This window comes from Parendozoicomonas callyspongiae, from assembly GCF_023502345.1.
Taxonomy (GTDB): domain Bacteria; phylum Pseudomonadota; class Gammaproteobacteria; order Pseudomonadales; family Endozoicomonadaceae; genus Sansalvadorimonas; species Sansalvadorimonas callyspongiae.
Genome location: NZ_JAMFLX010000025.1, coordinates 1 through 57671, shown reverse-complemented (window position 1 = coordinate 57671; position 57671 = coordinate 1). Strand labels below are relative to the sequence as shown.

Below are 57671 nucleotides of genomic sequence, written 5' to 3'. Positions count from 1 at the left end.
GAACTGAGCCAGACACCCAGACAACCGCCTATAGCAATGGGAACACCGTAAGGCAGGCCACGTTTGCGCACAGCTTCAAGATTTTTAGTGAAGTAGCCATAAGCCAGATAGCCCACAGCCATTACACCACCAAGACCTGTTATTAAAAGAAAAACCACTGACCACCATTGCTGGTCAATTCCCAGAAGGTATGCCCACACCAGTTTAATATCGCCACCAGCGAAAGCGTTAATTTTGAAAAGAATTAAGCCTGCAAACACAACAAATAAATAGGGTTGCCAGCTAAAAGATTCCAGACCAGAAATAAGTATCGAGAACAAGACAATGAAAAACACAGGCCAATTCCCGATACGCCTTTCAACCAGATCTCGGTATGCTATGAATCCAGATATACCTATCAGTAAACAAAAGAACACACTGTCATCCTAGCAACCCCGAAACTCACAAATACTTATTTAGTAAGCTGGGTAGTTAAGCTAGTCATTGCTGCTTCAAGCGCCTTACCCAAACCTGTTGTATTATCACCGGTAAACACCAAGGCAACTGTGCCAGCAATCGCAACCGCAACAATCGCATATTCAATCGCAGTTACACCGCGCTCATCGTTTTTCAGCTGGTCCAGAAGAAGCTGACCTTTGACATATAACTTGGTAAACATAAATCCCCCTAAGGATTATCGTTATGGCCGGGAATTCTGTTAAGCAACATTCAGCTGCACACTTCTTGCCAGTTGTACAGGACTGCAAGCTGCTGTTACCACTATCCTTGGCCGGGAAAAAAACCCTTGCAGTCTATGTGATCCCCCCCCCTCAGTCACTAGGCATACAGCCCGAAAAAACAGGTATTCCCACCAAAAGAAGTAATCACATACACAGTGCGAATTATGCGCTTGTTCGTATTCACAGGAAAGGCAGTGCGCGTAATGACTTTACATTTTTTCCGTAAATAACTGGTAAATCATTACAAAAAGACACATTAACAGTCAGAAACCAGCCCGCTCACAGGTAAAACCCCATAGCTCACTGCAATTAACAGCAATTGACGACGGGGTTTGCCTGAAACAGGCGCGTGATTCCAAATACCAGCACACCATTGAAAATCAGGCCCTGCTTCGGCTAGTACATCATTTCAATAGGAATGCCGTGTCATAGTTGCTGTTTCCAAAGGCCAGGGATGGCCTGAGAGCCGCCCTGGGCAGGACAGCCCAGCGCGGCGGGAAACAGCAACCATGATTCGGCAGGTGGCAATGTCAGACTAGCTATAACTGATTTTGGAACCCTCCAGCATATCCTGCCGCAACACCTTATAAGCAACACATTCACCAGTGCCGCCGGTCTTGGCCTGCTCATAAGCCCTGACCACCCGGTTCAGCTCCTGCTTATCCGCACTGATGGCACCGGCCACTTTGGCACCCTGCACCTGAGCCTGGCTGATAATAAACTCACCGGACACCGACTCCCCGCGCATGCCACTGCCAACATTCAACGGCCCGGAAATCCCGGCATCCCCGCCCCCGGCTTCCGAACCAAACACCCGCACCAGGGGCTTGGTTTTTAAGGTATCCGTCGTATAACTGTGGTATTTGGACTGGGACGTGCCTTCAACACCGGATGCCATATCTGCTTTTGACATCTCACTGAAACCCTGGAAGCCTGCCGTACGACAGTCGGTCTTGTATATCCGCTCGGCATCGGCATTCATGGCGCTGAGACTGGCGTTGATACGGGACATATTGTCCAGATAAACCTGGTTGATCTCCCCTTTTGATGCCTGCTTATTGAGGAATTCACACAGTCTGGTCATCCGCTGGGTATGGGGGCCGCTGTTATGTTTGGCCATATAACTGCCAATCGCCAGCACCGTCGGCACCGCCAGCAGATCATAACCCACCAGCAGCACACCTCTGGGAGAGATCACCGAAGAACAGCCAATGCTTGAACCGACGCCAACCGTTGCTCCGGCCGTGGTATCAAAGTAACACTGATCAAGGGAAGCCCTGGCAGACACCTTGCCCTCAACCCCGGCACCGGCGGTGAGGCTCTCCCGGAATTTAACACTGAAAATACTGACATTGCGCGAAGGATGCTTCAAAGAGAAAGTCTGGCTGGTGCCCACTTCAAAACCGGCCATGGCCCTGGCTCCGATATCCATCCCCACTTCCTGCTCATTAATCAGGAATTTGCAGTTACCGCTGGCTCCTGCCCCGGCGAAAATATCGCCGCTGACATCGATATCCAGAGACTGGGCCACAGTACAACCGATATTGCCCTGCAGCCGCACAGCAATCTCCACTTCCGCCCCGGCTCCGGCATCAGCAATGGAGAACACATTGGTGTTTTTCGCTTTCTGCAGTGCAGCATCACTGTCGCTTAATCCACTCTGGTTGTAAGTGGTTTTATTCTGTGACATCGGCTTATCAGAGAAATGACCAAAGCTGCCGCCGGAAAACGCCTTGGCAGAGGCCTTGGCGCTGCCCCCCACCGAAGCCGCCGCACTGCCGCCAAGACGCGCTTCAATGGTTTTAAACTGCGGCCCAAGCAGACGACGGAGATAACCGACACTGACCTTGCAGGAATGCTCGGCCACATAATCGATATTGGCAGAGACTTTGGTATCAGCCCCCAACCCGGCACTGGCAGAGTGGGAAAGGTCATCCAGCTTGGCGGAAGCGTTGGCGTAGGCATCGGCAGAGGCCGAAGCGGTGACCGAAGCCGACAACCTGTTCTTCCAGCCATGCCCGAGATCAACCATCCCGGAGTTATAACCGGCACCGACTGTTGCACTGGCAGACGCTTTGGCAGAGGCTGAACCACCATTTTTGCCACCATCGGCATCGGTTTTGGTACCGGCTGACACCGAACTGCCCGAGGTCAGCCCGGGGACATTATTGATACCGCCCTTATACTGGTTAACCAGAATTTCTGCAGAGGTGGCCAAAACTTCACACTGAAGCCGCGAAACCGCCAGATCGGAAATGGTTTTTACCCCAAGATCTTTGTCTTCCTTGAGAAACTTCAGCAGCTCGGCCTTGTTGCGCAAATGGCGGGTGATCTGGCTGTTGGCCACCAGTTGCCGGGTGCGCTGCTGTTCAACCAGCGTTGGATGGTAAAGACCGATATGTTCCGGAAAATAGGTTTTTGCCGCCAGCATCATAATCTCCCACTTCCTGTGGGACTGGATGGTTTTGGTATCAACGGTCTGAAGCTCTTCCTCCAGAGCGGTATAGATGGAATCAATCCCCTCCTGCCAATGCTCCATCCGGGTCTGCTTGCGGTAACCACCGATGCGCCTGCCCATCTCATGGGCCCAGTTGGAAATGATGATTTCAAATTCCGTATCCGGAATAGACATCACCCCTTTGGGGTATTTCTTGGGATTAATGGCTTCAGAAAATCTCATAAACAGTTACTCGCTTTGTTGCCATTTTCTTCCATGGCTGCTTCAGAACCAATAAACGACTTCTGTCATTCTTTACCGTCTGCCAGACCGGTTCGGATGTTACAGAGTGTAAAAACGCCAACGCTGCTGATTGTTATCCACCAATCAAAACCGTAGGCCAACCCAGAATCACCGTTCCACCATGGGCCGTTGGATCACCCATTCTTACAGCAGGTTTATTGTTTACCAGAACAGTCAGGCTCCCCATAATCACGCTGTCTGGCGGCCCGACGCAGACACAGGGCTGCCCAAGGGTCGCCGCTGGCAGATTGCCAATCAGCACTGTAGACGGCAGTGGCAGTAAAGGCCCACCCACATGAGGAATGGGAACCACGGCTGGCGTCTGCATTGGGCAGACATGCATATCAGTTGCCCGTGAAGCCGGTCTCATAACAACCTCCCCTCAATTTCAGAACAAAAATCAGCAGCCATTGCCACCGTCCGCAATATCCAGGCCAATACCTATCATCCGCTTGTAGTTTTCCCTGGCTTTACTGCCATCAGGAAGAATCGCAGCCAGGCAGACAGCTCCGGCTACCGCATGGGAATACAGATAAGGAGGTACAGGGCTGGCCGGTGCATCAATCGGAGTAATACTGCCGCCACTCCAGAATGCCGACTGCGCCAGCCAGCCGGCCGCATTATCCAGCTCGGCTCGTTTTGATCTGGCTTCAGCTGAACGACGGTTGGCTTCTGTCGGTTCACGCACCCAGCGTTCGGCTGCATCCAGAGCCTGCTGCTGATCCTGGGGTAACGGATTGTCGGAAGGATCTGTCACCAGTTGCAGGCACAGACAGCCCCACCAGACCGCTTCACGGGCAGGCAGGGCGTGGCACAGAAATGTGACCACTTCGTTGTACATCTCTTCCTTTAACCACTGGCAGATCAGTTCTACCGGTGAAATCCCGGGATCGATCTGTTCCCGCAGCTCTTTCTCTACCTGGTAACGCTCAATAATTTCCAGCGCCCGGGTCTGGGGGATTTTTCGAAGCTCGCTGTTGGTTGTCAGTATCATCAGTTTATCTTCGCAATCGCGCCCTGAATCTCGACCATGGCCCCGGCCTTTACCTGGGTCATGGCATTACCCTGAATGCCGACCATGGTGCCCTTGATATCTGTTTTCACCGTGCCTTCCACGGTACAGGCCACACCACTTTTTAACTCTGCCTGCACCTGTCCTTCAGCCTTGAACTGCATACCGGAAATCTCAACTCCACTGGCAGACAGCTTGATCGTGCTGGGGCCACAGCTCAGTTCGATACCTGAAGGCGACAGAGAAATTTTGCTGGCACCCACTTCCAGATCAATAGCCTGCTTTCCTGTCTCCTTGATACTGGCACCATCCAACGTAATCGTGTTGGTGGCCTTGCTATTGATATTGCCCTTGCTTTCGAGAGCAATATCGCCAGTGCTGTCAACGGCTGTCTTTCCTTTCACCGTGGTTGCCAGATCACCATCGGTGTTCTGGGTATAGTTGCCCTTGGTCGTCAGCTCATAATCAGCATCTGTAGCAGCGGTAATATTCTTGGTGACCGTGATTTTCTGTTCACCTTCAACGGTCAGGTTGTCGTCTTCCTTAACCGTTCGGGTGACGATCTTCTGAATCTCTTCAGTCAGATTGCCGATAATGGTTTCATTGCGGTCATTCTTGACCTCAATCACCAGATCCTTCTCCGCCTGCATAAAGATCTGCTCTTCATCTTTCTTGCAGTCGAAACGCAGCTCGTTGAAGGTATCAGCTCCCCCCTTGGGTGAAGATTGCAGCTTCATCCCGTAACTGGTGGGTGTTTCATAAGGTGGCTTATGGGTTTCGTTATAAACGGAACCGACGATAAGGGGGCGGTCAGGATCACTGTCGAGAAAGCTCACCAGCACTTCGTCGCCAACCCTGGGGACAAACTGGATGCCGAAACTGTTGCCGGCCATATGCTGGGCAACCCGCACCCAGCATGAGGAACTGTCATCACCCTTGCCTTCCGTATCCCAGTGGAACTGCACCTTGATACGGTTATAGTCATCCATATGAATTTCTTCGGATGACGGCCCGGTGACCAGCGCACTCTGCAGCCCCAGAATCTTTGGTTTCTCAAAATGGGGCAGCGGACGATAATCGACATCAGCGGGAATACAACGGAAGCGGTTACGGTAATGCAGCTCATTACCGGTCTCTTCCGCAGAGAATTCATGCACCACTTCCAGAAGCAGGTACTCACCTTTCTCACTGGCCTCAGGATGGCTTTCCAGCTTGAAGCAGCCACCGGCATAAAAGCCACTCAGACTGCTGCCGCCTTCAACCTGGCTGGAACGGCTGTCGAAACCTTCAATGGCATTGGTGGCAATATCAGTTCCGGCACTTTTCTCGCTGTAACGACCGGGGTAGAAATAATGCTGCAGTGATTTCTGGGCTTTTATACCAAGGGAACTGTTGACCTTGTTCCCTGGCATGGCTTCCGCCAGCTCGTAACTGTAGTCACCGGTCTGCACACTTCCGGCTCCAAGCGAATAGTTATGCTGCCAGTCGGTAATGGCCCATTCACGCCTGGTGCTTTCTGCAAAGTATTCGATATCACTTTCATCCACCTTGGCGAAGCAACCATTGTCATTGCCAATGGTGAGTGTGTGATCACCTTTCTTCTGCTGGAAGTGATAGTGCCAGCCCTCTTCATTCATCAGGCGGGTGATAAAGTCGAGATCGGTCTCGTTAAACTGAACACAGTACTCCCGCGCTTTATCACCACTGGCAGCCAGGTCCAGCTGCCCGCTGAAGCTATGTTCACCAGCCAGGGTCTTGATTATCTCGCTGGCTTTCTGCTGCTGAAAAACCCGGCAGTGAGTCCGGTGCTGAAGCAGCCAGAACCAGGGCACCAGCACTGCACAATACTGATCATAGCCACGACTCTGGAGGACACCCGTCTTGCGAATCTCGACACAGATTCCATGAAAGCAGCGCTCTTTGCTTTTACTGCTGGCCATTTCCGGCCGGTAGGTCACGCTGATTCCGGTTCCCAGCTGTTTCTGGGGATCAAGCTTGCGGGCCATAAACCAGACCCGGTGCTCATACAGACCGTCCACCCGGTCACTGCTTTCCATGCGGGTGGCAATCCACTCATCACCACTTTCAGTAATAACGGTCAGTGGACGCTTACCTGGATCATAATCCAATCCGCTCATTGCGCCTCCTTAACCTTTGAACCCAGCCCACCTTTATCCACTGGTCTATCCTCGGGCTGAGTTGAACGGGATAGCAAATAAAACATCAATGCCAGCATCATTAAGCCAATAGCCAGCCATAACAGCGCCTGCTGCCCGGAGGCTGCCAGAATCAAAATCTGTCCTACCAGCAGCGGCCCAAGCACATGGCCAAAACGTTCCAGAAAACGGTAAAAGGTTACAGTCGATTGCTGACTGGCCGTTTTATCATCAACAACGGATGTCACATGACTGACCACTGGGGCATTAATCCCACCATGGGAAAGCCCCAGCAGAAACACACCGGCCAGCATTGTCAGCGCACCGGGCAGACGCTGTCCTTCTTCCGCAGCCAGTAACAACCCACCCGCAGTGACAAGAACGGCAATACCGGAGAACAGCATGGCCGAAACCAGGACTGAACGTGTATTGCCATGACGGTCAATGCGCGGAGCAAGCACTCGCGTTGCCAGCAGCACTGCGATGGCATAGCAGATAATGATCTGGCCGATATCCTCGCTGGCAAAACCAGCCTGGGTCATAACCAGTGGCAGGGCGAAAGTCACGATTCCTGTCAGCGTGGCTTTGGCAGGTATACCAATGCAGAGCATGGTGCCGAGAAAATCCCGGTGCTTAAGCAGGGCTTTCATCTTTTGCATCTCTCCGGCAATGTTGTTTGGTTCTGAACCGGCAGAACCCACGCCCGTTGTTACCATCAGTACCGCCAGGAGCAATGCAAATATTCCAGACAGGCCACTGATAATAAACACCCCGGTCGCGCCGACATAGCTGGCCAGCAGAGCCCCCAGTGCAGTTCCGCAAATAAAGCCGCCATTAAAACTGCTGACAATAATGGAGGCACCTGATGTTCTGTTGCTGATATTGGTATTGGCAAGAATCTCATTCTGTACCGCCACCATCAGCAGGCTTTGCCCGATACCGGCCAGAACGCGGGCAAAGATAACTAATCCCAATGTTGGTGAAAGTGTTGATGAACCGGAGAAACCAAAGGCCAGAGAGAAGGAGCCAGCAGCGGCCATTACAAAGCCCACCAGCATAACCTTACGATTACCCAGACTTTTACAAAGCCGGTTACCGGGAAGCAGGGTTAGTGCAAAACTCAGGAAGTAGAGCATAAACAGGGTTGATGTCAGCCCTGTTCCCAGACCGGCACTGGTTGCAGCTTTATTTAAAAGTTCTGGCAACAGCGCGGTATGGAGAGATTCCATAAACACCGCAATAAAAAACAGGGGCCGTAAAATCTCCAGAGAGCGATCCGCCAGTGTGCCATTACGCGCTGCCTGCTTGCGGCCGGGTTGCCTTACCAGGCGGTTAAACAGTAAAGAGAGCAGCAGCGTGGTCAGATAAAGAATGGCAAAGTTCTTACCTGCACGAAGAACCTGAAATACAACCTGGGAAAATGGCATGGTTGTGGTCAGCCTCAGACCACTGTTGGATAACACTGAGCTATCGGAAAGCTGGTAGAAATCACGCACCGGCTGACTGTAAAGCAACTCGGGATCGGAACTGTACTGAACAAAACCATTCTGGCTGAGAGTGACTGTTTCCAGTTCCGGATTAAGCACCTGGTACTCCTGCAGCAGGGAGTCAATACCACTTAACAGATGCAGTGGAATTCCGTGACTGTCGGCAATGGAGAGACGTGCGACAAGGGAATCATTGACCTGTTCAACCCGGTGCCCGGCACTCTGGATATAAAGACCGGTTAACACCATAACCAGCACCAGGCTCATTGCCGTGAAGGAAAAGGTAAACCAGCCCTGCTCCTGCCAGAAACGTGTTAATGGACTGCGGGCCAGCAGCCATGTTGCCGGCAATGCAAGGCCGGCAAGAACCATGGCGATAATAAACAGCGGGGTAAAAATCTGCTGAACTGTCTGCTCAATATAAGGTTTAGACAGCGCAATCTGCAGAAATCCTTCTGTTTCCAGACGACTCTTCAGCGGCAGGTTGATTTCAATAACCTGCTCATCTTCGGTCATGGTATGCGACTGCATACTCGACATGGTGCTGATATCCAGCAGGGCATTTTCAAAGCTGCGTGGATAGACCTGTCGACCGGCCGTATCAAGAACGGTAACACCGCTCACCGCAGGCAGCGACAGCAATGTTGACTGCACAAGGCGGTCAATACCGGAAATATCTGAAAGAGGGATACCACTCTGCAGAGCACTCTCGATAGAAGACTGCACCAGGCCAGCCTGGGCGCTGGCCTGTTCCTGCTCCAACTTTTTATAGGTCAGCAGGGTTTCTCCGTATCCTGCATAGACCAGCAGCAACAGAGTCAGGATGGAAATCAAGGCACTGCCGAACACCCGCAGGCCGGAAGACCGGCGAGCGGGTTGGTTTGGCAAAGGATCGGACTTAGCTGATTGCAATCGCCAGCTCCTGATTGTCAATCTCTACACGAATATGGCGAATTTCCTCACCGCTGCTGGTTCTCAGCAGGCACTCTCTGGCCAGCTGGGGCATCAGCTTACGGTTGATAATCTGCTCAATGGCCCGGGCTCCGGTATGCGGGCTGTTATTCCACAACACCAGCTGTTCGAGAGCGTTATCATCAACCTCAAACTCAGCCTGGTACTTCTCGGTGATGTTCTTCCTTATACGGTTGAGAGAGATACGACAGATGCACTTCATCTCTTCAATTGACAGTGGCAGATAAGGAACAACATGGGTTCGGCCAAGGAAAGCCGGTTTAAAGTAGTTCAGAAGTTCGTCCTGAATATCGCCCATAATATCGTTGTACTCGATATTACCTTCAGCTTTCTCGCCTGCTCCTTTCCCACGACGCGCATCAACAGAATCACAGATAGCAAAGTCTGCGGCATTGGAGGTCATGATAATCAGGGTGTTGCGGAAATCGACTTCCTGCCCGGCACTGTCGGAGATACGACCCTTGTCGAAAATCTGATAGAAGATGTCGTGCACGCCGGGGTGTGCTTTTTCCATCTCATCCAGAAGCAGAATGGAGTGAGGCTTACGACGAACAGCTTCGGTAAGCACACCGCCTTCACCATATCCCACATAACCGGCCGGAGCACCAAGAAGCATGGAAACCTTATGCTCTTCCTTGAACTCGGTCATATTGATAACGGTCAGGTTCTGCTCACCGCCGAACAGTTGATCCGCCAGTGCCAGGGCTGTTTCTGTTTTACCAACACCGGATGGGCCGCACATCAGGAACACGCCCATGGGACGTCGGTTGTCGCCCAGACCGGTGCGATTGATACGAATCGCTTCACTGATGGCATCAATCGCCATCTTCTGGCCAATCACCCGCTCACTCAGTTTCTCTTCCAGAGCCAGCAGACGGCGGGTTTCATCGGCAATCATGTTGCCTGCCGGAATCCCGGTCCAGCTCTCGATCACCTGGGCAATGGACTGGTCATCAACCAGCGGTTTAACCATGGGCTTCTCGCCCTGGATCTGGCGTAACTCATCCTGAAGCAGCTGCAACTCGCCAGCTTTGTCCGCGTCAGGCTGGTATTGAACTTTTCCACAACCCGCCTCAGCACGCGCCTGACGGAACTGCTCATCGAAAGATCTGGATATCTGCTGGATACGTTCCGCCAGTGCCTTTTCCTTGGTCCAGCGGGCTTCCAGATTGCTGAGTTCTACAACAATATCTTCAAGCTCCTGCTTCACATCAGCCAGACGCTGTTGATGCTGATCACCAGCTGACCACTCATGGGACAGAGCTTCCTGTTCCTGTTGCAGGTAGCGCTGCTTCTGCAGCAGACGGTTAATCGCTTCAGGAGTCGCGCGCACAGACAATCCGACACGGGAACAGGCAGTATCCAGCAGGCTGATCGCCTTATCAGGCAACTGACGTTCAGGCAGGTAGCGGACAGAGAGTTTTACTGCAGCTTCCACGGCTGCATCCACAACCCGCACTCCATGGTGGGCAGAAAGAGACTTCACCACACCTCGCACCATGGCAATGGCATCTTCTTCACCAGGCTCAGGTACCTTAACCACCTGGAACCGGCGGGTCAGTGCCGCATCACTTTCGAAATATTTCTTGTATTCCGCCCATGTTGTTGCGGCAATTGTGCGCAGTTCACCACGGGCCAGGGCAGGCTTGAGCAGGTTGGCGGCATCATTCTGACCAGCTGCACCACCAGCACCAATCAGTGTGTGTGCTTCATCAATAAACAGGATAATCGGCGTGGCTGAGCTTTGAACTTCGTTGATGACATCCTGCAGACGCTTTTCAAATTCACCCTTTATGCTGGCACCGGCCTGCAGCAGAGAAAGATCAAGAATACGCAGTTCAACCCCTTTCAGGTTATCCGGCACTTCGCCATCAAACATGCTCTGGGCCAGACCTTCCACAACTGCGGTTTTGCCGACACCGGGATCACCCACAAGGATCGGGTTGTTCTGACGACGGCGTGACAGAATATCAATCATCTGCCGTATTTCATCCTGACGGCCACTGATCGGGTCGATCTCACCGGCAGCGGCCTGGGCAGTCAGGTTATGGGTGTACTTATCAAGAGCGGCAGTGACCTGGGCAGCAGGAATATCACCGCTTTCTGCCTTTTCTGGCTCCTGTCCCAGAGACTGCAGGGTTTCCCTGGACAACTTTCTCAGCTCTTCTGTCAGCGGTGTAGAAACCAGCATAAAGGCTTCACGATTGATCAGCGCCAGCAGCAGATGGGGCATATGAATCTGGCTCTGCCCAGCATTCAGGGATGCGGCTACCCAGGCATCCTGCATCAGTGCCACAAGATTGGATGCCAGCGCAGGTGCGCCTTCATGTCCACGTTCCAGGCGGTCAAGACGCTGTTCCAGATCTTCAACCATCCGCCCACGGTCCAGACCAAACTGCCCTTCTACAACAGCAAAGCCTCGGGTACCCTGGGAGATCAGCTGCCAGAGCCAGTGCTCAATCTCTACGGTACGGTGCCCACGCCCGGCGCAGTCTGCAGCGGCTGACTCCAGCGAAGTCAATAGTTCCGGTGTCAGTCGTTCGATCAGTTGTTTCAGTTCCTGCTGCATATCAGCGCCCTATATCCTTCTTATTGGTGTTCGCATTGGTGTTCGCATTGGTGTTCGCATTGGTGTTCGCATTGGTGTTCGCATTGGTGTTCGCATTAGTGCGAGAATTGGTGCGAGAATTGGTTTTCATCCTGCTGCCCAGAGTCATCACTACCTGGGCCTGAGGTTTTCTTCCGGATTGCAGGCTGTGACGCGGCCCAAGCTGAACCGCCCTGCTTCGGTTGATTGAAAGCTGTGGTCTTGGTAAAAGTGCGGAATGACATTGAAGTCGAAGGTCAACATCGACCCTGTGCCCCAGAAACAGGTTGCAGATTTCACGAACCTGTCTGGTCATCTGCTTATCCTGTTCCAGCTGCTGCTTCTGCTCACGGCTGTCAACCTGAAACAGCACTTCGAGTTTGCTGCCCGGCATCCAGGTATGGCACCCAAGAAGCGCACCATTTCCGAGAGTGTTGGTATCCGTTCGCCAGGACGACAGCGATGTTCGGCACTCATCGTCCATGCGGTGACGCCGTAAGGGGGAGGTTTTCACCGCCACCGGCAGCTCGAAGTAATCCCTGAGCACCTGTTGCAACAGAGCAGGTGAACTGGTCTTCTGACCGAGCAGTCCGATGTAGCGGGCGATATGATCAGCTGGCAGTGATCTTGGGCGCGGTACACCTGCCAGGGCACAGATGCGTTCGGCAACTGTCAGCCCGGTTTGCCCATAGCGCTTTTCCCGTGACCGGCGATTTCTGACATCCTCTTCAAACCGACAGGTCAGCCTGTTGCGCGTGGCAACCCTGTAACTGTTCAGCAATAGGCGCTGGTTGAAAATTTCATAGAAATCCTGAAGACCACTGTCGTCCTCTCCAACCCGCAGCTGATGAGCCCGATCCTGGTAACCATAGGGAAGCACACCCTGGATACCTGACAGACTTGGCAGGGTAACCGACAGAGTCCAGCTATTGCCGGTGCGCCGAACCTCTGTCAGTTCAGATGGCGTATAGCGATAACCTGGGTCACTGACCAGAGACAGGGAAACCGGCACCTGCTGGTTATATTGCAGCAATACCCGGATAGCCTGGGCAAACTGCCAGTCTCCGGGGCGATTCTGAAGACGATGCAGCAGGCTGCTTTGGCCCTTACTGCGACCCCTGCTGCCTTGGCTGAAGCTTAACCGTGGCGTCTTGGACATTGATAGAAGACTCCCGGTTCACCTTTCAGGCAGACCATTAAGCGGGTAAAACTGTTGTGACCGGCAAAACCAGCCATCATCCGGTCCAGAACCTGGATAAACAGCACCAGTGACACCCCGCTGATACGGGCAGCATCGAGTGTCAGGGTAATATCTGTGCCCTGCACATAGCACTGCCGACCATGGACTTTCAGCGGAGCAACAACTTTTTCAGACACCATGGCTGTAATCGCCTCAATACAGCGGCGCTGACTGGCATGATCATTCAGATTGTAAAGAGAAAGCAGTTCGCGCAGTTCTGCAGCCGGGTCCTCTCCGCCCAGTAAGGTATCGAAGTTCATTTGCAGGTGAGCCAGCAGTACCCAGCGATTTTCCTGGGAGAGTGACGGCTGCCAGCAGGGAGAGACCTTGCCCATCATACGGGGCGTGGCCGGTATGGCGATATTTTCCAGACAGGTCAGATCATGAAGCAGCGACAGCTCCAGTGGCTGATCAGCATTACTGCATGTCAACCGCGGAGACAGCTGATGCTGTGATGGCTGGACAGGATTCAGATTAAGATCTGTCAGAGCCAGTTCACCATGGGGGCAGCTGTCACTGCGGGAGGAATCAGCCGGCAGGTAATGCCAGAAACAGCCCTTTTCATAACTGCTTCTGCGAAAGTATTTATGGCCATAGATTTCCGGAACCGGTTCAGGCCGGAGCCCGGAAATATCCAGTACACTGTCCACCGAAAATACCTGCTGGGCATTGGCAGAACGGGTATCAATAACCAGCGGATAGCCCAGACTGGTCTGATCCACTTTCAGCGGTTCACCCTTGCGCTGGAACAGGTTGACCACCGGCACGCAGCCAAGCTGGAAGGTTTCTGCCGACAGAGAACGTGACAGTTCAACCGGCATGGATTTCAGATAAATTCCGATAGAGAGCCTGTTGCCGGAGAAACGCGAAAGAACCTTATCAAGACCGGAAATGCGAAATGAGAGAAAAACATTCTGGTAGTTCAGGTATTCCAGCAACAGCTGGTACCCTGAAAAGCTGTTGCCCGACAGGGGCAGGACACGTTCATCCTCAGACATTAACACCGGTTCAAGATGTACATCAGGCAACACCACCGACAGACCGGAATCATCAAAAACAGACAAACAGCAAACCTGACTGAACAGCTGGTCATAGAGACGCTGGGTCAGGTTCAGTTCACCTTTGAGATGAATATCAAGACGGCTTAACTGGCCAATAGAATGAAACTGCAGACTGTTATCGCACATGGCCAGATCCAGGCGCAGCATCACGCCGACATCATGGCAGTTTCTCGGAGCCGGTCGGGAAAAGGGTGCTTGCTCCACCTCGGCATCGGCCAGTTCAAACGGCAGCATCTGTAGCGGGCTGCAGGTGCGAAAATCACAAAACCTGTCATCATCAATACGTGCCCGAAAAGTACTGCCACGGGGGATTTCCTGAACGGAACCAATATCTTCGGATGGCCTGATCTGCATCATCCCGACACAGGGCAGAGGCCGGAGGAAATGGGGAAACAGCATTCGCAGCAGAGAATCTGTCAGCTGTGGCAACTCTTCATCAAGCTGACAGCTCAAACGGGCATTCAACAGTGCAAAGGATTCCACCAGACGTGATACATCCGGATCTTCCACTGCTTCATCACTGACCCCCAGGCTGCGGGCCAGACCGGGATGATCTTCAGCAAACTTGCCTGCATGCTTGCGGAACCACGACAGTTCCCGTTCATACCAGAGTGACAGATCAGACATCAACGGCATCCCTTCTCATTACTGATAGCCCTCAATCATTAAAGTGCTGTTGGTCAGATTGATGGTGGTATCAAAACTTTCACGATCACCATCATCCCCGACTATGGATGCCTCAATATGGAAGCAGAGCGCATTATGCTGTTCATCCACTTTTGCCAGTTCCACCACCACTTCCTGCAGACGCGGTTCAAACTGCTGGATCAACTGTTCCAGATCCCGGCAGATATCACTGGCTTCAACCGAGTGACGGCATCGGTGCAGATTGCCCAGCCCGTAGCCGTAGAGTGAAGCGGGAAGTTCAGCAGCGGCTTCCATCACCCGGATCATTGGACGACGGGATTCAAGCACCATTTCAAGATTGCGGCAGATGGACTGTCGAATATCATCCTGATCGGCCACTGACTGTGTGGAGAAACGATCCAGCAGACTCATCCTGCCCTCCCCGCCTGACTGTTCCTTCCCAGCTCAGTGCGCAGCACTATGCTGGAAGTAAGAAAATCAAACTGGTACTGGGGCTGCATGGAAACCTGGCAGTGGAAACGTCCGGTACCGGAGTCCCCTTCCACTTTCACCATCGACTTTTTCAATGGATAACGGGCCAGGATATGCTCTTCGGCATGTTCGACATTGGATGTGTATGTCTGCAGCCAGGCATTCAGCTCACGTTCACATTCCGAGGCTGATTTATAGCTACCAATCTTGTCCCGGATCTGGGCCTTCAGATAATGGCCAATACGGCAGGCAAGAAGCGTGGTCTGCAACATACTGATGACTGCCGCATCACTGCTACTCTCTCCTACTCCTGCTCCTGCCCCTGCCCCTTCAGGCTGGAAAACTGAGCGGTTGCTGAAGATCCCGATTTTGTTATCGAGATAACCGTTGGCCAGCGGCACAAAACCATTTTCGCTGTAGAAATTATCAAGTGCCGGTGTGATGCGCATGGAGATCACCGGTTCTGAATAAAGGTCAACCAGAGCACCACCGGAACGGGCATCGGTCCCGCTGCGTAGAAAGCCAAACCAGCTGATACGGCAGAACTCCCGAAGAACATTACGCGCCAAAGCAAAGGCACTATTGCCCCAGAGAGTACTGCTGTCAGCTGCAAAGGCTGACTGCTCATCAAACAAGAACTGGTTTTGATAATTTGCCCAGGGTTCACGGATGCGAATGGCAGGCATGGTCAAACCGATAAACTGGCTAACCTTCTCAGACCTTAACTGCCGCCAGCCGGTGAAATCATCGCTGGCGAAGATGCGGCCGACCCTTTCCGGGTCAGTCCAGACATCAGGATCGTCTGTGCCAATAAAATGATCGGCAACAGGCAGCAGCACCGGGCACAGGGATTCATGTCCCAGCTGTCCCAGCAGCTGCATGGTATAGAGATCGTCGTGACCGGTATCAGGATCAAGGTCAGTGGTTACCGCATGATCAACCAGCAGAAGTCCGAAAGGATGACCACCGGACGTGCTGAATTCCTGCTGATAAATACGACGATAAAGTGAGGAATCTTTCAGGGTGAAACTCAGGTTCAGATCATCTGACAGTTGTGACCAGGTCATATCCAGAATACGGATACGCACCTGTCCTGCCGGATAACCCTCGCCAGCCAGGGCTCTCAGATTACGCCACAGTGCCTCAAGCTTTTTGAAGTGATTGTCCTGAATAACGGGTTCAAGCTGCCGACTGATACGCTCATCGATTTCTGCAATCAAACCCTGCATAACAAACTCGAGCCAGTCGTCCCCGGCATCTTCAGCCAGATTCGACCCATCCTCAATGATTTCCAGTGCCTGACTCAGAAGGCGTGACAGCATAGGCATCCCTGAAAGAATGGAAATGCGATGAGCATTTCCACACTAAAAAAAGCCGGAAGCGGTGGTACTGCTGCGGGCAAGGGGGTTCCGCCTCCGCTCGCTTCCGGCATAAAAACAGCCATGGGGGGAAAGTGCCTCTCATCTCCCAACATCATCCAGGAATAAAAGGCACCCCCAATTTATTACCCAGGAATATTGGCAACCATACGCAGGGAAGTGGTCAGTTCTTCCATCTGCAGCCATGGGCGCAGATATGCAATCGCAGAGTAGCAACCAGGACGGCCGGTCTGCTCTTCAACCTTGATCACGGCTTCACGCAGAGGTTTTTCAGCCTTGGCATCGTTACCGACTGCGTTCGGGTTGACATACTGGTTGATCCAGGAAGCCATATCGTTCTGCACATCAATGGGATCCATGGCAGAACCGATCTTGTCACGACCCATAACCTTCAGGTAGTGAGCAATACGGGAGCTGGCCATGATATAAGGCAGGCGGGCAGAGATAGCCGCATTGGCAGTCGCATCAGGATCAACAAACTCTTTCGGACGCTGAACTGTCTGGGCACCCATAAAGACACCGTAATCACTGCTCTTATAGTGCACCAGTGGCAACAGACCAAGATCAGACAGCTCTTTTTCACGCTCATCAGTAAAGTTGATCTGAGTCGGACACTGTTGAATCTGGTCACCAGCTTCTGACTTGAAGATGAAGTTAGGCAGACTTTCTACCTTACCGCCATTTTCAGCACCACGAATTGCGGTACACCAGCCGTACTTGGTGAAGGACGTGTTGATCAGAAGACCCATGTCGTAGGCTGCGTTGGTCCAGGTGAAGTCCTGCTGACCTTCCGGACGACGCTCGCCGTCAGCGGCAGCACGAAACTCTTCAAAGTTAAAGTCTTTCACCTGGGTACCGCCTGTACCGTATGGCATACGAGCCAGGGTGCGCGGCAGAGTCAGGGTGACATAGCGGGAGTCATCACTGTCACGGAAAGAGTTCCAGCTTGCATAAGCCGGAGTGTCGAAACCGGCGGCAACGGGCTTGCCTTCGTTAAAGGTTTCGAAGGTGTTGAAATCGAACAGTTCCGGGCTGGCTGCAGCAATAAATGGAGCGTGTGCCGCAGCGGCAACCTCACCCACATAACGCAGCAGGGCTACATCTTCATCTTTGTGAGAGAACTCGTAATCACCGATCAGGGCACCAAATGGTTCACCACCGGCGGTACCGTATTCATGCTGGTACACAAGGTCGAAGAAACGGCTGCGGTCAATGGCTGGCGCATCTTCAAACTGCTCCAGCAGCTCATCACGGGTAAAGTCGATGATACGCAGTTTCTGCTGACGGCCCAGCTCGCTGTTTTTCACCAGCTTCTGCAGTCCGCGCCAGGAGCCTTCCAGTTTCTGGAAGTCTTCATTGTGCATGGCATCAGTCAGCTGCACGGAAATCTTTTCATCGAGAGCAACAATGGCATCTTCGATAGTTTTGGTCAGGTTCTTGTCCCAGGTGACAGTCCCGTCCATAACCTGGCCCATCAAAACGGACAGCAGTTCTTTGGTGGTGTCCGCCGGAGTCTGGGCAGTTGCCTGAATAGCCTGATCCAGGAAGCTGAGTGTTTCCCCGGCTTCTGCTGGCTGGGCCTGAGCCTGTGCTTCTGTGCTCATTACTCTTCTCCCTCTTTAGCAATACCCAGTTCGCTGATCAGGGAAGCGCTGGCTTCCTGATTCTGCAGGATTTCCTTCAGCAGTTTTTCCAGGTCACGGGAACGGTCTGCCTTGGACAGCAGTTCTTTCAGCTGGTTACGGATATCCATCAGCTGGCGCAGAGGCTCAATCTGGCGAGCAACATTGGCAGGTTCAAAATCCTTCATGGACTTGAACGACAGGTTAACTTCAAACTGATCATCGGCTTCGGTCAGTTTGTTATCAATCTTATAACTGAGCTGAGGGTCAACCTTGCTCATCACAGAATCGAAGTTGTCTTTGTCCACATCAATAAAACTGCGGTAGTCAACCTCGTCCTTCTCATGCTCGGGTTTGTGCCCGGCAAAATCGCCTACGACACCAACCACAAATGGCAGTTCCTTTTTCTCAACGGAACCGTTTGTTTCTACATCGTATGTCAGGCTGACTCGGTTTTTGCTGACACGTTTATGCTGTGAATTCAAAGCCACTTCACTACCCCTATACAGTGATGCTTTAGGTTTACCGATTTACCGGCTTACCCGGCCCGAAACCTCTCGAGGAGACGGACCGGGTAAGCCTTAGACGACAATTAGCCGCTGATAGCGTGAGACTCAGCAACACCAGTCGGCAGGTCGTAGGTGACATCGCCACCAGCAACCAGGTTGCCGCCTTCTTCTTCGTGCCAGTGTTTCACTGCCATCTTGCTGTAAGCCAGTGCCAGATTTTCGAACGGAGTTGCACCGTCAGATGCACTCAGGGAGTAGTTCACGATACGGGCATTCGTCAATGTGATTTGCAGATAAACTTCTGCGCCCTGACCGGTACGGGCAGGCTTGGTGACGATAATCTGCACTTCGTCGCCTTGTTCGCCAGGAACATACATACGGGACAGAATGTTCTCGGAAGCACCATCCATCTCCTTACTGACGGAGATTTCACTCATGGCAACCATACCGGCATCACGGTTCATGCCGTTACCGATATCCATACCAACGGAACGTGCTGCGCCCCAGTTGAAGGAGCGGATAGCAAACCAGCCACCTTCAGAAACGCCCGCATCACCAGCGTACTTGGCAGTCGCATCGCCCTTACCGTCGTGAGTACCGATCTTCATATACATGTTGGCCATGACAACAACCCTTCTGTTTCACTCGTTGTATAAATCCGGGATGCAGAAATCCTTTGCCATCAACAAAAAAGCAATGGCGTTATCATTCGGACTTTCCCGGAACTTTTTTAGCGTCAGTTTTCTACGCAGTTGTTCTTACATAGACTTTCGCTGTTGTGTACTTTTCTATACGAAAATCTAAAGCTTTTAGATTCAAATAGATGCACGTTATTTGTGAAAAAAATGTTATGCTTTGTAAACAATAAAAATTCAGTTAGAAGCTTTATCAGAACTCAATCTGAAACAAGTATTTCTAACGAATTCCCAAGCTGGCCAGATTAATTCCACCTGGCCCAGATGATTTCTTCACCGCCGGTTTCTTTTCTTCCTGCTGGGGAAGATTTAAAAAGCTTGGTATTCCTGCTGGCTTCTGATTCACCGGTTCCTGTACAGACTGAGGCTGCTCTTCTTTTTGAGGCTCAGGCTGAGTTGGTTCCTGATAAACAGGTTGATCGGCGACCTTCTGAACGGGAGGCTGCGGTATAGTCGGCACCTGTGGCTCTTGGGCCAGAACCTCCTGTGATTGAACGCACCGCGATGGAGCAACTGGCACTTCTTCCGGCGGCGCAATCAAGCCCTGTGCCGGTGCCCCCGGAATATGGACTTTGTCAGACCCCATACCGGTCAGCTCACCGATTCTTCCCATCAGGCCATCATGCCCCTGTACCAGCTCATTGATCAGATCCGGCAGAGGGGTATACCCCCAGCGAATCGCTTTCTCGATCAGGCTGGCTACCGGACTCTGCGGTTCCGTTCTGGCGAAGAAGTTTGCGATCAGGCGCAACTGCTGAAATGCCTGGTCACGGTTATAAATCGGTTCTGCAACGCCGTTGTTAACTGTTACCTGATGTTGAACCACTTCAGCAGCTGCCAAAGGACTGTTCTGTTTTGCCGCATGCTCTTCTTCAACTCCGGCACTCTGCGCCTGACTCTCAACAACAGCTGCCTGCTGTTTCACATCCAGCGGCCAGGGTACCAGAGCCCCTTCCGTCAGTGCTTTCAGAGCATTCAGGTTTGACGCCAGCTGGTGACGAAGAAAACGACTGCTGACTTTTGAAGCTCCGCAGGCACCGGCATAATCGGCCAGCACTTGATCGAGCTTATCCAGGGCTTCCAGGGCATTATCAATAGCAAGAACACGGTTGATGACTTCAGATTGTTCATCAGCCAGTGCCTGCCTTGCCTGCTGCTGCAGTTCACTGCGATTGCCCTGGCCTTCGGCGCTTTTCCAGGCGACATAATCAATGTCACCGATCAGGGGCAGCATTCTCAGGGGCAGTCCAAGCAAGCAGCTTTCCTCTGATTCACCAAGCATCTGTACCACAGGGCGCAGCTGCAATCCGGCGCGCTCGCTTTTACGTCCGGCATCATCCTGGGCACGCAGTTTTTTATCCGGCACGCAGGGTTGAACCTGCTCACCAAACTGGTCAACGACACCGGCCATCAGTTGCAGGCAGGCATTGAGGTTTTCATAGGGTTTGATGGAAAACAGCTGAGCCAGCGTCAGCCAGCTGATGCACTCCAGATCCTTGGACTGCCCGGAAATCACGTCCAGCAGCTGACCTGACAGCTCTTTCCAGTTATCAAAGTTGGCACCCTGCAGCTCATCCAGCTCTTCAGCTGTCGGATTGTTGGTCAGCTTGCGAAATGAAGTCTGAGCCACGTTATAGCTGTTGCGCAGTGGACGATAGGTTGCCCGGTCATCCTTCAGATAGATGCCTGCAGGGTTATCACCGGAAATGGGTGCCAGCAGTCTTTCAAGATTCTGTATCATTGTCATAGCTGTGCCACTCCCTGTTGCTGATTCACCTGTTCCTGTTCCTGTTCCTGGGACAACTCAATCTGATCAAATAATGTTTGTGAGAGTGATTGCGCACGCTCCAATTCCGGACGTGTCATCTGCAGGGCCGCTGCATCACGCAGTTCGGCGGCCTGACGATATCCGAGGGCAACGGCAATATTCAGCCATGCATACCCGGCCTGGGTATCTGCAGCGCCACCCTGTCCGCGCAAGGTCAACAGACCAAGTGCATAGCTGCTCCAGTTATCCCCCCGCTCTGCCGCTTTTTGCAGTTCGGCACGCAGCAGCGCGGCTTCTTCACTGCTGAAGTCATACCAGCGCTGGTCTTCCAGCGTCAGGTAGATCAACGAACGCTGTGCCTTCAGGCTGCCCTGATCTGCTGCACGGTCAAACCAGAATGTTGCATCCGCAATACTGGCTGGTGTCGCACTGCCATAGAGATGATCAACACCAAGGTTGTAGGCTGCAGCAACAGATCCTGTGTCTGAGGCTTTGACAAAATAGGTTCTGGCTTTGCGAGGCGATACCGCAACACCCTGACCATTGAGATAGTCCAAAGCCAGCTGGTTAGCTGCTGATGCACTTCCGGCCATCGCGGCCTGAGCAATACGTTTACTGGCTGCTTTCTTATCAGCTTTGGTACCCAGGCCTTCACTGACCATCAACCCCTGCAGGTACTGCAGCGCAGGTACAGACTGTGCCTTGTTCAGGTAATTAAATGCCACTTTATCGTTAACACCTGTTCCCACGCCGTAGAACGACATGGCACCCAGCCAGCCATAGGCAGTAAGCTTCTGTCCGACAGGAGTCTGTTTGTTATTAACCAGGCGAATCAACATACTCCGCGCTTTTTTATCATCGCGGGGAACACCGCTTTCACCCTGGTAGAATCTGGCCAGCAGAGCCTGGGCCGGAGCATATCCACCTGCTGCAGCACGATTTAGATAAGCCAGAGCCAGTGCAGGTTTTTGATTGAACGTGATAACACCGGCCAGATAATTACTGAACGCATCACGCTTTGGAATTCGACGAAGCAGCTTGAGGGCCTTGGCTTCTCTCTGCTCATGGGTCAGTGTGCTGTTTTCGCCATAACCCAGCCAAACCAGCAGTGCATAGTGTGTCTGAACACTATCGGTTATCTTTCCAGCTTTGGTTTCTTCAAGGGCCATGGTTTTTACCCACTGAAAACTCTGGCTCTGCAGCAGAGAAAAAGACGGCTCGACATCGGCGGTTTCAACAGGCAGAGAAAATGGAGTCAGGCTTTTAACAATGCGCTGATAAGACTCTTCAGTGCGCTCAAGTGGCCAGGCATCGCGCTGCATGTTCATGGCAGGCGCATTCAGCTGGTAACTGTCGAGATAACTGATGTAGGAAACTTCCGCATCAGTGCGGGTTTCAATAGATGAACAGCCAGCAAGAATCAAAGCAACCGATAGAGCAGGAGCCTTCAGCCAATTAGGAGCCTTCAGCCAATTAGAAGCCTTCAGCCAATTAGAAGCCTTCAGCCAATTAGAAGCCTTCAGCCAGGCTGAGGCTGTCAGCTGGCAAGACGCTGCTGACTTATTTATATTTCTGGTTTCGCTGGAGTAAGACTGAACCAACAGCACCACCTCAATAACGACATTTGAACTTACGCCAGACACGCACCCCGGTGCATGCCAGATCAACACAGGTAAGTACTCGGCTGAAAGGGATCTGGATTCAATAAATCTGAAATAATATTGCCTGTCTCATACCTGACCCAGAGACCCGGTTATTCAGCTGGGCAAATTTCAGTAACTTCAGGTTACCGATCCCGCAACTTTTTTTAACGTCAATAATCGCAAATCACTTTTGCAAAAGTGGGACAATAATTGACTTCTGCGGCGATGGCTTTCCGGTAGGGTTTGCGCCATGGACTTAAATGCAGTGAATATTTTTATCAGTGTTGCTGAAACCGGCAGCCTGTCAGCCGCTTCCAGAAAGCTGGACCTTCCGGTTTCAACAATCAGTCGGCGTATACAGGCGCTTGAAAAGCAGCTGGATGCACGACTGATGGAACGCAGCACCCGTCGTATGCAACTGACTCTGGCAGGTGAAGACCTCTATGACAGTTGTGTAAGTGCCATCTCAGCCTTGAAAGATGCCGAGTCAAGTCTGACCAACAGGCGTGACCTGCCGTCTGGAGTCGTGCGTATTGTTCTGCCCAGGGGTTACAGCCAGTACCTTTTTCTACCACTCATTCAGCGTTTCCGGCGCTATTACCCGGATATCAGTATCCGTATTGCCAGCCAGAGCCAGGATAATGATTTGATCTCAGGTGCGGCCGACATCCTGTTCTGTACCGAACCCCAGGATGATCACCGCTCTGTGGCCAAACCACTGATCGAGTTCCGTCACCAGCTGGTCTGTGCGCCCTCCTACAAGCAACAGGTTGTCAGCCTTGAACAGCCGGAAGACCTGCTGCAATACGACTGTATTCTTTACGGTGCTGCCTGCAAACCAGGAGTCTGGCTGCTGGAGCGCAAGGATCAGAGCACTTCAACATCCCGTATTCTGCCCCCTGACGAAACGGTCTTTGACTGTTATTCGCTGGTTCAGGAAGCCATTGTTGCAGGAATGGGAATTGGTGAACTGCCATCACTGATGGCCGGTCCACTGTGTGAACAGGGCTTGCTGGTACCACTTATGCCTGAGTGGACCATGAAGAAGAGTTCTCTGGATGCCATTATCCCCTCTCACCGTCAGTTAACCCGTGCGGCAAGAGTCTTTATGGACTTTATTGAGGAGTATCTGTCGTCTGCCATTAACTGGCCGCTGGTGTAAACCTGGATTTTACTTTCCGCTCAGGGCTTTTTGCACCAGCGTAACAATAAAAGGATTTATTCCCGATTATGCAACAGTCGCATCAATCGGTGGGGGTTGGCTCCCTGATCCGGATACCTGACAGACTGCACAGTGTATTCCGGCACAACCCTGGCTCCATCTCCCAGAACAATAGGCCGGTCAAGCACCGGGCGAATTAATTCGTCTGCAGATATTTCCAGTCCTTTCTCCCTGATCACCACAAACTCATCCGAACTGTAACGGGCAACCGTATCATCCAGAGACAGTCCGTCCTGCAAGTGAAACGCCACCCGCTTTAACACCTGATCCCCAACTGTATGGCCATACCCATCATTCAGTGTCGTCATATTGGATACATGCACCAGGGTGATCTCCACCGAATGTCTCCGGACACGGGAACGCTGGCAGGCCATATGCAGACGATCCTGGAACAGCATACGATTTGGCAGACTGGTCAGAGGGTCATACTGCTGGGCAAACATCTCGGAATCGCGCCGGATACCAGACTGGAAAGCCGTTGAGTAAATGCCAATATAATGCTGCACCTGTCCATCAACCATAATGGCCTGGATGGACACATGCTGACGCATAACCGAACCATTACGGCAACGGTTCCAGATATCTCCCCGCCATTTTCCGGACTGGTGTACCTCGTTCCAGAGTTCCTGGTAGAAGCCCCTGTCGTATCGTCCGGAACTGAAAATCGATGGTGTTTTGCCAACCAGTTCATCCAGGGTGTATCCGGTTGTTTCCTGCATGGAACGGTTGGCACTGACAATTTTATGGTCAAGGTCGGTAATCAGAATTCCTTCCGCAATATTGTCCAGTACCATTTCAATCTTTTTCTGATCGACTTCTCTCTGGCGGGTATAGGTGATGTCCATGGCGATGGTCACCACCAGACGCTCATTTTTATCGGCACGGTTAAGGCGGAATTTCAAGACCGAATAGAACTGCGGACCGTCGAGGGTTTCCATCACCATCTCGAAGATCATGCTCTCATCGGATTGCAGCACCTGTTTATCAGGCTTGCTCAGCTGCTTTTCATTGCGATACTTCTCGGAAAGGTTGTTAGTGTCGGCGCGCAGCAGAGACAGAAACGCTTTATTGGAATAAAAGAACTGACCTTTCTCGCTAATCATGCCAATTGCTGCCGGGGCACGATCCATCATCACTTCAGCATTGTGCTTATAAGCCTGGACGGTTTTTTCCAGCATAACCTGATCATGGATATTTTCACCGATACCCCGGTAGCCACACATCACTCCGCTCCGGTCAAACATGGAGCGGCCACTCAAAGCTATCCAGTATTTCTGCTGCCCTATGGCCAGACGAATATTCCTGATCGGCAGACTGTCTTTTACCGCATCAATAGCACTGGTCTGCTCACTCTCCCTGAGCAGATTCAGAAGATTCCGTCCCTTGATGTCTTCCGCACCAACACCTGTCTGGCGGGTAAACTGGCTGGAGACATCCTGAATAACCAGGTTCTGATCCGTTTCCCAGAACCAGTCTGATCCGCACAGGGCATAATCTTCAAACCGGTCCCGGGTTTCACGCAGTTCACTCTCCAGTTCCCGATAAGCCGTGATATCCGACAGCATACCGATAACCCGTGAAGCGTTACCTTCGCTGTCCCAGCGACAAATACGACCGCGGTCACGAACCTGCTTCATACCACCCTGTTTGGTATATATGCGGTACTCAATATCATAACTTTCTGAATCACCACGAAGGTGACAACCTAAAGCATCTTGTACCCGATTTATATCATCGGGATGTACAAGACCAGCCCAGCTCTCAAAACAGGGAGATCTTTCTTCCGGATCAAAACCAAGCATCTGATCCAGTTTTGGGCTGAAAAAGACCTCGCCGGTACCAATACACCAGTCCCATAAACCATCACAGGCTTCTGTGAGGGCGTAGGTCAGTCGGCTATCTGAGGAGGGCAGAATTGCGGTACTGCGTGATGATGCCTGCACCTGCAGAACAAAGTACTCTGGGGAGTCATCATCCAGCTTCAACTGGGCAGGTGTAACCTGAAAGACTCTGAGAGTATCAGAGACATTGATGCATTCAAACGCCTCGACCTGCTGACTGCATCTTTCCAAAAGCTCCAGGTTTACAGCTTCACCCAAATCAAACTCGAACATAGCTGCTAATGAAATATGGGGAGAAGTCCAGTCAATAGTTTTGAAAAGCCCTTTCAATGCCTGGTTGGCATAGCAGACTTGAAGATCTTTACTCCCGACCACTGCCAAAGGGTTAAGCAAGTGTCCATAGAGGGAATCAAACAGTGTTCGATGACTGGCAAGCATAGGGAGCTTTACTCAATAAGAACCGGAGCAACTACAAAAAAACGCACAACCTTATCACTACTACGGATATACGGCAGAAAAATAAAATGTCGATCTGCACAGATTTTTCAAAAACACAGTTTCAGACTGTACCAATCACTGAAACACTGATTTAACTCAACCAGTTAGCCCTATGTGCGGTGAGTTCTAGAATAGAATCCAGAAAGGATCTACCCCTCCTTTTCAAACTCTTCTATCACACTGACACTTGCAATTTTTTCCATCTCAACCATCGGGCAGGGGACATCTCCACGCCACTGGATTACACAACGCATTTTCTCCTTGATCGGCATATTGGCAAATGTCTGATTTATTGTTCTGCAGCAGACAACCTTGTTGGCAACAACATCTGTCCCACCTTCACTGCGTGGAAGCACATGATCAATGCTCGCCTCCTTGAGATGCAGTTTACGACCACAGTAAAAGCAGGTATTTCCCTGAAGCCACAGAAGACGTTGAAGCTGAGCTTTTGCCATACCGGTTTTCCATTCTTAGAATTCTTGTTCTCTTAATATGACATTAAATGCTGCAAACAAGAACTGGAAAAACACCACATTCCCACTGCAATACTTCTTTAGTGGTCTACTTTGACTTGGGTTCCTGATGAATTCGGCAGCCGCCATGCGCAACGAAGCTTCTAAGATAAGACAAACTGTAACCCCTGCTCTGATATTTTTACTCCTTGTATCACTACTGGAGAGTCAGGCTCATGCTGGATCGAAAACAAAAGGAGACCGCCGCCCCCCAGAAAAAGCTGGTACTGGTCGCCAGTCACAGATCGTGGAAATGGAGGAAACGGTTGAGGCACAGGGATTTGTACTCCCTGACGGCCCTCTGTATGTACCTCCCACAGTCAAGAAGGCGATAGATAATAGAGACTGGGATAATGCAATAGCAGAAATTACAAGAACAAGTACACTTTACGATGACAAGCTTTCTACTAAAGAAGTAGAGAAACAACAGATTGAAAAACGGCTAGCCGCTGAAAAAATAGCACTGGCGGATCTTGAAAAGATTAAAAAAAGCAGAGAAGACAAAATTGACCAACAGAAAAATGATGAGCTTGAGAGCATTGCAGCTGAAGAAAGAAAGACCCAAGCGCTTTTCGCTCAAATAAAGGATCAAGTTGCAGAAATCACCAAAAAGAAACGGCAGCAACAACTGGCTAAAATTGAAGAAAAAGAAAAAAATACAAGAGATGAAATTGCACGTTTAAAAGTTCTGCAGGACGGAAATGAAAGACTCCATTCCATGCTTAAAAAGCATGTCAGCGATGAACACTGGCGGCTTATTGTAGCGATGTGTCAAGCGCATAAGCGTGATGAACATGAGCTAATACAACTCAGAGACACACTTAAAGCATCAGCAGAAGATGAGAAGATTCTGAAAGCAGATTTAGAACAGGCTCAAAGAGATCATGATGAGGCAGTGAACGCTCACAGTAGACTTGATACAACCTACGCTGATAAAAAAACCAAACGATCAGAGAAAATTAGGGAAAATATTAAATCACATAACACGCAGAAAACGAATGAAGAACTGACACTTCGAACGCTTGATAAAACTCTTGCTAGAGAGCGAGAACAGGAGAAGATCAAGCTTGATAAAACAATCCAGAATGCACGATTAGTTCTTACTAAGAAACCTAAGGTTGACGAGCGGGGACAAACAGCAACAGAGAGACTTAACAGTCAAATCATTGAGCGAGAAAACATCCTTGCATCAAATATTCAGAAAGTTGTTTCTGAAGCAAGCCTTGAGCCTGAAGGTGACGAGATAGTTGCTGATATGAAGGCTCTCACACAAAGGGTTACTATACGCCCTTTTTGTTGCTTACCTCGTTTCATGAACTGCTGCTGCAAGAAATTCAGTCCTTGGTTGAAGCAGGAAATTCAGATCAAAGGCAAAGTTCAGACAGTAAACTCTTATGTTCCATTAAACCATGGTCAATGGAAGTCTGGATATGTCATATCAGAGGGGCAAACGATCATTACTGAACAAGGCATACGATACGAAGTTTATATTATTCAGAAAAACGCAGCTAAAACCGGAGCACCCCACTTATTTGAAGGTGCAAGGTTCGAAATTTATGCTGTGCCCTGGGCGGAAACTATAGATTTTGAGAAAACGAAAGAGAGAGACAATACAGTAATTTGTTCGAAACATGGACTTCTGAGCATCCATATGGATTCTGGCAAGCCCATAAATGAAACCAGTCGCAGCCACAAAGTTACTTTCACCCCTCTTCTCAGTTCAGAGTTTGATGAAATAAAATACGACTTAATTGCACCTGGCAAGGTACCCTCAGGAAGCTCTACCCGTCTTCCAACTTTGGTAAATCCACCGGGAATGAAAGCACTGAAAGCAGATGGCTACCTTCCATTTTTTAACATGTCAACATTCGCTCATATAGCTAAAAGATATCTGGATGCACGTGCTAATAATAAAGTTTCAAATCTCGTTAATGACTGGAGCAATGCCCGAAAACAACTTGAGCTGGTGGACAGCAACATTAGACTCCATTTCGTTAGTTGGATTAGAAAAGAAGGGAAAGAGTATTATTACCAAGAACACCGACAGTCACGCTGGATACCTGTGAATGCACGTGCTTCATACTTCTCAACCGGAATCACTTTTACCAACTCGACTTCAGCAACAGGCAGATAACTGCCCTGCCGATGGCACACTCCCGGATTTCAAATACACTCACTTAGTTGATTTGAGTCCGGGAGAATACCCATGACAAACCCTTCTGAGCAGTCTCAGGCAGCAAGCCTGATGAGTGGATATACCCAGAACGTTATGAGCTTTATCAGGGAGAATTGTGATGGCTGGCTATCACCCCGCCCGCCTTGGAAAACAGTTTACTTACAAACATCTACATAAATCCCCTGCCACTGTTCTTTGTTTTTCACAACCTTTGGTGGCATTATCGCTGAGCCCGAGAAACACCAATGACATTAGGTAAGAGACGTACCATGCCCGCCTGGAGTTACCTGAGAAAACTGTTATTTTTACCCATCGCCCTGCTATTAAGCACGCTCAGTTTTGCTGCCGACAACTGGAATGACACCCTGAAGCAGGCCAGGGGACAAACCGTTTACTTCAACGCCTGGGGAGGCAGTGAAGAAGTTAACGATTACCTGAACTGGGCTGCCAGAGAGCTGAAATCCCGTTACGGAATCAAACTGCAGCATGTCAAAGTTGATGATATTTCAACGGTTGTCAGCCGAATTCTGACAGAAAAAAGTGCAGGCCGCTCGGACTCCGGCTCCGTCGATATGATGTGGATTAATGGCGAGAACTTTAAATCCATGAAGCAGCATGGCCTGCTCTATGGGCCGTTTGTCGAACAGCTGCCCAGCTGGAAGTATGTCGATACCAAGGGCAAGCCAACAACACTGGTTGACTTTACCGAACCAGTCGAAGGACTGGAAGCGCCCTGGGGAATGGCACAACTGGTGTTTATGCACGACACCTCTATTGTTCCCAAGCCACCTAAAAGCATGAAGGAGCTGTTTGCCTTCAGTCAGAAAAATCCCGGGCTGTTTACCTACCCTGCTCCGCCTGACTTTGTAGGTACTACCTTCCTGAAACAGGCGGTTATGGAACTGACCGAACACCCTGAACTGCTGCAAAAGCCGGTAACGGATGGGGCATTTGATAAAGTAACCAAACCTCTATGGGCTTATCTTGATCAGCTGCACCCACTCCTGTGGCGTAAGGGACGAACCTTCCCAACCAGTTCAACTTCAATGCTGCCGCTGCTGGATGATGGTGAGATTGGTTTCTCCCTGACCTTTAATCCCAATGCTGCCAGCACTGCCATTAATAACGGCCTGATTCCTGAGACTGTCCGCACTTATGTGCATGACAAGGGCACGATTGCCAACTCACACTTTCTGGCGATCCCCTTCAACTCTTCCTCTAAAGCAGGGGCACAGGTTGCCATTAACTTCCTGATGTCTCCTGAAGCCCAGATCCGCAAAGCCAATCCGCAGGTCTGGGGCGACCCGACTGTTCTGGCTCCTGCCCTGGTCAGCAAAAACGATCAGAAGAAGTTTGCCGAACTGCCTTTGGGCGTCGCCACTCTTCGCCCTGAAGAACTGGGAACTGCACTTCCCGAACCCCATAGTTCCTGGGTAAATGCTCTGGAACAGGCCTGGCAGCGCAGGTACCGTTAACGACCTATGCTGCCATCTTCTCAAACGTGGGCACGCCTGTTGTCCACGGTTTTCCCCTTTATTACGCTGATTGGAACAATCGGCGTTTTTCTGCCTGCCTTCGGCTGGTTTCCAGCCCTGGGCTTTCAGTCATTTTCTTTGGAACCATGGCACACCCTGCTGAGCACTCCGGCTCTGGGGACAATGGTTGCCAAAACACTTTTCACAGGTATTGCTGCCACCGTTATCGCTTTGCTTCTGGCTTTGATATTTGTAGTGACCTGCTGGAATACCCGGTTATGGAAAGCCACTGAAAGGACACTGGCTCCTTTGTTGGCCATTCCCCACTCGGCTCTGGCTATTGGTGTTCTGTTTCTTCTGTCTCCCAGTGGTTTTGTTTCACGGCTTCTTTCCGGGCCTATGGAGTGGAACAGACCTCCGGATATTCTTACAGTCAATGACCCTTATGGCTTCAGTCTGATCCTGACACTGATTTTAAAAGAAGCTCCTTATCTGGTGCTTGTTCTGATTGCAGCTGTTAGACAGTCACCCGTGACAAGACTACTCACTGTTGGCCGCTCCCTTGGCTATACACCGCTGCAGTGCTGGCTAAAACTTGTATGGCTTCAGTTGTATCCCAAAATCCGGTTATCAATTTTTATTGTGCTGGCGTTTTCCCTGTCCGTGATTGATGTTTCGCTGATAATCGGACCAGCTTTGCCCCCTCTTCTGCCAGTCCAGATCCTGCAATGGCTACAGTCACCGAATATCGAGATGCATTTGCCTGCTGCTGCAGCTTCGGTTCTCCTTCTTGGACTCGTACTGTTTGCAGCCGTGTTATGGATGGCAACAGAGTTTGTCATTAAAAAAGCTTTCAAGTCCTGGCTGACAGCCGGTTACCGGGGCAACTCAAAAGCATTAATGGTCAACAGTGGCCGTTCCCTGTGGCTGTTTACTCTGTTTACCGCTGTAGCCAGTCTTCTGTTTGTTGTGGTCTGGTCATTTGCGTGGCGCTGGCGCTATCCAGATATCCTTCCATCTGTCTGGTCTCTGAAGGTCTGGGGACGCTACTTTCCGCGGGTGATTGACCCGCTTTTCACAACCTTGAGCCTCGCTACAGCGAGTACTGTATTTGGGCTTGCTCTCAGTATCTTTTTTCTGGAAGCACTGCCACAAACCAGAAATATTCGGAAGAATCTGGTCACCTCATCATTCTACTTACCGCTGCTGCTACCACAGATGACGTTTCTGCTTGGTATCCACACAGTACTGCTAACCCTGCGCCTTGATGGTTTATGGATAACCGTGATGCTGAGCCATCTGCTGTTTGTGTTTCCTTACTGCTATCTCAATCTGGCCGGTTTCTGGAGACAGTACGACCAGCGTTATACCCAGGCCGGACTGCTGTTATCAGGATCAAGAGTGAAAACCTTTATCCGGGTCAAACTCCCCATACTGCTGCCATCACTGCTGACAACATTGGCACTGGGTATTGCGGTCAGCACCGCACTGTACCTGCCAACAGTCATGATGGGCGCAGGCCGCCTGGAGACACTGACCACTGAAGCTGTTGCCCTTTCTTCCGGTGGCAACCGTCGTGTACTGGCTCTATATGCAGTGATGCAGCAGCTGCTCCCGGTTTTCTTTTTTGCTACAGCCCTGCTTCTGCCTCGCTGGCTGTTTCGTCATCGCAAGGATATGCTGAGATGAGTCTTGAGCTGATCGATATCAACCTGTCCATTGAAGGACGTACCCTTCTGCACGACTTCTCCCTGACCGTTGCCAATGGTGAAACCGTCTCGATTATGGGCCCCAGCGGCTGCGGTAAGTCTTCACTGCTGGGTTATCTCTGTGGCTCTCTGGCTCCAGGTTTTAAAGCCAGTGGAGAGATTTATGTTCGAGCAGAAAATGTCACGCATCTACCCATGGAAAAGCGTCATATTGGTCTGCTGTTTCAGGATGATCTGTTGTTTCCCCATATGTCTGTGGGCGAAAACCTGGCTTTTGCCCTGCCACGGGGGCTGAGTAGAAAAATACGACAGGAACGGATTAGTCAGGCACTGGAATCAGCAGGTCTGCCAGACTTCCATAACGCTGACCCTGCCAGTCTGTCCGGCGGACAGCGTTCACGTATCAGCCTGATGCGCACTCTCCTTGCCGAACCTCGCGCACTCTTGCTTGATGAACCGTTTTCCCGGCTAGATGCCGACCTGCGCCAGCGTTTCCGCAGTTTTGTTTTTGAGACGATTCGCGAACAGAATATCCCCGCTCTTCTGGTCACCCATGATATGCAGGACTGCAACGGCCGGATTATCACCCTTGCTGACACTCATGCTAAAACAGGAGTCGCCCATGCTTGACCGCTGGACCCATGCCTGGGTGCAAAACCCTCTGAAGCTGACTGCCCAAAATCTGCCCGACTCCATCACTCCAGATAAGCTGACTTTTACCGGTTTTCTTATTGGTCTGCTGTCAGTACCATTTCTGGTGCTGGAATGGTATATCCCTGTCCTGATCGCTGTTTTGCTGAACCGGATTATAGACGGGCTCGATGGTGCTCTGGCCCGACACAGGGGCACAACAGATGCGGGTGGGTTTCTCGATATTACCCTGGACTTTGTCTTCTACTCTGCGGTGATCTTTGGCTTCGCCCTGGCCAATCCTGAACAGAATGCTCTGGCAGCCGCCTTCCTGCTTTTCAGCTTTATGGGAACCGGAAGCAGCTTTCTGGCCTTCGCTATCATGGCCGAGAAGCACCAGATAGACCGGATTCAGTTTGAGAGCAAATCCCTTCACTATATGGGGGGCATTGCAGAAGGGACGGAAACCCTGCTGTTTTATGTTGCTATCTGCCTCTGGCCGAATCTGTTTCCGGAACTGGCCTGGTTCTTTGGGACACTCTGTTTTGTGACCACTGCAACAAGAATCTATGGGGGTTATCAGACTTTATCCAGGCTGATTTCCAAGTGATCAACCAAAGTATTTTTTGAGAAACAGTAATAAACAACACAGTTACAAAAAAATCACTGGAGCCACCGGTTCTTATGCTTTTATTACCCTCTGATTCTTAAGACTTTGAGGGTAACTGTGTTGACTGGATCAAAAACTGCTCTGCTATTGTGCCTTCCGGTTATTCTGTCTCTATCATGCCGAAATGCCTCGGCGGCTCTTGATGATCTGTTACAGTGCTCCAGAGATCTCATTTATCAGCGCAAGGGCGGCAGTGAGTTAATCACGCTGGTTGCAGACCTGATCAACACCTCCCTCAACCCATCACTAAGCTGTACTAAAGGGACTCCTGAAGCTCTTTGCAGACAACTGAAGAATAATTATCAAGGTACCCCATCCCAGTCGATCCCTTTTTATCTTTCTCAAATAGACCGTACTCCTGCTACAAAGGACATAAAGAATCTTCTAACTGGCTTCGCCAACCCAACTTATAACTGCAGATCTATTGGTTTTTACTTTGGTGCTCAGATCGTTCTAGTTGGTGGAACCGGATCATTTGATCTTGCATTATGTCGAAGCACGCTGGGTAACAGGTGGCTGGAACTGCGCCCATCTGGAGAAGTCACGATTGGGCCAGGGTTCGCGGCAGGAGGGGGGGCGATGATTGGCTGGGATTCACAGGCGAAGTACACTACCTCTCCTTTTTCAATCACCCCCCGTGCTTCCCTTGATCTGAGCAACATTGCTGCCATTCGGATTGCCAGCCGTGGCCAGCTTATTCCAAACGCGATAGGCATTGGAGCAGAAATGGGTGCAAAGTATGCTGTTTCAGGCGGCCTTCAATTCAATATTACTGCTCTGCCATTTGGGACAGATTACACCTATCTCAGAACAATTCTTTCTGGGACAGAATAGGTTTTGATATGTGAGTGGCGTCAAAATAAAAAATCGGGAATCATACTGGGATTTATGGGATACTAATCGTTTCTTTTCGCGATTCATCAAATGCAGTTCCAGAACCATCCTGTCGCCCAGACATTGCACAGCTTTCAGAGCAAGTTTCTGAAACAGTATCAGGAACGTCATCACTCTCTGCCAGAGATTGAACACGACCAAGAATGGTGCTCGCCCTGTGAGCAGTTCGAGGCAGATAATGGAGCCCTGGTAACATGGAAACCGACTCCATGCTCTGACGATCTGGCTTTTGACAATATGGAGCATGCTCTTGGATTTGAGCTGCACCTGGATATCAAAGCCTTTTACGCCAGCTTTTATAGCGGCAACCTGTCAGCAAAAACAGTTGATGGTGAACTCGAACTGCTGCAGGTCTGGAACCAGGATGATTTCACCCGTCTACAGGAAAACCTGCTGGGCCATATCATGATGAAGCAGAAGAAAAAACAGGCTGTCACACTGTTTCTTGCCGTAACCGATCATGACGATATCATTATTTCCATGCAAAATGACACCGGTGAGATCTGGGCAGAAAGTGTCGGCAAAGAGCCACACAAGTTTCTTGCACAAGACCTTGCGTCGTTTATTGATCAGCTGACACCTGTTGTAAATTAAGGTTTTACTCACCATTTACCTGCAAGAAGTTGCATATATCAATCAAATGCAAATCATTTGGTGCTATAACTCTTCACCCATATCAGAACATATCGCTTGTTTCCCGCTCATGGATGTTTTGTGCCTGACAACACAACCCACTACCCGCAGTCGGTTTAGCCGACACTGTCGATAAGGGAAAAGTATTGTGACTATTAATGTATTTCACTTAGGCATTACCGACGAAGATCTGAAAGGTGCTGAGCTGGCCATCGTTCCCGGCGACCCTGCGCGGGTCGAGCGAATTGCCCGCCTGATGGACAACCCGGTTCACCTGCATAGTGTGCGTGAATACACAACCTGGCGCGCAGAGATTGCTGGCAAGCCAGTTATTGTGTGCTCAACCGGTATTGGTGGCCCATCCACGTCTATCGCGGTTGAAGAGCTGTCCCAGCTGGGTATTCGCACGTTCCTGCGCGTTGGTACGACCGGTTCTATCCAGAAAGACATCCCTGCCGGCGATATGATTGTGACCAACGGCTCTGTTCGCCTTGACGGTGCCAGCACCCATTTTGCTCCGCTGGAGTTTCCGGCTGTTGCCAATTTTGAATGTACACAGGCACTGGTTGAGTCTGTACGTGCAGCAGAGATGCCCTGCCATATCGGTATCACTGCATCTTCTGATACTTTCTACCCAGGTCAGGAACGCTATGACACCCGCACCGGCCATGTGATCCGCCAGTTCCGTGGTTCCATGGAAGAGTGGCAGAGCCTGGGCGTTCTGAACTATGAAATGGAATCCGCCACCCTGCTGACCATGTGTGCCGCACTGGGTCTGCGTGCCGGTTGTGTGGCTGCGGTTATCGTAAACCGCACCAGTCAGGAAATCCCTGATGAATCAAAAATCGCAGCCTGTGAAGCGACAGCTATCAAGGTAGTTGTGGATGCTGCTGCCCGTCTGCTGAAGTAAGTAACTCACTTCTCAAGTTCTCAGATACGTCCACGAAATTGGGCGTATCTGCTCTCCCCCTTCTTACCCAGTTCTGGTTTACCACCTGCAAGTCATGTTCTATTTTCCTTGGCATGGAGATCATGACTACACAACCATTCTGGTATTTCAATATCCTTGGTACTCACCCAGAGCATCAGTGCTGTGGCCTGGCTACAGCTCTCATTAACTACAGTGCAACCTTCATGGATAAGGAAAAGCAACCTGCTGTTTTGGATACCACAGACGAGGAAAATATTCGCTTTTACCAAAAACCAGGATTCTCCAGCTTAGGTACAGCTCAATCAGGAGATAGCCCGGTGAGCCATCTTGTGATTCGTCAACCTGCCCCTTCCAGACAGCATAATCACGCCACATAAGCCGAGCCCGGCTACACCTGTGAGGTAATAGCCCGGAATTGACAGATCCCCCGTTTGACCCACAAGAAACATAATCAAAGGAGGAGAAAGGCCACCAAATATCGTCATTCCCAGGTTGTATGAAAGACCCACCCCGGTGTAGCGGAACCTTGCAGGAAACAAACCACCCAAAAGAACCGGGATCACACCCGTGAACAGTGCCCCCATCAGGCTGGCTGGTATAGCCACCAGCCAGATACTGCCCCCTGACACCCACAAATGAAACATTGGAACAGAGACAGCTCCCAGAGCCATTCCCAGTATCAGCAGCAAATGATTTCTGGATACATGTTCACACAACCAGCCGCCCAACAGGCAGGCCGGACTGGCTGCAACCGACGCCACGGCAATGGCAAAACTGACTTCAGAAGAGGGATAACCCAGCATACGTATGTAATAGCCAGGTCCAAATATCAGAAGTACCGTTGCCACGGCTCCAGCCATAGCCATAACCATTACTCCAGCAACCAGAGACTTTCCCCGACTGGAAACAAGCTCAACCAGAGGAATCTGCGTTCTCTTCTGACCTTCAAACAAAGCCTGAAAAACCGGCGATTCCCGGAAACGGCGACGAATGTAATAGCTGACAATTCCCAGACTGCCTCCCAGCGCAAAAGCAAGCCGCCAGCCCCACTCGGCAACCTGTTGCTGTCCGAGCATCACCAGTAGCAGGTTATGCACCATTGATGCTCCAGCTACACCCAGCATCAAAGCCATAAACAGGGCTCCACCAGCCAGCCCGGGATGTTTCTGGGTTTCCCGAAGGTAAGTTATGGCGCCGGGTACTTCCCCGCCGAGTGAAAACCCCTGTACCAGGCGAAGAATGGTCAGCATCACCGGCGCAAGCACACCCAGCTGGCTATACCCGGGCAAAACTGAAATCGTCAGGGTGCTGGCTGCCATCATAAGAACACTGAGGGCAAATGTCCGCTTGCGCCCATAGCGATCGCCAATATGCCCGAACACAGCGCCTCCCAAAGGACGAGCCAGATAGCCAACAGAGAATGTTGAAAACGTCAGAAGAAGGGATACTGCCTGATCACCGGCTGGAAAAAAGTGATCCGCCAGATAGCCTGCCATCATGGCATAAATAATAAAATCGTAGAGTTCAAGGAAACCGCCAAGGGAAACAATCGCTACCACTTTAGAGGGTGAAAGATGATTTTGACCAGCCATAATACCTCCACTTCCTGAGGCAAACAGCATAGATAATTTTCACCAGACGACACATTAATTGAGTTACGACTTCGACTTTGCACGAACCAGCGTCAACTGCGATAGTTGCAGCCGTTAGTTATGTAAACCGTTATAATGCCTGCATTCCTCAATGAACTTACAAATTCTGGTTCTTCTATGAAAATCTGCAGTATTGATATTCAAGGCAGTGAAGCCATGCTATGCCTGCTGTCCATGGACAGCGGTCTGTTCAATGTTCACGATTGCCGCCAGATCCGCATTCCTCTTCAGCACGACAATGATGCTGAAAAAATGCGTAAATTCCAGTTCACCATCAGTAAGCTGCTGGAAGACTACCAGATCAACAATGTCGTAATCCGCGAGCGACTCAAGAAAGGCAAGTTTGCCGGAAGTGCCGTTGGCTTTAAAATTGAAGCAGCTATTCAGCTGATTGAATCCGCTAATGTTGAGATTCTGTCTTCTCAGGAAATCAAGGAACAGCTGAAGAAAAACCCGCTTCCCATTGATGCCCGCGAAGCTGGCCTGAAGAAATTCCAGGAAGCAGCTTTTCAGACTGGCTATGCCTGGCTGAATAAGAAAGCTTTCAGCAAAGCTGACTGATAAAGACAACTGGCCAGTTTTCACTGGCCAGTTGATATTCTATTTTTTTCTATCGTTTTAAAGGGCGATAAAGCATTAATAGATAACGCCCGCCAAAACTGTTTACCAGTAGCCCCAACATTACCAATCCAATACCCGCAATCTGCAAAGAGCTTAACGATTCACCCAGTACCAGCCATGCTGTCATAACCCCAATAACAGGCACCAGCAATGTGAAGGGAGCTACCGTTCCAGCAGAGTAACGGCTAAGCAACGAAGCCCAGAGACCATATCCAAGTAATGTGGCCGCAAATGCCAGATAGATCAGCGCAGCAATGGATTGAAGCGTTATTCCTGCCAGACTGGTCATGATTAACTCTGGCCCTTCAATCCAGTAAGACATGATTAAAAAGGGAATGGGAGGAATCATTGCTCCCCAGATAATTAACCCAACCAGATTGATTTGCCTAAGCTGGGTAATTTTTCTATTAACAATATTCCCTAAAGCCCAGGATGCTCCTGCTGCCACTGTCAGTAAGAACCCAAATATCGTCATGCCGGACGAGGCTTTATTGAGAGCCAGAATATATAACCCGCACCCAGCAAGCAGGAATGCAGCCAACTGTTCCGGCTTCCACCGCTCCCCAAGAAAAATAAAGGCAAAAATCACCGTAAACAGGGCCTGCACCTGAAGAACCAGAGAAGCCAGCCCGGCGGGCATCCCGACATACATCGCTGAAAACAGCAGTGCAAACTGGCCGAAACTGATAGTAAGGCCGTATGCCAGCAACCATTTCCAGGGAATATCCGGCCGGGGAACAAAAAGAGCAGCAGGAAAGGCAACCAAAGAAAAGCGCAGGGCTCCCATCAGAAGTGGAGGTAATTCCTCAAGCCCATATTTAATCACAACAAAATTCACACCCCAGATGCAAATAATCAGCAGCGCAAGTAGTACATCTTTTCTCTTCACTTAATAACAGCCTTGAAAATTAACATGGGTGAGCGTTCTTTATATGCCAAAACCTGCCAGCTTGGAATATCAGCAAACTCACTTCTTAAATAACACGCTACTAATTCCACTAAAAATGATTACTTCAAACAATTGACGACTAACTTTCATAAAGGGATGATAGGGCTGCTCATAACTTTCTCATCTGGAAACACGCATGTTTCTGATAGGGAAGTTCTGTGTAACCCGGTACTGTCCGGTAGAAAACAAAAATAAAAAACAAGGCTCTCAGTTATGCCAAAAACACACTTTCGAGGCTTGCGACCGTTGACTGCGGCCGTGGCTTTGGCCCTCGGTTCATCCGCTTATGCAATAGAATTCTCTCATGGGGAGATTGAAGGCAGCTTCAATTCACAACTTTCCATTGGTGCCAGCTGGAGTCTTGAAGATGCCAGTACAAAAACCATTGCCGTTGGTAATGGTGGCTCGGGTTACAGTAACTCCAGTGATGATGGCAAGTTGAACTTCAAGAAGGGGGAAACCTTTTCCGAGATTTTCAAAGGTGTCCATGATCTTTCTCTGACTTATAAAAACTACGGCGCATTCGTCCGTGGCAAATATTGGTATGACCACCGCCTGAAGAATGACAATGTCAGGCATGGTCATTTCCCAACAGGTTATCAGCCAACACGTACCAGCAAGAAGCTGGATGATTCTGATTTTGATGATCTGGCAAAGTTTTCCGGCGTAGAACTCCTTGATGCCTACGTTTACGGTGATTTTGAAATTGGCGATATGTTGCTTGATGCCCGTCTGGGTCGTCAGGTTGTCAGCTGGGGGGAAAGTACCTTTATCAGAGGCGGCATTAACGAAGCCAACCCTGTTGATGTCAGCTCATTCCGCAGGCCTGGTGCCGAAATCAAGGAAGGCCTGATGCCTGTCAATATGGCATTCGGCAATATTGCTCTGACTGACAACCTCAGCCTTGAAGCCTTCTATCAGTTTGAATGGAAGAAAACGGTTGTTGATGGTTGCGGAACATTTTTCTCAACCACTGACCTGATCGGCGGGGGTTGTGATTACGCGACTATTGGGGGCAGCAACCCGTCAAACCCTGATTACATTGCCAATGCCAACGCTTCAGCTACCAAGCTACAACGTTTGGCTGATAATGATGCAAAAGATAGCGGTCAATTTGGTATTTCAGCCAGATATTATGCTGCCGAACTCAATGACACTGAGTTTGGTGTTTATTTCATGAACTATCACAGCCGGACTCCAATCCTCAGTGGAATGGTAACACCAGCAGGCAAGCCTGCATTTGCCGGACAGTACTATCTCGACTATCCCGAAAATATTCGCCTGTATGGTCTGAGCTTCTCTACCTCAGTTAATGATTACTCTGTGTCTGGTGAAATTAGCTATCGGCCAAATATGCCGGTACAGATTAACCCTGTAGAACTTTTACTTGGCAGCCTTTATGGTGGCACAGCCCCACATTTGTCGTTAGAAAATGATCGCGTCATTGCAGCCGGCCTTGGCAAGCCTCTTCGCGGATATGACCGTGTTGAAGCTACGCAGGCTCAAGTTACGGTTGCACGATTTATTGAACAGGTATTTGGCGCCAGTCGACTGACACTCTTGGGTGAAGTTGGCTTTTCTCACACTGGAGCACTAGCTTCAACGGATGATCATCGTTATGGAAGATCCTTTGTTTTTGGCCTTGGTGAAAAAGCAAGTTGTCCAGCTGTTTCTGCAAGCGTCTGTACCGTAGATGGATTTGTGACCACTGACTCCTGGGGTTACCGCTTACTGGGCATGCTTGAATACAACAATGTTTTCGCCGGCGTAAACCTGAAGCCCCGGGTTGCTTATGCTCACGATGTAAATGGTTACTCTGCTAACGGAACCTTCCTGGAAGGCCGTCAGGCATTAACTGTTGGCGTTGGCGCAGACTACCTGAGCAAATACAACGCTTCGCTTTCTGTCACAAAGTTCTGGGGTGGAAAATATAACATCACCAAAGACCGTGACTTCGCCTCTTTCAGCCTTGGAGTGAGTTTTTAAGGATGCAGACAATGAAAACAACAATAATAAAACTGTCGCTTGCATTAGCTGTTGCAGGCTCCTTCAGCCTGACAGCCAGTGCCAAGGTCTCCGATGCTGAAGCAGCAAAGCTCGGCAAGGAATTAACCCCCGTTGGTGCGACCCGTGCAGGCAACAAGGATGGTTCCATTCCCGAATGGACTGGCAAACTGATCTCAACTCAGGATGACCAGGGATTTATCAAAGATCCCTACGCCAGTGACAAACCTCTGTTTGTGATCACTGCCCAGAATATGGACAAGTATGCCGACAAGTTGTCTCCCGGTATGCAGGCCATGCTTAAGCAGTATCCAGATACTTATAAGGTGCCTGTTTACCCATCTCACCGCCCGGTCACTTACAGCGACAGCATTTATGGTTATGCCAAAAAGAATGCAATGAAGACGGAGCTGAAAGAAGGCGGCAATGGTCTTTTGAATTTCGACGCCACCATTCCTTTTCCCATTCCCCAGAATGGTCTGGAAGCGGTATGGAATCACCTGACCCGCTACAAGGGCGGAGCCTATGAATCCTACACCATGCAGATGGTGGTTCAGGCTAACGGTAGTTACACACCGGTGAGAATTCATGACTACCAGGCCTGGCCAGAGAGCCTTAAAGGTGGAGTAAATGCTGAGAAGGACGACAATGTTCTGTTCTACTTTATGCGCCGGGCACTCTCCCCTGCCCGTTTGACCGGCAATGTTCTGCTTGTACATGAGACCGTTGACCAGGTTGCAGAGCCCCGCCGGGCTTGGTCTTACAATGCCGGTCAGCGCCGGGTAAGACGTGCTCCCACCGTTGCTTATGATGGACCGGGATTTGCGGCTGAAGGCACCCGCACATCCGATAACGTAGATATCTTTAACGGTTCCCCAAGCCGCTACAACTGGAAGCTGGTTGGCAAGAAGGAAATGATTGTTCCTTACAATGCCTATCGCCTGACCTCCCGTGAACTGTCTTATGATGACATCATCAAAAAAGGCCATATCAACCAGGATGCTGCTCGCTATGAAATGCACCGGGTCTGGGTTGTAGAAGCCACCCTGAAAGAAGATGCCCGCCATGTCTACGGCAAGCGGGTGCTCTACCTCGATGAAGACTCATGGCAAGCAGTGCTGGCTGACAACTATGACGGTCGTGGTCAGCTGTGGCGTGTTGCCGAAGGTCACCACACCTTCGTCAGCGGCCCCCAGGCAACCAGCTTTGCCACCGAGGTTCTCTACGACCTTCAGTCTCGCCGCTATATTGCGATGATGCTGGTTAATGAGGAAGCCAAGCCTTACAACTACGGCATTGAGCTGGATCGCAAGACATTTACCCCCGCAGCCCTGAGAAGGGCCGGTAAATAATCTGCCTTTTGGGAGTGGCATCAGCCACTCCCACCTTTTTGATCGCCCCATCAAGAACATCCTGCCTTCACCGATAGCTTTTGCATGGAAGCTTAAAAAAGTGATCGGGATGACTTACCGCTTCAATACCAACACCTTATTAGCGGCTTCAACGCTGATTTTCTCCCAGAGTCTGTTTGCTGAGACTGTTAGCTTTATTGCCCTTGGCGATTTTGGTACTGGTGATAACCGGCAGAAAACTGTTGCCCGGGCTATGGAGCAGGTTTGCAAAGAGAAGGCGTGTGATTTCGTTATAGGATTGGGGGACAATGTTTATGATAAAGGTGTTACCCGCCTTGATGATCCATTCTTCCAGACCCACTATGAGCAGCCTTACGCTGGTCTGAATATTCCATTCTTTATGACCCTGGGAAATCATGATATCTCCCTGGCCCGCTATCCCGAGGGTGAAACTGTTCCCAAGGGGGATATCCAGGTTCAGTACCACTACCAGGAAAACCGCACCAGTAATAAATGGCGCATGCCTGCCCGTTATTACACCTTTTCAGCACCATTGGATAGTAACCAGCAGAACAACAGGGATGTCGACTTTCTAGCTCTCGATGCCACACCGATTGCTGCTGACCAGGAAGAAGCATCTGCCTTTTATGCCGCCAAAGATTTTGCCCAGCAACAGTCAACCTGGCTGGCCAATACCATGCCTGATCTGAACGCACGCTGGCGGGTTGCTTTCAGCCATTACCCTTATATATCCAACGGGCGGCACGGCAATGCCGGCAGTTATGACAATAACCCGCAGCAGGGTCAGCTTTGGAAAGAGCTGATTGAAGAACACTTGTGTGGAAAGGTTCACCTGCTGGTATCTGGTCATGATCACTCCCTGCAGCTGCTTGATCCTGTAGAAGGCTGTGGTGAGACCATCCACATTATTTCCGGGGCCGGTGGCAAGTATGACAAGACAATGACCGCCCCTAAGCGTAATTTTGCCAGCTGGCAACAGGCCGGTACTCTGGGTTTTTTCTGGATTCAAATGACAGATGAAAGAGTTGTTATTGAAGCCTGGACAGTATCCGAACAACAGCCTGCAGAGTTACAGTACCTGAAATCTATCGATTACTTTTCACTCAAATCATAATCATCCTGACAAAAGTCGGCTGCAGGGCATGCCAACACTACATATCAATAAAAGTTATATATAAATAACTTATTATTACTTTCAACAAAAACCAAAAACATCTACTGTCGACACCAAGCTTACCAGCGTTGCAGTAAAAGCTTGTTGTTTCTGCCCGATTTCTCGCAGTTATCTCCGCTCGGCAACTCTGACTGTTGGCCGCTGCCGCAGTACTCAACTCCAATAATTTTTTTATGAGGCTTAGTCACTATGATTCGTCGTCTGCAAGCGACGGGCCTGGCAGTTGTCATGTCCGTTTTTCTGGCCGCCTGCGGTGGTTCAGAACAGTCCACCAGCACCAATGAAACAGCCGGCACTCCGGAAGTTTCCAGCATCAAGGTTGGTATGTCCGGTGGTTACTACCCCTTTACCTTTGTTGAGAAAGACCAGCTGCAGGGTTTTGACGTTGATGTCTGGAATGAGTTGAGTAACCGTCTTGACCGTCCCGTTGAGTTCGTCACGGCTCCTTTCTCCAGCTTGTTCGGTATGCTGGACAGTGAACGTATAGATACCATCTCCAACCAGATCACCATCACTGAAGAGCGCAAGAAGAAGTACAACTTCAGCGACGTTTATGTATTTGACGGTGCCCAGATTACTGTTAATGCCAATATTAATGACATCAACAGCCTGGAAGACTTGAAAGGACGCACTGTAGCCGTAAACCTGGGCTCTAACTTTGAAGAGCTGCTACGTGATTTTGATACCAACAACGAAATCACCATCAAAACCTACAGTGCCGGTGGTATTGAGCAGGAAGTCGCCCTTGGTCGTGTTGATGCCTTTATCATGGATCGCCTGTCTGCAGCCGAGCTGATCAAAAAGTCCGGCCTGCCTCTGAAGCAGACTGGTGAGCCTTTCGAAGTCATCGAAAACGCTATGCCTTATCTGAGAACTGAGTCTTCCGAGGAGCTGCGTCTCCAGGTGAACCAGGCTCTGAAAGCCATGCGTGAAGACGGCACCCTGGCCGAGATTTCCCAAAAATGGTTCGGTACTGATGTCACCAGCAAAGGCTGACCTTAAAGCGTAATAAGTAAAATATGACCGAATTAGATTTATCATTTGCCACCGACCTGCTGTTACAGCTGGTCGGTGTTTTGCCTGTTACCCTGGGAATGTCTTTCCTGGCCATGGCTCTGGCCCTGGTACTGGCGATTTTCTTCGCCATTGTCCAGATATTTCGGATCCCAGGCCTGAATGGTTTTACCCAGCTTTATATCTCTTTCTTCCGTGGTACTCCCCTGCTGGTACAGCTGTTCCTGTTCTATTACGGACTGCCCCAGATGTTCCCCAGTATGACCGCCATCAGTGCATTTCAGGCTACGATTCTAGGTCTGGGTCTGCACTTTGCTGCCTATATGGCAGAGCTGATTCGGGGAGCCATCCTGGGTGTTGATCGCAGCCAGATGGAAGCGGCGCTCAGTGTTGGCATGGATCGATTAACAGCCATGCGTCGTATTATCCTGCCCCAGGCTGCACGTATTGCTGTACCAGGTCTGATGAACAGCTTTATCGATCTGCTGAAGAGCACGTCCCTGGCATTCACTCTGGGTGTTGCGGAAATCATGGCAAAAACCCAACTGGAAGCCGCATCCAGTTTCCGATTCCTGGAAAGCTATCTGGTGCTGGCCCTGGTTTACTGGGTCGTCATTATGATTATGACCTGGGGTCAGAAGTATACGGAAAGACGACTGGAGGAAGCTTACTGATGGCGCTGCTGGAACTTCGTAACCTTCATAAAGCTTTTAACGGTCAGACTGTTCTGGATGGGATTGACCTGCAAGTGCAGCAGGGCGAAATCGTTGTCGTCCTTGGCCCATCCGGCAGCGGCAAGTCTACAATGCTGCGCTGTATTAATTATCTGGAAACACCGGATAAAGGCACCATCACCATTTCGGATCAGTCGGTTGACGCTGAGAGTGCTGGCAAGAAAGAAATTCTGGCTTTAAGACGCAAAACATCGTTTGTGTTCCAGAATTATGCGCTGTTCAAAAATAAAACAGCCCTCGGCAATATCACCGAAGCACTGACGACTGTTCATGGTATTCCCGAGCAGAAAGCCCGTAAAAAAGCCATGACCATTCTGGAAGATGTTGGCCTGGCCGACCGACATGATGCCTGGCCTTCAGCATTATCAGGTGGTCAACAACAGCGAGTGGGGATTGGCCGGGCCATGGCGCTGGATGCTAACCTGATGCTGTTTGATGAGCCCACCTCGGCTCTTGATCCGGAAAAGGTCCATGAAGTACTGGATCTGATGAAAAAGCTGGCCCGCCAGAAACGCACCATGATGGTTGTGACCCACGAAATTCCCTTTGCCCGTGAAGTCGCTGATCGGATAATTTTTATCGATGGCGGAAAAATCGTGGAAATGGGAACACCAGAAGAGATTCTTGATAATCCACAAGATCCCAGAACCCGAGATTTCTTAAGACAGGTTCTCTAGGGGATGTAAATATGAGGCGAGACTTCAATCAGCAGGAAAGCCTCACCTTTCATGGTTTTTCGCTATAAGCGGCAGTCTGGTTCTAACCAAACCGCTTATCAACTAACTTTTTTGGCTTTTTTGCCAGTTAACTCACGCACTTCTGCCAGTATGCCCCTATCCCAAATATGCTTCTATTAATCAATAGTGTTGGGAAAACAGGGAAATATCCATGATTTCTGCATGGTCTTTATTGCTGGTAATTCTCCTGATTACCTTGGCTTTTAAACGTACAAACCTGAAAACATCTTCCATGGTCATGGGAGGGTTTACCGTTATCTCATGGCTGTTCAGTGCCGGTGGTGCAACAGTACTGGCTGCATTAATTGTGGCAGCAGTCCTTGGTGGACTGACCCAAACCAGATTCCGTGCCAATACTATTACCCGCCCCATTTTCAAGATTTACAAAAAACTCCTACCCACAATGTCTGAAACCGAAAGTACAGCGCTCGAAGCTGGCACGGTCTGGTGGGAAGGAGAAATCTTCTCGGGTAAACCCAACTGGTCAAAACTGCTTAATCATCCGAGTCCTTCCCTCAGCCAGGAAGAACAGAATTTTCTGGATAACCAGACTGAGACTCTGGCTTCTATGGTGGATGAGTGGCAGATCAGCAGAGATGGCGATATGCCCAAAGACGTTTGGGATTACATGATGAACGAGAAGTTCTTCGCCATGATTATTCCCAAAGAGTATGGTGGCCTTGGCTTTTCAGCTCAGGCTCAATCAGCAGTTCTTCAGAAGCTGTCCAGTATTTCAGGTTCAGTCTTCTCAACGGTTGGCGTACCAAATTCCCTGGGGCCTGCCGAGTTGCTTCTGAAATACGGAACCCAGGAGCAAAAAAACTACTACCTGCCCAGACTGGCAGATGGGCGGGAAATCCCATGTTTCGGCCTGACCGGTCCACGGGCAGGCTCGGATGCCACCTCACTTCCGGATACCGGTGTGATCTGCCGTGGTGAATATGAAGGCAAGTCCATGATTGGTATTCGCCTGAATTTCTCCAAGCGCTATATCACCCTGGCCCCTGTGGCTACGGTTGTGGGTCTGGCCTTCCGTATGTTTGACCCAGAGGGACTGCTGGGCGAGGAAAGCGATATTGGTATCACTGTCGCACTGTTGCCTCGCGGATTGGAAGGAATGGACATCGGCAGACGCCACAAGCCTCTGGGCTCTCCTTTTATGAACGGACCGATTCGAGGGAAGGATGTCTTTATCCCTCTCGATTTCATTATCGGTGGTGCTGAGATGAAGGGAGAGGGCTGGCGCATGCTGGTCGAATGTCTCTCAGTTGGACGCTGTATCACTCTCCCCTCTTCCGGTGCCGGTGGAAGTAAATATGCAGTTGCATCAACTGGTGCCTATGCCCGCATCAGAAGACAGTTCAACGTTCCTGTAGCGAAACTGGAAGGAGTTCAGGAAACAATCGCCAGAATTGTCGGGAATGCCTATATCTCCGCTGCGGGTGCAAGGGTTACAGCCATTGCCATTGACCAGGGTGAAAAGCCTGCCGTTCCTTCAGCCATTCTCAAGTACAACCTGACCGAGATGGCCCGCCAGACAGCCATAGATGCCATGGATGTGCATGGCGGTAAGGGCATTATCGATGGCCCGGGAAATTACCTGGCTTCCGGATATGCTTCGGTACCGGTTGCCATTACCGTGGAAGGCGCAAACATTCTAACCCGCTCCATGATTACCTTTGGCCAGGGTGCTATTCGTTGTCACCCATATGTTCTTCCGGAGATGCATGCTGCCCAGAACAATAGCCTTGAAGACTTCGATAAAGCACTCTTCAGCCACTTCGGCATGATCTTCTCCAATGCCGCCCGCTCACTGGTGATGAGCCTGACCAATGCAGCACTGGTATCAGTGCCAGTCAGTGGTGCAACCCGCAAGTACTACCAGAAGATTGATCGCTACAGCGCCTCTTTCGCCTTTGCGGTTGATATGTGCATGTTCTCCCTTGGCGGCCAACTGAAATTCCGCGAGCTTATATCAGCCCGCCTGGCTGATATGGTTTCCAAACTCTACCTGGCCTCCTGTGTCCTCAAACACTGGGATGATCAGGGACAACAGAGGGATGATCTGCCCGTTGTCGACTACTCCTGCAGGAAGCTGTTTGCCGAATTTGAAGATGCCATGCAGGAGCTGATCCGTAACCTGCCAAACCGTCCGGTCGCCTGGATGCTGCGAGCGGTAACTCTGCCACTTGGCCGCAGAGCCAGAAAGCCCGGAGACAGACTAGTATCCAAAGTTGTCGGGCTGGTCACAGCAGCCACACAAACCCGCGAGCGTCTTATCCAGGGAATTTATCGCGGAGACAGCGGGCATAATCCGCTTTATGCCTACGACTCTCTTCTGTGTCGGGTGGAAAAGGCTGACCCGATTTATCGCAAGATCGGCGAAGCCTTAAAAAAAGGCCGATATAACGAAGCTGAACTGACCATTGAGGGGCGAATCACCCAGGGGGTTGCCATAGGTATTCTCACCGAAGAAGAAGGCCGATTTATGCTGGAATTTGAGAAAGATGTACTGGACATGATTAATGTGGATGACTTCCCACTGGAGCATTTTGGTTCGGTGGCTGTCAATCACGATAAATCATCTGATTCTTCCGGTCGAAATCAGGCTGCCTGACACACAACATTACCCAACATAGATTATTACAGGGCCTATAGCAGTTGCTGTTACAGGCCCTGTCTCTGAGAAAATCCACCTCTCCTGACTGACAACACTGTTCTCTACTCTGTCTTTCCATATTTCCCGTCGCACGCTTTTCCTGTCTGCAGGTCAATAGTAGGGAGTATATTGAGAACAGTGGTTAAGAGAATGCAGAAGCCAATTTTTTCCAGATTCATAACTATTCCAGGTTGCATCCTGATGGTAACGGCCACGTTATATGTAAACGCCAGTGAAAAGGACAGAAGCACGGTACTTAATCTGTTATACGAAGTAACATCGGGCATCCCAGGAGTGTATGACTACCTGCTTCTGGCCCAGAGTTGGGAGCCGCAGTACTGTTACTCAATAAAAATGCAAAAGAAGGGATGCAACTCTCAGGCGGTACGGGACACCAAAACACTGGGAGTTCATGGTCTATGGGCACAGTACAATAACGGCAGCTACCCAGACTTCTGCCCTGGCAGCCCGGGCTGTGACTTCAAGAGATCCATATGTCATGCAAATATAACGGCACTTCCTGAGCAGGTTCAGGCCTTTCTGAACCAAACCATACCTGTAAGCCCAGATGAACTCATCGACCATGAATGGGAGAAACATGGTACCTGCTCAAATATGACCCAGACAGAATATTTCACCGCAATAGAGAGAGTCTTTAATCAGATTCCAACTCCACCAATCATCTCAGAAAATGTCGGCAAGTCCGTCAGCTATCACGAGCTGGACGCCGCCTACCAGCATCAAGCCATGTTTAGTTGTGATATCGATAACGGTCAGTACTATCTCAGCACTGTCTATACCTGCTGGTCATATGGGGCAAAGCAACCGTTTCAGTGCCCCCCTAATATGATGAACAGCAAAAATAATAATTGCAGAAATGCGCCAGGGAACATCTCGATTCGCCAGCTTGACTAGGTTGCGTTGACAATTAAACAAATCTAAGAGTTCCAGCCCGTATCAAGTTGTTAGCCTGTAAGATCACACACTCCAGCGTCATATCAGAAAATCTGGGCTACTCTATCGATCCACTTGAGATAGAACATGGCATGCTCAGAAGTAAACTAATAGTAATAATTTTATTATTATTTTCCGCACTATCAGCGCCTCTGGCCCTGTCAGCTGAAGACAGACATGGTGTCAGTCTTCTGCCCCCTGAAATTCAGCAACGCATGCTTTCAGAAAATGGCAGTCTTACCAGTTGGTATGTCAGGCAGGAAGCCTGGAATATTCTCACCATGGCAGGGGTTATGGCAGGGACTTATGCATTGACAAGGCAAGCCCCTTCCTGGCTACCTTTGGGCCACCTGATGACAGCAGCAGGTATAGCCCTTGACTACAAAACATCCCAAACCTGGACCGAGTTTTACCTCCGCCAGGGGGCATTGCTTCCTGTTCTGGCTGTGAAACAGATCCAAAATGGGATCTTCCATGATAATGAACTCTCCCCACTGGAAGATATAGCGACAGAAATACCCAATATTTTTCTCAGCCTTTATGAAATAGGTGAACAACAGCGATCCGGTTTTCATGGGGTAACAAAAATCAGGCTTAGCCAAAACAGTCTGAATGACCTGCCTCCTCTCTACCTGTCAACAGCCCCCTGCCCAACATTGACGTTTTACATATCCCAGCTTGACCGTCCAGCTTGCCCTGATCCCACAGGCAGATTGCATAACAGTCTGAGCCTGATGGTTTGTGAGGCCTACAAAAAACATTTCAGCAGCATCTCATTTATTCCTGAAGAAAATGAGCAAACGGCCAGTTTGAAAGTAATTCTGCGTGGTGATAAAGGCTACAGACAGCTGGTTATTGAGCAGGCCCGAAACAGTACACCATGGATAACAGATATTTTAACGAGCAACCAGATTGTTCATACTGCTTCAGCAACCCTGAATCCACTGTCAGAAAACACGATTCAACAGGTAAGTGACTTTATTGCAGGAGACCTGCCAACCAGTCATATCACCATGACAACAAATGAAGGCAATTATTCAAGAGTGCTCGGCGGAAACCACCTGCAGACCATCACACTGGGATCAGAAGGATTTTTACTGGTTGACCACAGCTTAAGCCAGGGAACACTAGCTCCCGACATTTGGATTGATACTACAGCTCCTGCAGGAAGTATTACTCAAAAATGGCTTGATACGATTGAAAGCAGACTGACGCCAGGAGCTGGCAAAGGGTTATGGAGACTCTCCTCTGCACTGAAATCAGTACTCTACCGCTCTGCAATGAAATATGGCTTCTCTTGGATAAATGATTCATATATCGGGGCGGATGATAATGCCAGGGAACCCCAAAGTAATGATGAACCCTCCCCACCGGAAGATATAGCGACAGAAATACCTTGCCCATTTGATCCGGAACAGCTGACGACCAGAGATCTCATCGCCCACAATAACCAAATCCAGAATCACCTTGAGAGTGCCAAACAGCAAATCAGCCAGACACCAGGCAAAGTCATTGTTGTTCTGGACGACCGGACAAATGAAACAGCCCAGAAGCGAACCCAGTTTGCACAAATGAAGGATACTTATAGCTCACAGGATATTTCAACAGACCCTGTCTCAACTCAAACTATCGGAAGTGACGGGAATATGCGGAAAATTGTGAACATCAACCCACAGTTTCTTGAAGATGATGACCTAAAAAGTGTTAAGCAGATGCAGGAAGAATGGATAAAACGAGCAGACAAAGTACTGACTGTTGTTGATAATGAAAATCTTCAAAATATCAGAGACATCAATCCTGCATGTCGATCCAGAGCCTTAAACTGGCTGCGGGATATAAGTGCAAGAGCGGCTGCAGAACAAAGCACTTCGAATAAAACATTCCTCTTTTATTCAGATATTCCTTTTATGCAGCGGGGATTCAATTCAGGTCATCAAACTTTACCCAATAACTGGAGGTTTGAGGGTTCTGAGTCATCACTACATATTTGGTGTACTAATGACAGTGTCTGGAGAGCTGAACTTAATAAATTTATGACCAGATAAAGATCTGTGCTTAGGAAGGTTTAAATGGTAAAAGCACATCCACTGTGCTTATGTTTCACTCAAAGGATCAGTCTTGGCTATCTCTTTGATGGTTTTTATTTTGCCAATCTTTGGGAACAAAAATATAAGCAGATTGACCAAGCATAATGGTGATGACCCTGCAGACGACAGAGGCTCAATCAACATAACTGGATATTATTCTGAGAAATATCAACAAATGATTGCATTTCGTCAGATAAAGCGAGAAAAACCGAAACAAATATTCGGTTTTCAACCAGCCAAAAACAACTGCACCAGATCAAAGAATTATCAACACTACTGGTATTAAACTATTTGCTGGTGCTTTTTAATCCTTGAGGAATGCAGTTGATGGCTCCCAAGCACATACCTCATGGCCAAAGGAAATCATGGCGCCAGGCGATTGGAATGGTAATAACTGTTGCCATTATTCTTTCGGCCTGTATTCGCATTGGATATGCAACATATCTTGAGTACGAACCACCCACAAAGATTCTTGATCTGAATAAATACTTTAACTTTCATCAAGACTGACATCAGATTGGGTTCGATTCTGACAAGGGAATGTCATTTAGAACATGACGTATCAGGTTCTGTTGACGTTAGTTTATGCGATTCAGTGGCTCAGAAAGCCGCTAATCGCAAGAAAGGCTTGTGAAGGTGTAGTGGTTCTACATCAAGCAAGTCTGACGCAGCGAGTGGCGGCTTTCTGAGCCACCCGCAGGGCACCAGCGAGGCTTTCCAGCTCGTCGTTACAGCCGTTCGAAAGACAACCAGTATTCCTTCACGCCTGCGTCTAGATCTGAAAAGCCTCGCTGGCGCTGAATGCAAAAACTAACGTCAACAGAACCTAGAACAACCCTTGCTGTGTACCTATGACCTGATCAAAACCCATCCCTATAAATGGCAGGATACCTTCAGCTACAGGCTTCAACTGTTTATCAATATAGTGCTGGTAATCTATAGCATTTGCGTGATATTCAACCGTTTCCGGCCCTGCAACAGTTATCAGGTAACTGATCCAGCCCTTGTGCTGATAACATAAAGATTTGCCCAGCGCTCTATTTTTATCATCAGCATGCCGCGCAGCACGAACCTGGGGCGGGATATTTTTTACATATTCATGCAGATGGCGTCGTAGCCGTTTACGGTAAACCAGCTGATCGTCCACCTCTCCAGCAAGTGTCTTTTCCACATATTGCCTAATCAGGTTCTCCGGAGATTTATCCGCAAAAACGATTTCATACAGTTCTGTCTGAAAGGATTTTGCCAATTGAGTCCAGTCGGACCGCACGGTTTCCAGCCCTTTGAAAATCAGTTTCTCACCGTCACCAGTTCGCTTTATACCAGCATAACGTTTTTTGCTGCCTGTTTCCGCACCCCGGATCGTTGGCATTAGAAAACGGGTATAGAGGGTTTCGTATTCAAGCTCCAGGAAACACTCCAGATCAAACTTGTCTTTGACGACCTGTTTCCATAGTCTGTTGACTTTCGCTTCAAGACTCTTACCGGTTTTATCAGCTTCATCGCAACTTATATCATCTCCCAGCAGGACAAATATCGAATCCGTATCACCATAGATAACCTTATGACCTTCTTCCTCAATCCACCGGGCTGTCTGCTGCATGATTTCATGCCCACGCATGGTGATAGAACTGGCAAGGCGCGGATCATAAAAACGGCAACCACCTGAACCCAGTACACCGTAAAACGAGTTCATAATAATCTTCAGGGCATGGGAACGGGCATCATCCCGCTCCTTTTTCGCTTCATCACGCTGCTGCCAGAGGCTAGCGATAATATCTGGCAGAAAGTGATGGTCACGGGAAAAACGTGCTCCCAGAAATCCCTCTATGGCTTCATCAGGACGCTGCAGACCTTCAATCAGGCCCATTGGATCAATCCTGAAAGTGCGGATAATGGATGGATACAGACTTTTAAAATCAAGCACAAGAACATTGCGATAGAGACCGGGCACCGAATCCATAACATAACCACCCGGGCTCGCCAGCCCTCCTCCGTCAGGAAGATTGGGTGCGATATAGCCAGCACGATGGAGCCGGGGTAGATAGAGGTTGGTAAAAGCAGCCACGGAACCGCCCTGACGATCAAGTTCCAGACCGGTCAGCTGGCCACGCAATCGCAGATAGTCCAGCAATCGGGTTTTCTCGAAAATCTCCCAAACCAGTTTACAGTCTTCAAGGTTATATCGAGCCAGCTTTGGCTTGTTATAACGGAAGTCATGATTAATGGCCGCCATGCGATTTTCAACATCTTCAGTATCCTTGCCTCGCCCCAGCAAGCTTTGACTGACAAACTCCAGGCTGAAGCTGTCAAACTGCCATGTGGCAGACTTGAGCCCGTCAATACCATCAACCACCATCCGTCCCGGAATAGTGATAAAACCCTGACCGCTTTCATCACGCCGGTCACGCCAGTGAACCTGTTGCCTGCCACGCCCAAGATTCAGCTTGATGCCATGCAGCGCAGCACGTTTGACCAACAGGCGGAAATCAAAGTTGATAACATTCCAGCCAATCAATATATCCGGATCCCATAAAGCAGTGATATCGACAAGACTTAGCAACAGGCTTTTTTCATCAGGAACCCATTGAATATACTCTTCAGCGCATTCAACTGGCTCTCCAACCATTACCACCCGGGATTCGACATCTCCTTTCTCACCATGACCGAACAGGCTAACGGAATACAGCTGCCCACGTTCTGAGCATTCAAGGTCTACAGAGACGACGGAAAAGCGTGGTGAATAGTCAGCAGGACGAATCCTGACCTGCCGGTATTCGGTATAGGACTCAAACGCTGTTGGAGTGCCAATAAACTCAAGCCCGCCATTCACAAACTTTTCCATGAGATAGCGATCATGGAGGCGAAAGTCAGCTTCAAATGGAATAATCGCTAAATCAGAGAAAACCCGTCTTGCCTGCCAGGCCATATCGATAGTGCGAAAATACAGCCCGGTCACAGGAGACTGCTGAAATGTTTTAAGGGAGAGCGATTTATGGTGGCAGGGAATTTCGGCCTGCTGTAGTGCCAGAAGCGCTTTGTCCTGATCATCAGTGTGAATAAACAGAACCGGCTGCTCACCTTCGATAACAAGTCTCGACGGGCCATGATCGGTAACAACCCAGAGAACAATTTCAGTATGCCGGCTGCGGTCATAGCTTGTTCGGTTCAATAGAAAACCGGCATGAATGGAATCATTCTCAACCTGGCTCACAAAGACCTCTAAATAATTATTTGGAAAGACCTGAATACTACCATGAATAGAAAACCCGAATAGCTTGGAAGCTATTCGGGTTTTAGAGGTAAACCGGGTGAGGTTAATCAGGCATAGTCATGCTCAAAGACACTTTCAGCCTGAATTTTATTTACCAGAGCCATATAAATGCGATCCCGCTCAATCTTGTTATTAAACACAAACTCCCTTCGGGGCTGGTTGAGATCGGATACACCGGGCCAGAACATCACAATAGTATGACTGCCATAAACATCTTCTTTCTGAAGGTAAGAAATGGTACTCAGATTAACCAGTGTTCCCTTGATTTCAAAGAAAACTGCTGACATCCCAAACTCCTTGTTGCGAGTTATTGTATTTATAGAAATACCCTTTCTACACCACCTGGTGAATCGGGTATCTCATTATTTTCAACTGTTTGGCCTGCCTGTTTTGGCATGGTTCTAACCTAACACAACCGCATAGGTACAAATACGGCAACAGACGTTTTTTTCATCCTTTGAAAAATGCTTTAATTTTCAATCAATCACAGCCTTGAAGCTCTACCAGAACATGACAGAAAACTGACGAAACTATTCTCTGCCTTTCACTGGTAATAAAGACTATCAAACTACCAATGAAACATTACGCATAACTCTTATACCGGAAATTAAACTTCTTCTAATAAAATCAACTTTTTTATTTTACTTCATTCATCCCGTCATGATTGCCCGACCAGCGTTCGCAGTGGTGCACGCTCACATGTGCCTCTTTTTTTCATGCTTTGTTTGTTTTGCTGGCGGTTATGATTCTTTCACCATTGCTTACTCATATCCCAATGGCCTCCCTGGTTACCCTTTAAATTATGATGGTGTGGAATATGACTGAAACTCACCACTTTGTCCGTATCCTGAAAGTTGCCCCCAGACAGGATAAGCCGTACTGCTTACCTGTTTTATGCTAACCGTTATCGGCCAATTCAGCCGCGCGCCGACAGGCGCGTCGGGTGGAAGGGCGAAGACCCGGAGCGAACTGGAAATTTTTGTTAGGCATCCTTGCTTGGCTGTTAGCAATTTATTTGAACCTGATAGAGCTTTGAAGGACTAAATGATATGGATCCAACAACAATCAAATCAGATTCTTCTGATGTACACTCACTAAGCAGTTTAGATGAGCCAAAACTTGGCCAGAGAAGTGTAAAAAAAGCAAAATTTAGCAACTATGAGTGTACAACGATTACATTGCCTTCTGAGTGTAGAACACGAAGTTTAATCAGAGATTTTAGTAGTGTAGATCGTGATTACGCTTCAAAAATGCAGTTAGCAGAATCACCTTGTGAATTCCACCATATGCTGCTGCCAGATTTGACAACACAGAAAGAATTAGTCTCTAAATTAACTCTAGAACAAGGGCTACTAGAGCATGTTGATGAATTTTCTTTAGAGAATATGGCTGCTGCATTATATTATTCAGGCATCAGTTCATATGATGAAATGTCGCAACTTAGTCTAAAAATAATTCCTCCTGGGCCTGTGTTCCATACATGGTATGCTTACCATGGATTGACATTATTTGATGGCGTAAACAATGATAAAAAATTAGATTATATTAAATTGATAGACGAGGAAGCATCAAGACTATCAAAAAAAGATATACCACTATTGTTAATTTATACAAATAACTCAATGACAGAACCCCAAATAAAAACAATGAATAGTTTGTTTGTTGATAATGATAATGTTCTAGTACTTTCAGTTGAAGAGGACTTATCACATTTACCCATGGTAGATGGATTCAAGGATCAAAAAACAAAAGATATTGGACTAATGGATAGGGTTAGGGTCTGTGCTATTGTCGATGCGAAGCGCGTCCTCAAAGCAGCAAGACATAAAGCGAAGAAAATAAGTAAAGAAGTTTTATTGGAAAGGCTGTCTTTATGGGAAGATAAATCGCTAACATATAGTGATATTGATAATGTTTTTATAAAGCCAAGAGTTTTTCAAATTGCAGCAAATGGTTTTTGCAATATGTCACACCTGCTTTCTTCGAATATTTTAATAGCACCACGAGAAATTGAAAAACTACCAAAACCATTAAATGTTCGAGCAGAATTGCATAACGCTCATTTTCATTATTTACGTGATTATAATTTAATGAATTTAGAAGAATTGGAGAAAAAGTCGGAAAGATTATTTAGATATCTTTTAAGCGGTAGTGCTCATGAAGAATACCAGAAAATAAAAAATCAACCTAGTGCAATGGAAATCTGGGATGAAGAAACAAATTATTACAGTTCAAGCACAGATCTTTTGTCAGAAGAGGATATAGAACAAATAATGTCAAAACAATACCCTAGAGAGGCTTTTTTTAAACATTTAGAGACACTGAGTCATTCTCCAAAAAATATAAGAAAACTCTCAAGGCTTGTAGGTATTCAGCAACTTCGTCTTATTAAAATGAATTATCATGGGACTTGGAAAGAAATTTAGGATGCCTAACTTCAATATGGTGAGCGCTGTTTCGGCGATTTTCAAGAAGAGCTTCAATCTGGTATCTTTGCTCTTGAGTCAGCTGCTTGTATTGTCTGGTTTGTGAACTCATT

47 protein-coding genes (1 of these 47 running past the window's edge) are annotated in these 57671 nt (G+C 49.4%); 24 read left to right on the top strand and 23 right to left on the bottom strand.

Translation table 11 applies throughout. The features are described 5' to 3' along the window. The 12 genes from M3P05_RS16150 to M3P05_RS16095 form a co-directional block, all read right to left on the bottom strand. Positions 1–416 carry the 5' portion of a prepilin peptidase gene (locus M3P05_RS16150; protein WP_332842022.1) on the bottom strand. The gene continues 7 nt to the left of window position 1, outside the view, so the window shows 416 of its 423 coding nt (coding positions 1–416); it begins with the start codon at positions 414–416; the stop codon falls past the left edge of the window. A gap of 35 nt (positions 417–451) precedes the next feature. After that, positions 452–658, bottom strand: coding sequence for a Flp family type IVb pilin (locus tag M3P05_RS16145; RefSeq protein WP_249701066.1), 207 nt, complete (start codon positions 656–658; stop codon positions 452–454). Between the two features lie 596 nt (positions 659–1254). Next, a complete protein-coding gene (locus tag M3P05_RS16140; protein WP_249701065.1) occupies positions 1255–3399 on the bottom strand; it encodes a hypothetical protein in 2145 nt (714 codons plus the stop codon). Positions 3400–3532: 133 nt separating this feature from the next. Continuing rightward, on the bottom strand, positions 3533–3829 hold the full coding sequence (locus M3P05_RS16135; RefSeq protein ID WP_249701064.1) for a PAAR domain-containing protein: 297 nt from the start codon (positions 3827–3829) through the stop codon (positions 3533–3535). Between the two features lie 30 nt (positions 3830–3859). Then, positions 3860–4453 (bottom strand): DUF6931 family protein, encoded by a 594-nt coding sequence (locus M3P05_RS16130; protein ID WP_249701062.1) that lies wholly within the window; start codon positions 4451–4453, stop codon positions 3860–3862. Then, complete coding sequence (locus M3P05_RS16125; RefSeq protein ID WP_249701061.1) at positions 4453–6609, bottom strand: type VI secretion system Vgr family protein; 2157 nt, start codon at positions 6607–6609, stop codon at positions 4453–4455. Before M3P05_RS16125 ends, M3P05_RS16130 begins: the two co-directional genes overlap by 1 nt. Next, positions 6606–9026, bottom strand: coding sequence for an MFS transporter (locus tag M3P05_RS16120; RefSeq protein ID WP_249701060.1), 2421 nt, complete (start codon positions 9024–9026; stop codon positions 6606–6608). The genes M3P05_RS16125 and M3P05_RS16120 overlap by 4 nt, the downstream gene beginning before the upstream one ends. Continuing rightward, a complete protein-coding gene (gene tssH, locus M3P05_RS16115; RefSeq protein WP_249701059.1) occupies positions 9013–11655 on the bottom strand; it encodes a type VI secretion system ATPase TssH in 2643 nt (880 codons plus the stop codon). The genes M3P05_RS16120 and tssH overlap by 14 nt, the downstream gene beginning before the upstream one ends. Position 11656: 1 nt before the next feature. Continuing rightward, positions 11657–12832, bottom strand: a complete 1176-nt coding sequence (locus M3P05_RS16110; RefSeq protein ID WP_249701058.1) for a type VI secretion system baseplate subunit TssG — start codon at positions 12830–12832, stop codon at positions 11657–11659. Beyond that, positions 12811–14601 (bottom strand): type VI secretion system baseplate subunit TssF, encoded by a 1791-nt coding sequence (gene tssF, locus M3P05_RS16105; RefSeq protein ID WP_249701057.1) that lies wholly within the window; start codon positions 14599–14601, stop codon positions 12811–12813. The genes M3P05_RS16110 and tssF overlap by 22 nt, the downstream gene beginning before the upstream one ends. Before the next feature lie 18 nt (positions 14602–14619). Continuing rightward, positions 14620–15033 carry a type VI secretion system baseplate subunit TssE gene (gene tssE, locus M3P05_RS16100; RefSeq protein WP_249701056.1) on the bottom strand — a complete coding sequence of 138 codons (414 nt, stop codon included), beginning with the start codon at positions 15031–15033 and terminating at the stop codon, positions 14620–14622. Continuing rightward, positions 15030–16415 (bottom strand): type VI secretion system contractile sheath domain-containing protein, encoded by a 1386-nt coding sequence (locus M3P05_RS16095; protein WP_249701055.1) that lies wholly within the window; start codon positions 16413–16415, stop codon positions 15030–15032. The genes tssE and M3P05_RS16095 overlap by 4 nt, the downstream gene beginning before the upstream one ends. A gap of 27 nt (positions 16416–16442) precedes the next feature. On the opposite strand from M3P05_RS16095, the gene M3P05_RS16090 reads away from it, so the two are divergent. Next, complete coding sequence (locus M3P05_RS16090) at positions 16443–16580, top strand: hypothetical protein (protein ID WP_249701054.1); 138 nt, start codon at positions 16443–16445, stop codon at positions 16578–16580. Between the two features lie 17 nt (positions 16581–16597). Here M3P05_RS16090 and tssC read toward each other — a convergent pair whose 3' ends face one another. The 5 genes from tssC to M3P05_RS16065 all read right to left on the bottom strand — a co-directional run bounded on the left by tssC (position 16598) and on the right by M3P05_RS16065 (position 22736). Then, a complete protein-coding gene (gene tssC, locus M3P05_RS16085; RefSeq protein ID WP_249701052.1) occupies positions 16598–18076 on the bottom strand; it encodes a type VI secretion system contractile sheath large subunit in 1479 nt (492 codons plus the stop codon). Next, on the bottom strand, positions 18076–18585 hold the full coding sequence (gene tssB, locus M3P05_RS16080; protein ID WP_249701051.1) for a type VI secretion system contractile sheath small subunit: 510 nt from the start codon (positions 18583–18585) through the stop codon (positions 18076–18078). Before tssB ends, tssC begins: the two co-directional genes overlap by 1 nt. Positions 18586–18686: 101 nt before the next feature. Continuing rightward, positions 18687–19226 carry an Hcp family type VI secretion system effector gene (locus M3P05_RS16075; RefSeq protein WP_249701050.1) on the bottom strand — a complete coding sequence of 180 codons (540 nt, stop codon included), beginning with the start codon at positions 19224–19226 and terminating at the stop codon, positions 18687–18689. A 292-nt stretch (positions 19227–19518) separates the two neighbouring features. Further along, on the bottom strand, positions 19519–21045 hold the full coding sequence (locus tag M3P05_RS16070; RefSeq protein ID WP_249701049.1) for a type VI secretion system protein TssA: 1527 nt from the start codon (positions 21043–21045) through the stop codon (positions 19519–19521). Then, positions 21042–22736 carry a tetratricopeptide repeat protein gene (locus tag M3P05_RS16065; protein ID WP_249701048.1) on the bottom strand — a complete coding sequence of 565 codons (1695 nt, stop codon included), beginning with the start codon at positions 22734–22736 and terminating at the stop codon, positions 21042–21044. Before M3P05_RS16065 ends, M3P05_RS16070 begins: the two co-directional genes overlap by 4 nt. Before the next feature lie 223 nt (positions 22737–22959). On the opposite strand from M3P05_RS16065, the gene M3P05_RS16060 reads away from it, so the two are divergent. Beyond that, the gene (locus tag M3P05_RS16060; protein ID WP_249701047.1) at positions 22960–23871 is read left to right on the top strand and encodes a LysR family transcriptional regulator; all 912 of its coding nucleotides are present in this window, start codon (positions 22960–22962) and stop codon (positions 23869–23871) included. A gap of 56 nt (positions 23872–23927) precedes the next feature. Here M3P05_RS16060 and M3P05_RS16055 read toward each other — a convergent pair whose 3' ends face one another. Next, on the bottom strand, positions 23928–26210 hold the full coding sequence (locus M3P05_RS16055; RefSeq protein ID WP_249701046.1) for a sensor domain-containing protein: 2283 nt from the start codon (positions 26208–26210) through the stop codon (positions 23928–23930). A gap of 209 nt (positions 26211–26419) precedes the next feature. Continuing rightward, positions 26420–26725 carry an HNH endonuclease gene (locus M3P05_RS16050; RefSeq protein ID WP_249701045.1) on the bottom strand — a complete coding sequence of 102 codons (306 nt, stop codon included), beginning with the start codon at positions 26723–26725 and terminating at the stop codon, positions 26420–26422. 145 nt (positions 26726–26870) lie between these two features. Here M3P05_RS16050 and M3P05_RS16045 point away from each other — a divergent pair, with 145 nt between their 5' ends. The 10 genes from M3P05_RS16045 to M3P05_RS21285 all read left to right on the top strand — a co-directional run bounded on the left by M3P05_RS16045 (position 26871) and on the right by M3P05_RS21285 (position 36277). Further along, entirely contained in the window at positions 26871–28916 is a 2046-nt protein-coding gene (locus tag M3P05_RS16045; protein WP_249701044.1) for a coiled-coil domain-containing protein, read from the top strand. Positions 28917–28988: 72 nt separating this feature from the next. Next, positions 28989–29135, top strand: a complete 147-nt coding sequence (locus tag M3P05_RS16040) for a hypothetical protein (RefSeq protein WP_249701042.1) — start codon at positions 28989–28991, stop codon at positions 29133–29135. Between the two features lie 68 nt (positions 29136–29203). Then, on the top strand, positions 29204–30433 hold the full coding sequence (locus tag M3P05_RS16035; protein ID WP_249701041.1) for an ABC transporter substrate-binding protein: 1230 nt from the start codon (positions 29204–29206) through the stop codon (positions 30431–30433). 39 nt (positions 30434–30472) lie between these two features. After that, on the top strand, positions 30473–32122 hold the full coding sequence (locus M3P05_RS16030; protein WP_249701039.1) for an ABC transporter permease: 1650 nt from the start codon (positions 30473–30475) through the stop codon (positions 32120–32122). Beyond that, positions 32119–32772: an ATP-binding cassette domain-containing protein gene (locus M3P05_RS16025; protein ID WP_249701037.1), complete on the top strand. Its 654-nt coding sequence runs from the start codon at positions 32119–32121 to the stop codon at positions 32770–32772. Before M3P05_RS16030 ends, M3P05_RS16025 begins: the two co-directional genes overlap by 4 nt. Continuing rightward, on the top strand, positions 32765–33382 hold the full coding sequence (locus M3P05_RS16020) for a CDP-alcohol phosphatidyltransferase family protein (protein ID WP_249701036.1): 618 nt from the start codon (positions 32765–32767) through the stop codon (positions 33380–33382). Before M3P05_RS16025 ends, M3P05_RS16020 begins: the two co-directional genes overlap by 8 nt. Positions 33383–33502: 120 nt before the next feature. After that, positions 33503–34276, top strand: a complete 774-nt coding sequence (locus tag M3P05_RS16015; protein WP_249701035.1) for a hypothetical protein — start codon at positions 33503–33505, stop codon at positions 34274–34276. 90 nt (positions 34277–34366) lie between these two features. Further along, positions 34367–34930: a SecY-interacting protein gene (gene syd / locus M3P05_RS16010; RefSeq protein ID WP_249701034.1), complete on the top strand. Its 564-nt coding sequence runs from the start codon at positions 34367–34369 to the stop codon at positions 34928–34930. Positions 34931–35117: 187 nt separating this feature from the next. Then, positions 35118–35879, top strand: a complete 762-nt coding sequence (udp, locus tag M3P05_RS16005) for a uridine phosphorylase (protein WP_408635926.1) — start codon at positions 35118–35120, stop codon at positions 35877–35879. Between the two features lie 113 nt (positions 35880–35992). Continuing rightward, positions 35993–36277 carry a GNAT family N-acetyltransferase gene (locus M3P05_RS21285; protein ID WP_408635928.1) on the top strand — a complete coding sequence of 95 codons (285 nt, stop codon included), beginning with the start codon at positions 35993–35995 and terminating at the stop codon, positions 36275–36277. Here the strand turns inward: M3P05_RS21285 and M3P05_RS16000 are convergent. Further along, positions 36203–37492 carry an MFS transporter gene (locus M3P05_RS16000; protein WP_249701033.1) on the bottom strand — a complete coding sequence of 430 codons (1290 nt, stop codon included), beginning with the start codon at positions 37490–37492 and terminating at the stop codon, positions 36203–36205. The genes M3P05_RS21285 and M3P05_RS16000 overlap by 75 nt on opposite strands. A gap of 177 nt (positions 37493–37669) precedes the next feature. Between M3P05_RS16000 and M3P05_RS15995 the strand changes: the two genes are divergently transcribed. Continuing rightward, positions 37670–38113 carry a DUF3010 family protein gene (locus M3P05_RS15995; RefSeq protein ID WP_249701031.1) on the top strand — a complete coding sequence of 148 codons (444 nt, stop codon included), beginning with the start codon at positions 37670–37672 and terminating at the stop codon, positions 38111–38113. Positions 38114–38162: 49 nt separating this feature from the next. Here M3P05_RS15995 and M3P05_RS15990 read toward each other — a convergent pair whose 3' ends face one another. Beyond that, positions 38163–39062: an EamA family transporter gene (locus M3P05_RS15990; protein ID WP_249701030.1), complete on the bottom strand. Its 900-nt coding sequence runs from the start codon at positions 39060–39062 to the stop codon at positions 38163–38165. 273 nt (positions 39063–39335) lie between these two features. Here M3P05_RS15990 and M3P05_RS15985 point away from each other — a divergent pair, with 273 nt between their 5' ends. The 10 genes from M3P05_RS15985 (at position 39336) to M3P05_RS15940 (ending at position 52368) form a co-directional block, all read left to right on the top strand. Continuing rightward, positions 39336–41108: a DUF1302 domain-containing protein gene (locus M3P05_RS15985; protein WP_249701029.1), complete on the top strand. Its 1773-nt coding sequence runs from the start codon at positions 39336–39338 to the stop codon at positions 41106–41108. Positions 41109–41119: 11 nt separating this feature from the next. Beyond that, on the top strand, positions 41120–42478 hold the full coding sequence (locus M3P05_RS15980) for a DUF1329 domain-containing protein (RefSeq protein WP_249701028.1): 1359 nt from the start codon (positions 41120–41122) through the stop codon (positions 42476–42478). Between the two features lie 109 nt (positions 42479–42587). Then, the gene (locus M3P05_RS15975; protein WP_249701027.1) at positions 42588–43613 is read left to right on the top strand and encodes a metallophosphoesterase; all 1026 of its coding nucleotides are present in this window, start codon (positions 42588–42590) and stop codon (positions 43611–43613) included. Between the two features lie 249 nt (positions 43614–43862). Further along, complete coding sequence (locus tag M3P05_RS15970; protein WP_249701026.1) at positions 43863–44669, top strand: amino acid ABC transporter substrate-binding protein; 807 nt, start codon at positions 43863–43865, stop codon at positions 44667–44669. A gap of 23 nt (positions 44670–44692) precedes the next feature. Then, complete coding sequence (locus M3P05_RS15965) at positions 44693–45361, top strand: amino acid ABC transporter permease (RefSeq protein ID WP_249701025.1); 669 nt, start codon at positions 44693–44695, stop codon at positions 45359–45361. Further along, on the top strand, positions 45361–46098 hold the full coding sequence (locus M3P05_RS15960) for an amino acid ABC transporter ATP-binding protein (protein WP_283777838.1): 738 nt from the start codon (positions 45361–45363) through the stop codon (positions 46096–46098). Before M3P05_RS15965 ends, M3P05_RS15960 begins: the two co-directional genes overlap by 1 nt. A 211-nt stretch (positions 46099–46309) precedes the next feature. After that, the gene (locus M3P05_RS15955) at positions 46310–48775 is read left to right on the top strand and encodes an acyl-CoA dehydrogenase (protein WP_249701024.1); all 2466 of its coding nucleotides are present in this window, start codon (positions 46310–46312) and stop codon (positions 48773–48775) included. Between the two features lie 243 nt (positions 48776–49018). Then, complete coding sequence (locus M3P05_RS15950; RefSeq protein ID WP_249701022.1) at positions 49019–49732, top strand: T2 family ribonuclease; 714 nt, start codon at positions 49019–49021, stop codon at positions 49730–49732. Between the two features lie 131 nt (positions 49733–49863). After that, the gene (locus tag M3P05_RS15945; protein WP_249701021.1) at positions 49864–51816 is read left to right on the top strand and encodes a hypothetical protein; all 1953 of its coding nucleotides are present in this window, start codon (positions 49864–49866) and stop codon (positions 51814–51816) included. Between the two features lie 369 nt (positions 51817–52185). Continuing rightward, a complete protein-coding gene (locus M3P05_RS15940; RefSeq protein ID WP_249701020.1) occupies positions 52186–52368 on the top strand; it encodes a hypothetical protein in 183 nt (60 codons plus the stop codon). A 316-nt stretch (positions 52369–52684) separates the two neighbouring features. Here the strand turns inward: M3P05_RS15940 and M3P05_RS15935 are convergent, their stop codons facing one another. Continuing rightward, positions 52685–55072, bottom strand: coding sequence for a DNA polymerase II (locus M3P05_RS15935; RefSeq protein WP_249701019.1), 2388 nt, complete (start codon positions 55070–55072; stop codon positions 52685–52687). Positions 55073–55179: 107 nt separating this feature from the next. Further along, entirely contained in the window at positions 55180–55419 is a 240-nt protein-coding gene (locus M3P05_RS15930; protein ID WP_249701018.1) for a hypothetical protein, read from the bottom strand. A gap of 762 nt (positions 55420–56181) precedes the next feature. On the opposite strand from M3P05_RS15930, the gene M3P05_RS15925 reads away from it, so the two are divergent. Next, the gene (locus M3P05_RS15925; RefSeq protein WP_249701017.1) at positions 56182–57558 is read left to right on the top strand and encodes a hypothetical protein; all 1377 of its coding nucleotides are present in this window, start codon (positions 56182–56184) and stop codon (positions 57556–57558) included. Positions 57559–57671 lie beyond the last annotated feature (113 nt).

Excerpts from the sequence above, each read along its gene's own strand:
- M3P05_RS16145 (WP_249701066.1), bottom strand. The coding sequence starts at position 658 with ATGTTTACCAAGTTATATGTCAAAGGTCAGCTTCTTCTGGACCAGCTG.
- M3P05_RS16140 (WP_249701065.1), bottom strand. The coding sequence starts at position 3,399 with ATGAGATTTTCTGAAGCCATTAATCCCAAGAAATACCCCAAAGGGGTG.
- M3P05_RS16135 (WP_249701064.1), bottom strand. The coding sequence starts at position 3,829 with ATGAGACCGGCTTCACGGGCAACTGATATGCATGTCTGCCCAATGCAG.
- M3P05_RS16130 (WP_249701062.1), bottom strand. The coding sequence starts at position 4,453 with ATGATACTGACAACCAACAGCGAGCTTCGAAAAATCCCCCAGACCCGG.
- M3P05_RS16125 (WP_249701061.1), bottom strand. The coding sequence starts at position 6,609 with ATGAGCGGATTGGATTATGATCCAGGTAAGCGTCCACTGACCGTTATT.
- tssH (WP_249701059.1), bottom strand. The coding sequence starts at position 11,655 with ATGCAGCAGGAACTGAAACAACTGATCGAACGACTGACACCGGAACTA.
- M3P05_RS16110 (WP_249701058.1), bottom strand. The coding sequence starts at position 12,832 with ATGTCCAAGACGCCACGGTTAAGCTTCAGCCAAGGCAGCAGGGGTCGC.
- tssF (WP_249701057.1), bottom strand. The coding sequence starts at position 14,601 with ATGTCTGATCTGTCACTCTGGTATGAACGGGAACTGTCGTGGTTCCGC.
- tssE (WP_249701056.1), bottom strand. The coding sequence starts at position 15,033 with ATGAGTCTGCTGGATCGTTTCTCCACACAGTCAGTGGCCGATCAGGAT.
- M3P05_RS16095 (WP_249701055.1), bottom strand. The coding sequence starts at position 16,415 with ATGCTGTCACGCCTTCTGAGTCAGGCACTGGAAATCATTGAGGATGGG.
- M3P05_RS16090 (WP_249701054.1), top strand. The coding sequence starts at position 16,443 with ATGAGCATTTCCACACTAAAAAAAGCCGGAAGCGGTGGTACTGCTGCG.
- tssC (WP_249701052.1), bottom strand. The coding sequence starts at position 18,076 with ATGAGCACAGAAGCACAGGCTCAGGCCCAGCCAGCAGAAGCCGGGGAA.
- M3P05_RS16075 (WP_249701050.1), bottom strand. The coding sequence starts at position 19,226 with ATGGCCAACATGTATATGAAGATCGGTACTCACGACGGTAAGGGCGAT.
- M3P05_RS16070 (WP_249701049.1), bottom strand. The coding sequence starts at position 21,045 with ATGACAATGATACAGAATCTTGAAAGACTGCTGGCACCCATTTCCGGT.
- M3P05_RS16060 (WP_249701047.1), top strand. The coding sequence starts at position 22,960 with ATGGACTTAAATGCAGTGAATATTTTTATCAGTGTTGCTGAAACCGGC.
- M3P05_RS16055 (WP_249701046.1), bottom strand. The coding sequence starts at position 26,210 with ATGCTTGCCAGTCATCGAACACTGTTTGATTCCCTCTATGGACACTTG.
- M3P05_RS16050 (WP_249701045.1), bottom strand. The coding sequence starts at position 26,725 with ATGGCAAAAGCTCAGCTTCAACGTCTTCTGTGGCTTCAGGGAAATACC.
- M3P05_RS16045 (WP_249701044.1), top strand. The coding sequence starts at position 26,871 with ATGCGCAACGAAGCTTCTAAGATAAGACAAACTGTAACCCCTGCTCTG.
- M3P05_RS16040 (WP_249701042.1), top strand. The coding sequence starts at position 28,989 with ATGACAAACCCTTCTGAGCAGTCTCAGGCAGCAAGCCTGATGAGTGGA.
- M3P05_RS16035 (WP_249701041.1), top strand. The coding sequence starts at position 29,204 with ATGACATTAGGTAAGAGACGTACCATGCCCGCCTGGAGTTACCTGAGA.
- M3P05_RS16025 (WP_249701037.1), top strand. The coding sequence starts at position 32,119 with ATGAGTCTTGAGCTGATCGATATCAACCTGTCCATTGAAGGACGTACC.
- M3P05_RS16020 (WP_249701036.1), top strand. The coding sequence starts at position 32,765 with ATGCTTGACCGCTGGACCCATGCCTGGGTGCAAAACCCTCTGAAGCTG.
- syd (WP_249701034.1), top strand. The coding sequence starts at position 34,367 with ATGCAGTTCCAGAACCATCCTGTCGCCCAGACATTGCACAGCTTTCAG.
- M3P05_RS21285 (WP_408635928.1), top strand. The coding sequence starts at position 35,993 with ATGGAGATCATGACTACACAACCATTCTGGTATTTCAATATCCTTGGT.
- M3P05_RS16000 (WP_249701033.1), bottom strand. The coding sequence starts at position 37,492 with ATGGCTGGTCAAAATCATCTTTCACCCTCTAAAGTGGTAGCGATTGTT.
- M3P05_RS15995 (WP_249701031.1), top strand. The coding sequence starts at position 37,670 with ATGAAAATCTGCAGTATTGATATTCAAGGCAGTGAAGCCATGCTATGC.
- M3P05_RS15985 (WP_249701029.1), top strand. The coding sequence starts at position 39,336 with ATGCCAAAAACACACTTTCGAGGCTTGCGACCGTTGACTGCGGCCGTG.
- M3P05_RS15980 (WP_249701028.1), top strand. The coding sequence starts at position 41,120 with ATGAAAACAACAATAATAAAACTGTCGCTTGCATTAGCTGTTGCAGGC.
- M3P05_RS15975 (WP_249701027.1), top strand. The coding sequence starts at position 42,588 with ATGACTTACCGCTTCAATACCAACACCTTATTAGCGGCTTCAACGCTG.
- M3P05_RS15970 (WP_249701026.1), top strand. The coding sequence starts at position 43,863 with ATGATTCGTCGTCTGCAAGCGACGGGCCTGGCAGTTGTCATGTCCGTT.
- M3P05_RS15965 (WP_249701025.1), top strand. The coding sequence starts at position 44,693 with ATGACCGAATTAGATTTATCATTTGCCACCGACCTGCTGTTACAGCTG.
- M3P05_RS15960 (WP_283777838.1), top strand. The coding sequence starts at position 45,361 with ATGGCGCTGCTGGAACTTCGTAACCTTCATAAAGCTTTTAACGGTCAG.
- M3P05_RS15955 (WP_249701024.1), top strand. The coding sequence starts at position 46,310 with ATGATTTCTGCATGGTCTTTATTGCTGGTAATTCTCCTGATTACCTTG.
- M3P05_RS15950 (WP_249701022.1), top strand. The coding sequence starts at position 49,019 with ATGGTAACGGCCACGTTATATGTAAACGCCAGTGAAAAGGACAGAAGC.
- M3P05_RS15945 (WP_249701021.1), top strand. The coding sequence starts at position 49,864 with ATGCTCAGAAGTAAACTAATAGTAATAATTTTATTATTATTTTCCGCA.
- M3P05_RS15940 (WP_249701020.1), top strand. The coding sequence starts at position 52,186 with ATGGCTCCCAAGCACATACCTCATGGCCAAAGGAAATCATGGCGCCAG.
- M3P05_RS15930 (WP_249701018.1), bottom strand. The coding sequence starts at position 55,419 with ATGTCAGCAGTTTTCTTTGAAATCAAGGGAACACTGGTTAATCTGAGT.
- M3P05_RS15925 (WP_249701017.1), top strand. The coding sequence starts at position 56,182 with ATGGATCCAACAACAATCAAATCAGATTCTTCTGATGTACACTCACTA.